Here is a 55,888-nt window from a genome sequence, read left to right on the forward strand (position 1 = left end):
GCCGCCGCGCACCTCGTCGCCGATCTCCCTTCGCCGGTACGCGCACGAGTCGTCACCGCCGCCGCCGGAAACCCCTTGGCGCTGCTCGAACTGCCCCGCGCGTTCCCGGACGACCGACCGGTACCCCTGCCCGCACGCATCCAGGACTCCTTCGCCGCGCGCCTGGACACCCTGCCGCCGGACGCCCTGTTGCTGGCCGCAACCGACGATCGTGCCGACCTGTCCACGTTGCTGCGCGCGGGCGCGGATCTGAGCGCGCTGTCACAGGCCGAACGCGCGGGTCTGGTCGAGGTGCTGGACGGCCGCGTCGTGTTCACCCATCCGCTGCTGCGCGCGGCCGCGTACCGGCACGCGACGTTCGACCGCCGCCTCGCCGCCCACCGTTCGCTGGCCGCAGTGGTCGACGACCCGGACCGCCGAGCCTGGCACCTGGCCGCCGCGGCAACGGGCCCGGACGAGGAGGCGGCCGTAGCCCTGGAGCAGGCGGCCGAGCGAGCGCGCGGTCGCACCGGGTACGCGGCCACGGCGGCGGCCCTCCAGCGCGCCGCCGACCTGACCGCCGACGAACCCAAGCGAATCGTCCGTTTGGTCGCCGCCGCCGAGGCCGCAGACGTAGCCGGCCGCCCCGACCAGGCCCGCACCCTGCTGGACCGACTGCCGCAATCCGAGGCCATTCGATTGCGCGCCAAGCTGGCCCCGGACGCCTCCACGGCCCACGAGTTGCTGATCAGCGGAGCCCGTGGCGCCCCGCGATCGGTGGCGGGTCCGATGCTGTTCGACGCGGCCCGCAACGCCTGGCAGCGGGGCGACCGCGCGCGGCTGACCGAAGTCTCCGGGCTCCTGCACGAACGAGGGCTGCGCTCCGCGACCGGGCTCGACGCGGCGCTGGCCACCATCGACGGCGAAACTCCATCCCGCGAGGGCATGCAGGCGATGGCCGAGCTCGTAGCAGCGGCCGAGGACATCGAGGCCGCCTTCGTCGCGGGCCTCATCGGCGACTTCACCGCTGCCCGCGCGATCGCCGCGTCCGAAGTGGCCCGTGCGCGGGAGGAGGGCGCCGCCGGTCGCCTCCCGAGAGCGCTCGCCACGCTCGCCGCCGCCGAACTGCACCTGGGCCGGTTCCGCGACGCCGTCACCACCGCCGCCGAGGGGCTCCAGCTCGCCACCGACCTCGGCGGGCCGACGCAACAGTTCGAGGGCATCCTCGCCTGGATCGCAGCGGCGCGCGGTGAGGACGCCGAGTGCACCCGCCTGGCCGCCACCGCTGACCCGGCCTGGTCCGCGTGGGCCCTCGCGCTCCTCGACCTGGGGCGAGGGCGCGCGACCGAAGCCTCCGACCGCTTCGAGTCGGGCCCATCCAGGCGCCAGATGCAGGCCATCTACTCCGCCCCCGACCAGATCGAGGCGGCGATCAAAGCGGGCCGGCGCGACCGAGCCGAGACCGCGTACGCCCGATTCGAGTCGTGGGCCACGACGTGCGACACCGATTGGGCCGGCGCTGCCCTGGTCCGCTGCCGGGCGATGCTCACGGAGAAGACGGAGACACCCTCCGCAGACTTCCCGTGGGAAGCGGCCCGCACGCATCTGATCGTCGGCGAACGGCTGCGCCGGGAGCGCCGCAAGAACGACTCCCGCCTCCACCTCCGCACCGCCGCGGAGCTCTTCGATCGCCTCGGCGCCGCGCCCTGGGCCGACCGGGCGCGGGCTGAGCTTCGCGCCGCCGGGGAGGCCACGTCGCCGGCCCCGGAACACGACACGCTGTCGCCGCAGGAGTTGCAGATTGCCCGGCTTGCCGCGGCCGGGAAGACCAATCGCGAGATCGCCGCGATGCTGTTCATCAGTCCGAAGACGGTGAGCTACCACCTGTACCGGGCGTTTCCGAAGCTCGGCGTCACCACCCGCACCCAGCTGGCCCGGCTCGACCTCAGCTGAGCCGTCAGGACGATGCCGGTCGGCCGTTCGTTGATCGCATACCGGGTTCGCATTCCGTACGTTCCGCCGTATGGCCACCCACTTTGCACAACCCGCGAAGAGCCGAAGGCCGCTGCTCATCGGCATTGGCGGTGGGCTCGCCGGGCTCTGTGTGCTCTGCTCGTGCATCGCCTACTTGGTGCCGAAGGACAAGAACCAGGAGACGCCGCAGCACGAGCAGCAGCCGGTCGTTCCGGTGGCCGTGACCCCCACGGCCACCGCGCTGCCCGCCACCACCACCGCCGCGACCCAGGCCGTTGTCACCACGCCGCCCGCCGTCGTCGTCACCACCACGGCCGCGGCGCCCCCACCGCCGCCGCCCGCTCCGAAGACGACCAAGGCCGCGCCGCCGCCACCGACCGAGGACAACGATGTGTACTACAAGAACTGCACCGAGGCGAGGCAGGCCGGCGCCGCCCCGCTGTACGTTGGCGAACCCGGCTATCGAAAAGCCCTCGACCGCGACGGTGACGGCGTGGCCTGCGAGACGTAGCCATCGGACGGACCTTCGCGAGCCGTCGGCGTACGGCGCAATAAGTGTGCGCCGGCGGCCGGATTGTGTAATTTACAGTGACGATCGCCGATGTGACGGAACATTCCGTGGGCGGGTTGCAGGGTTGTTGCAGGTGGTTGACGCCGATTTCGGAAACGTCCTAGCGTCCCGTTCAGGAAAGCGCTTTCCCCTGAATGGAGGAGCAGATGCAATCCAGGTCCACGCGGCGTCGGGTGCGGATCGCGCTCGCGGCCGCGTCCGGGATCGCGGCGGTCGCGGGGGTGACGCTGGTCGCCACCAACTCGGCGTCCGCCGCCACCGTCGACACCGGCGCCACGTACGTGTTCGTCAACCGGAACAGCGGCAAGGTCATCGACGTCTACAACTGGGCGACGAACGACGGGGCGCCGGTCAACCAGTGGTCGCGCAACGACCTTGCCGTGCAGCAGTGGAAGTTCGTCGACGCCGGCTCCGGGTACTACAAGATTAAGTCGGTGATGAGCGGCAAGGTCCTCGATCTGCCGAACGCCACCGACGGGCTCCAGCTCGTGCAGAACGCCGACAGCGGCTCGACGACGCAGCACTTCCGGCTGCAGGACTCGTCCGGCGGCTATGTGCGGTTCGTCAACCGGCACAGCAACAAGGTCATCGAGACGTGGGAGTGGTCCACCGCCGACGGGGCCAAGCTCGACGGGTACCAGAACCTCGACGGCGCCAACCAGCAGTGGCAGTTGGTCAAACTGGGGAGCACCACCCCCACCACCGGCGGCGGCGGTGGCGGCAGTACCCCCACCGGATCCTGGCCGTCCGCCAGCGGCTCGGCGTCGGTGGGATCGACGATCAAGGTGAGCGGCACGCTCGACGGGGGCATGAAGCGGTACTGCTGCATCGGTGACGGCGGCCAGAGCGAGAGCCAGGACCCGGTGTTCGAGCTGGCCGACGGGGCGACGTTGAAGAACGTCATCATCGGCTCCCCGGCCGGCGACGGCGTGCACTGCCTGGGCCGCTGCACGATCCAGAACGTGTGGTGGGAGGACGTGGGCGAGGACGCCGCGACGTTCCTGGGCACCGGCGGCGGCGACTCGTACGTCATCGGCGGCGGGGCCCGCTCCGCCAGCGACAAGGTGTTCCAGCACAACGGCAACGGCACCGTGCACATCAGCGGCTTCTACGCCAGCGACATCGGCAAGCTGTACCGCGGCTGCGGCAACTGCACCAACCACTACCAGCGCAGCGTGACCGTCGACAACGTGCTGCTCAACAAGGCCAAGTACGTGGTCGGCATCAACACCAACTGGGGCGACACCGCCACGCTGTCCCGGGTGGTCGTGCAGAGCTCGTCCGGCATCCACATCTGCGCCGAGTACCAGGGCGTGGCCAAGGGTTCGGAGCCGAAGTACCTCGGCGACGGCATGGGCGACGGGCACTGCAACTTCAAGTCCAGCGACATCACCTACAAGTAGTCCGTGACCGCGGCGGGCAGTGCGAGCTGCCCGCCGCGCCGCGCGGGTCAGAGCAGCGTGAGCGCCATTCCGGCGACCGCCGCGGTCAGCAGCAGTACCGAAACCTGCAACAGCCGGTGCTTGCGCCAGTTGAGCCTGCTCATGCGCACCAGTTGCGAGGCGAGCATCGCGAGCTCGTCGGCCGGGGTGAGCGTGTCCAGATGCGCAGTCAGCTCGACCGGGCGCCAGTGGCGAAGGTGGCCGAAGTACACCGAATGGCGCGCGAACTCGGCCTGGTGCATCCGGCGCGGGCCCAGGATCGGCAGCACCACCGACGCCGTGGTGGCCATCGCGGCCAGCAGCAGGATCAGGATCACCGCCGCCGGCCAGGTGCGGTGATCGTCCGGGGAACCGACGACGTAGACGGCCGCCCCGCCCTCGACCGCGAGCAGGATCGACGCCTTCACATCGGCGCGGGTGGTCCAGGACTCGAGGGCGGCGTGCACGCGCCAGGCGAATTCGACGTTCATATGCCCAGCCTGCAACGCATCGACGGCCATGATCCCCGATTTTTAGGGGATGTCGGCCAGGAAGGCCAAATCCCGCCCATCGTGGTAGTAGCGCGCGGCGTGCCGAGGTGTCGCCCCATGCACCGTCTCGGCCCGCGGGTTCGCGCCCGCCGCCAGCAGCGCGCGAATGAACGCGATGTCGCCGCCCTGCATGACCGCCTCGTACAGCGGTGTGCGGCCGATTCTGTCCGCCCCGTCCACTGGCACGCCCGCTTCGAGCAGCGCCGGCACGACCCGCGCATGGTCGAGCCAGACCGCCATGTGCAGCAGCGACCACCCGTTGTTCGCACGCATCCGAGGGTCGATCGTCCCGTCGCGCAACCCGCGCAGCAAATGCTCGGTGTCGCCGAACTGCAGCCGATGCATGAGCCTTCGCCGGTACTCGTGCAGCTCCCGCGGCAACCGCCCGCCACCCTGCAACCAGGCCTGCTCGACCCCGAAGCAGCCGGGACTGTCCCCGCCGAGCGCGCGCAACGCCGCCTCCCGCCGCTGCTCGAGTTCATCGTGATCGTGCAGGGTGAGCCGCCCGCCCACGATGCCGAGCCGGTGCCACTGCCCGTGGCAGCGCACGCGAAAGCCCGGGGACCGCTGCTCACAAGGAGGAGGCAGGGGGAGCTCAGGCCGTACCGACGAGGTGGGAATCCGAACGGGGACCTCGAGGTAGTTGCCCGGATCGGCAGCCGACGCCGTCATCGAGGGCACGTCGATCGTCAGATAGGCCCCGAACAGCGTCGCCACCTGATCCACCCCGAACGCGGCCGCCGCCTCCGCCGCCAACTCGGCGACGCCAAGAGGGCTCGTCGGGGACACGGAAGGCGACTGCAGGCAGCTCAGGTCGTCAAAGTCGAGCGTGATGCCGCACCGGAGCCAGGCCTCGCGGTAGTCGCCCGCCGCCAGCAGCGCCAAGATCTCCGGGGAAGGCGATGGTGCGGCAACACGGTCGTCCCAGGTGTACCGCGGCGCGTAATACCAACGCGTGTGCTGCAATTCGGCCAAGGTCGCCACGTGCAGGTGGACGCGTTGTGGCCCGGTCGGCGATTTCGGCAGCCGCACGCAGAGAAGAGGAGCGGTCGCGGCGCCGGAAAGCGGGGCGAGGACCGCGGTGACCTGGGCCTGCAGGGTGGCGCGGCCGCCGCGGTGCCGGGGGAGTTGCCACCACAGCCGATCGAGGGCCAGGTGGCGCAGGTCGTCCTCAAGCGAAGGGCGCGGCGGCGAGGTCGATGTCGATCGTCACCGGCAGCAGGCTCGCGGCGGCCCGCCAGTCGCCGGACGCCCGGGCCGAGGCCGCCGCCGCGACGAGCGCGGGCGACGGCATCTCGGCCCGGATCTTGCGCCAGAGCGGCAGCTCACGATCCAGGAAGGGCAGGCCGGCCGGAATCGAACCGGCGTCCTCCAACTTCGCAAGGTGGCGTGACGACCTCTGCACTACGGCCTGCCGCGCAAGAGCATAGAGCGACTCTAAGCCTGCAGGTGGACCCGGCGCCGACGGGCGATCAGGACCAGCGCGGCCCCGACGACGACGGCCGCGAGCCCGGCCCCGACGATGAGCGGCGTGTTCGAGCCGGTGACCGGGAGGGCCGGGCCGGCCGTGGGGGAGGGGCTGGCCGATGCGCTCGGCACCGCCACCCGGACGGCACGGACCGACATGTTGGTGTTCTCGTCGCCGCGCAGCTCGACGTGGGTGGTGTCGCTCTGGCCGCCCTCGCCCGCCATGATCTTCCAGCCGGCCGGCGCCTCGAACTTGACCAGGGCCTCTCCGGCCGGAACGTGCGCGACCTTGAACGCGCCCTTGGCGTCCGTGGTCGACGAACCGTAGGTCGTCCTGCCGTCGACGCTCGTCACCGTGGCCTTGACGCCGGCGATGCCCTTGGCGGGGTCGTACTCGGTGTCCGGGGTCGCCCCCTCGTAGACGAAGCCGTTCACGGTGCCGAACGCGCCCGGCACGTTGAACCTCGCGCGAACCGTGTTGTCCTCGCCGTTGGCGTCGCCGTTGTCGGCGAAGAGGTCGAACCCGACGAAGCCGCGTCCGGCCACCCAGGCGTCGTGGGTGACCTTGCCGGTGAGCTGGAACTTCTTGATCTCTCCGACGGCCAGATCGAAGCCGGTGGAGACGACGCCGTAGTCGATGCCGGTGATGCCCTCACCGTCGCCGCCCGTGTAGTGCACGTGCTTGGCGTCGGCCTTGCCCTTGTTCGTGACCGAGACGGTGATGACGACGATGTCGCCCTCGGCGTAGGAGGCCTTGTCGACCTGCTGGTCGACCGAGATGTCCGGTTTGGGGTCGGCCGCGAGGGCGGCAGTAGCGGGGATGAGGGAGATGACCGCGCCGGCGAAGGCGGCGGCGAGTGCACGCATGGGAAGGCACCGTATCGACTCGTCCCGTGCTCCGCTGCCCCGTGGAGCTCTTCCGTTTGACGACAGTGGCTCACACGCGCCCGGTGTAGGGTAAGGCCCGTTCGAAATGTGACCCATTGTTGAAGAGGAACTGATGGTCGACGTTGCGCTGCTGCTGGGTGGCCCGTCCGAGGAGCGCGGAATCTCGCTCAACTCCGCACGCTCCGTAGCGGACCACCTCGAGGGCGCGGTGGTCGACCTCACCGAGATCATCTTCTTCGACCGGCAGCTGCGGCCGTACTCCATCCCGCGCGGGCTGCTCTACTGCAACACCCCGTCGGACTTCGACTTCAAGCTCGCCCACGAGGGGCGGCCGCTGAGCGAGGACGAGCTGATCGCCCGCCTGCGCACGGCCGGGCTGGTGTTCCCCGTCATGCACGGCGCGTTCGGCGAGGACGGGCAGGTCCAGGCGCTGCTGGAGAAGGCCGGGGTGCCCTTCGTCGGCACCGGCGCGCAGGCGTGCGCGACCGCCTTCGACAAGTACAACGCCAAGCAGGCCCTCGACTCCCACGGCATCGGCGCCGTGCCCTCGGTGCTGGTGGACGCGGCGATGTCCGACGCCGAGGCCGAGCGGGTCGTGAACGAGGCCTTCCCGGACGTGGCCAAGCTGGTGCTCAAGCCCGCCACCGGCGGCTCCAGCATCGACGTGTTCGTGGCCCGCGACCGCGCCGCCGCCATCGACATCCTGCGTACCCTGCGCCAGCGGCACGACCGGATCGTGATCCAGCCCCGCATGCACGGGCACGAGGTCACCACCATCGTGATCGAGGGGCCGGACGGGCCGGTCGCGCTCATCCCGATCGAGATCGAGCTGCAGAACCAGGCCAGCGAGGACGAGATCTTCGACTACCGCCGCAAGTACCTGGCCAGCAACGACTCGCACTACCACTGCCCGCCGCCGCGGGACGACGAGACGATCGCCCGCATCCAGGGCATCGCCGAGCACGCGTTCACCACGCTGGGGCTGCGCGACTTCGCCCGCATCGACGCCTGGCTGGAGGAGGACGGCTCGATCCTCGTCTCCGACGTCAACGTGATCAGCGGCATGGAGCAGAACAGCTTCCTGTTCGTGCAGGCCAGCCAGCTCGGCATGACCCACGCCGACATCCTGCGCGAGGTGCTGCGGGCCGCGGCCCGGCGCAACGGGCTGCCGTTCGAGGCGCCTTACGACACCACGATCCAGACCGGGCAGCCGGTGGCCGTGCTCTTCGGCGGCGCCACGGCCGAGCGCCAGGTGTCGGTGCTCAGCGGCACCAACGTGTGGCTGAAGCTGGCCCGTTCGCAGAAATACGCGCCGATCCCGTACCTCCTGTCGCCCGACGGTTCGGTCTGGCAGGTCTCCTACTCGTCGGCCCTGCGGCACTCGGTCGAGGAGATCGTCTACGCCTGCCGCGACGGCCAGCGCCTCGAGGAGCGCCGCAGCCGGCTCGCCGCGCAGATCATCGAGCGGCTCGCGCTGCCGGACGAGGCGCGCAGCACGTCGGTGGCCCCGCCGGTGCAGCTGACCATGGAGGAGTTCCTCGACCGGCACGACCTGGTCTTCATCGCCCTGCACGGCGGCGCGGGGGAGAACGGGACGCTGCAGGAGCTGTTGGATGCGCACAACATCCGGTACAACGGCAGCGGCCCGGACGCCTCCCGCCTCTGCGCCGACAAGTATCAGACCGGCCTGGTCGTGGCGACGCTGGAGGGCGAGGGCATCCACACCGCCCGCCGCGTGCGGGTCGACGTGCCCGCGACGTTCGACGAGCCCGGCATCGAGTCGCTGTGGCACGACATCATCACCGAGGTGACCGACACCCGCGTGGTGGTCAAGCCGCTGGACGACGGCTGCTCGGCCGGCATCGTGCCGCTCGGCAATGCTTCGGACCTGCAGCGGTACCTCGAACTCATCAACGCCGACGCGCACCGCATCAAGGGCGCGGGCTTCTCGCTGCTCAACCCCGAGCAGCTGGTCGAGATGCCGACGAGCCGCCCCGAGCACCTGCTCTTCGAGGACTACATCGACACCGACGACGTGCGGGTCGAGGATCATTCGGGCAAGGCGGAGCTGCTCTGGGGCCGCGAGCGGGACACCGGCTGGATCGAGGTGACCGTCGGCGTCATCGGCCCCAAGGGCGCGATGGTGGCGATGAACCCCTCGATCACCGTGGCCAGCGCCGGCATCCTGAGCCTCGAAGAGAAGTTCATGGGCGGTACCGGCATCAACATCACCCCGCCGCCCGGCCCGCCGCTGGGCCGGGTCGAGCCGGGCGCGGTCGACGCCGTGCGGGCGCGCATCTCGCGGGTGGCCAACGTGCTGGGCATGGCGGGCTACGGCCGCATCGACGCCTTCATGCACCGCAAGACCGGCGAGGTCATCATCATCGAGGCCAACTCGCTGCCCGGCCTCACCCCGGCCACCGTCTTCTACCACCAGGGCCTGGCCGAGGAGCCCCCGGTTCCGCCCCGCCAGATCCTGGAGCGCCTGCTGGACCTGGCCAACCACTCGTAACCCTCTACAGTCGCGGGGGTGATGGTTCCCCGCCTGCTCGCATCGGCCACGGTCGCGGGACCGGTGCGCGACTGCCTCGACGGCGGCTGGCTCATCCTGGAGCCGGCCGCCGTTTCCGTACTCTCGCCCCTGCTCGAGCCGACGGCCCACATCCCGCTGCCGGACATCGACGGCCTGCGCGAAGCCGACTTCGACGGCCGCCGGCTCGTGCTGATCGCCCGCGCGGAGGTCCTGGCCCTCTCCCCGTCGGGCGAGCTGCTCTGGCGCCTGGACGAGGGCGCCGAGGAGGCCCGCCTGGCACCGGCCGGCGCGGTTGGCGGCCGCGCGCCCGACGGCCTGCTGTGGCTGACACGCGGCGACGTGCTGGTCGCCCTGGACGCTCTGACCGGCCGCGAACTGGCCCGAACCACGGTCTCCCAACCGATGATGACCGGCCCAATATTGAGCCGGTTCGATGACACCCCAGTGACACCGGGCTTGGTGGAGGATGGCATCACGCTCAGAGAGTTGGGCGGGGCTTACGTGGCAGGAACCGCCGGCGACCGGTACCTGTCCGTCGGCTACGAGGACGACACGGAGGTGAGCTGGCACGACGCGAACACCGGAGCAACCCTGGCCAAGCACACCTTCGACGAGGGAGAACCAATCGACGGCTGCGCACTCGTCTCGAACGACTACGTCCTGCTGAACGACCTGCTCCTGGCCACCCGCACCCTGCGCCCGGTGGGCCGCCTGACCTACCCGGTGCCGACGGGCACCCCACGCACGTCACCAACCCCCGGCCGCTGGCTGACCGCCGGCCCGACCCTGCACCTCTGGGAACTCACCGACCCGCCAGGCGAAGCCACGCTGTTCTGAGGCGGTGCCCCTCGCGCCGGTCCATGCCTCGCGCCGGCCCGCGGCCGTCGGAGCCCGCCGACGGTGCGGGCCAACCTGCCCACGGTGCAGTGAGCGCATCGGCGGCGTGGAAGCCCACCGCCGGGTCGCGCCGGGTCGCGCCGGGTCGCGCCGGGTCGCGCCGGGTCGCGCCGGGTCGCGCCGGGTCGCGCCGGGTCGCGCCGGGTCGCGCCGGGTCGCGCCGGGTCGCGCCGGGTCGCGCCGGGTCGCGCCAGGTCGCGCCGGGTCGCGCCGGGTCGCGCCGGGTCGCGCCGGGTCGCGCCGGGTCGCGCCGGGTCGCGCCGGGTCGCGCCGGGTCGCGCCGGGTCGCGCCGGGTCGCGCCGGGTCGCGCCGGGTCGCGCGGGTCGCGCCGGGTCGCGCCGGGTCGCGCCGGGTCGCGCCGGTCGCGCCGGGTCGCGCCGGGTCGCGCCGGGTCGCGCCGGGTCGCGCCGGGTCGCGCCGGGTCGCGCCGGGTCGCGCCGGGTCGCGCCGGGTCGCGCCGGGTCGCGCCGGGTCGCGCCGGGTCGCGCCGGGTCGCGCCGGGTCGCGCCGGGTCGCGCCGGGTCGCGCCGGGTCGCGCCGGGTCGCGCCGGGTCGCGCCGGGTCGCGCCGGGTCGCGCCGGGTCGCGTGTAGTCGTCGGCGCGGTGGAGTCGTTCGCGCCGGTGATCGGCCGCAGACCCAGCACGGCGCCCGCGGCCCGACGGCCAGCGGTGGCCGGTCGAGCGACCCGCCGGCCACCGGGTGCCGTCGATGCGCCGCCACTCGACCAGCACGCGGTGCCGTCGACGCACCGCCGCCCGACCGGCACGCGGTGGCGCCGGTGCCCGGGTGACGGGCCGCTGTCCGTCGGACCACGCGAAGATCTTGAGGGGGTGTGGGTGGAGCGGAGCTCCCCCGCCGCTCCTGGGAGATACAGCTCAGTGCTGGGTGAAGATGCGCTGGACGCGCGGGCCGACCTGGGTGAGCAGTTCGTGGGAGACCGTCTCCATCGCGGCGGCGGCCTCCTCGACGGGCACTGAGAAGCCGGCGTACTGCCCGAAAATCAGCACGTCGGACCCCACCTCGGCGTCGGGGTGGCCGGTGATGTCGATCGCCATCGAGTCCATCGAGATGGTGCCGGCGATCTCGCAGCGGCGGCCGTTCACCAGCACGTAGCCGACCTTGCGGAAGGCGCGCGGGACGGCGTCGTAGTAGCCCGCGGCGATCAGGGCGATGCGGGTGTCCGGGGACTGGGCGCGGAACAGGCCGCCGTAGCCGACGCGCTCGCCGGGGGCCATGTCGTGGATCTCCACGATGCGGGAGACCAGGCCCACGCCCGGGGTCAGGGTGACCAGGCTGCTCGTGGCGGTCGAGGGCTGCAGACCGTAGAGGCCCAGGCCGATGCGGACCATGTCGTAGCGCGCCTCGGGGAAGCGGATCGTGGCGGCGGTGGCGGCGGTGTGCCGTACGACATCCTCGAAGCCCATCTCCGCGGCCGCCGAGCACACCGAGCCGAACCGTTTGAGCTGCTCGCGCGTGAGGTCGTCCTCGTCCGGGTCGTCCGGGCAGCCGAGGTGGCTCATCAGCCCGGCCAGCCGCAGGTGCTCGTGCCCGCGGAGCTTGCCCAGCAGCTCGATGGCCGCCTCGGGGTACAGGCCGCTGCGGTGCATCCCCGAGTCGACCTCGACGTGCACGTCCAGCCGGCGGCCACTGCCGGCGGCCGCGCGCACGGCGGCGTCGTACATCTCCATGGAGTACAGCGACGGGGTCAGCCGATGCCGCACCAGCCGGTCGAGGTCGCCCGGAACCGCCAGAAACACCAGGATCGGCATCTGTACCCCGGCCCGCCGCAGCGCCACGCCCTCGTCCGACGTCGCCACGCCTAGCCAGTCGACGCCCGCCTCGCGCAGGGTGTGCGCGACCGTCACGGGGTTCGTACCGTACGCGTCGGCCTTGACCACGCCCATGAGCTTGGTGTGCGGCCCGACCAGCTTGCGGAACGCGGCCACGTTGTCCCGCACGGCCGCGAGGTCGACATACAGCCGGGTCGCGGCCGCGGTCTCCACCAGGTGCATCCAGGAGTCGGTGACCATGGTGTCCCGCGGTACGTGCACCAGCGCCACGTCGTCCGGCCGCAGCTCGGTCGCCACGAACGCCCGCATCCGGTCCTCGTCCGGGAAGCGGTGCACGGGCACGTCGCTGCCGGCCAGCGCGGCCTCGATCAGGCCGTGGGCGTCGTCGGCCAGGCCGCAGACCAGCCGGACGTTCTCGGCGCGCAGGCAGCGGGCCATCGCCTCGGCCTCGTCGGCGGTGAGCCCGGCCAGCGGATCGCCGATGATCATCAGGGTGCGGCCCTGGGCACCCATCAGGGAGCGGGCGGTGCGCAGGGCGCTGCTCAGGGCCAGCGGGTCGGTGTTGGCCAGCTCGCCGACGACGGTCGCGCCGTCGGGGCGCCGCCACATCTGCATCCGGGTCGACGGCGGCGTGTAGTCGGCGGCCGCCGCGAGCAGGTCGGCGCCGCGCATGCCGAGCAGGGTGGCCGCGCCCATGGCCAGCTCGAGGTCCTTGAGCACCTCGGGGGACGGGGTGGCGACCAGCAGGTCCTCCTCCGTGCCGTCCGGGAGCACGGCCCGGACCAGCGAGGAGCGCTCGACGTGGCGCTGCCGGACCAGCCGGGGCAGGGACGCCGTCTTGATCTTGTGTTCGGGCACGAGGCGGCGGGCCTCAGCCAGTACACCCGCGTCGTCTTCGCCCATCAGAAGCCACCCGTCGTCGGGCAGTGCGGCGGCCATGCTCAACAGCTCACGCGCGTGCTCCTCGCGGCTGCCGAAGCTCTGCCCGCTGCGGGAGCCGAGGTTGGTGAACACGACGGCGGCGGGGTCGACCATCCGGGCCAGGCGGGCCATCTCGCCGGGCTCGGTCGCGGCCGCCTCGATGACCGCGACCGGCACGTCGGCCGGGCACTGCAGCACGGACAGCGCGACCCCGAGCTGGCTGTTGTAGCTGCCCGGGCTGCCGTAGGTCACCCGGTGCCCGGCCAGCAGCCCGACCAGCGCGTCCTTGGTGAGCGTCTTGCCGTTGCTGCCCACGACCGCGACGAACGTGGTCGAGGTGAGCTTGGCCCGCCACCAGACCGCCATCTCCTGCAGCGCGGCCAGCGGGTCCTTGACCCCGATCACGGCCTGACCCGGGAACTCGTCCAGCCGGCGCTCGTCCACGACCGCGGCGATCGCCCCGTTGCCGAGGGCCCGCGCCACGAACCGGTGACCGTCCGTGACACCCTGAAGTGCGAAGAAGAGGCTGTCGGCCTGCAGCCGGTCCGAGTGGATGGCGACGCTGCCGACCAGGCGTTCTTCGGGCGTTTCGGCCCGGAAGTGCACCGTTCCGCCGACGATCGACGCCACCTCGGCGAGCGGGACTGGGTCCATTCGCCGAATAGTAGCTGGAGTGAGCTGCTCCACGGACAGTAAGATTGCCCGGTGTTGGAGATCATGGAGATCCTCCGGAAGGACGCTCACGCGACACCGGAACGCATCTCGGACCTCACCGGAATCGACGTCGAGCGCGTCCGGACGCAGATCAGCGCCTGGGAGCAGCAGGGCGTGATCCGGCGGTACAAGGCCGTCATCGACGCCGACATGCTGCGCGAGATCAGCGGCGAGCAGTTCATCACCGCCTTCATCGACGTCGCCGTGATGCCCGCCCGCGGCCTCGGCTTCGACGACGTGGCGCTGCGGATCTCCCGCTTCCCGGAGGTGCGCTCGGTGTACCTCGTCTCCGGCGCCCAGGACCTGCGCTGCGTGGTGACCGGCCGCAGCATGCACGACATCGCCGACTTCGTGGCCCAGAAGCTCTCCACGATCGAGCGGGTGACGGCCACCGCCACGCACTTCGTGATGAAGACGTACAAGGACGACGACGAGCTGTACGCGACCACCCCGCCCGACCGCCGCCTGCCGGTCACGCCGTGAAGCCGCTCAACCCGGTCGTCGCCGCGATCCCGCCCTCGGGCATCAGGCGTTTCTTCGACATCGCGGCCACCATGGACAACGTCATCTCGCTGGGCGTCGGCGAGCCGGACTACGTCACCCCGTGGCACGTCCGCGAGGCCGGGATCTACGCGCTGGAGCAGGGGTACACGACGTACACCTCGAATGCCGGGCTCCTGGAGCTGCGCCAGGCCATCGTCGGCGACCTCTCGCGCCGGTACTCCGTCCGCTTCGACGCCGACTCCGAGTGCCTGATCACCTCCGGGGTGTCGCAGGGCCTCGACCTGGTGATGCGCACGCTGCTCGACACCGGCGACGAGGTGATCATCCCGGAGCCGTGCTACGTGGCCTACGGCCCGTGCGTGACCTTCGCCGGCGGCACGCCCGTCTACGTGCCCTCCTCGCCGTCGTTCGAGATCCTGATCGACGAGGTCGAGCGGGCGATCACCCCGCGCACGAAGGCCATCCTGGTCTCCTCGCCGTCGAACCCGACCGGCGCGATCCAGCCGCGGGCGGTGCTGGCGGCTTTGGCGGATTTGGCGGTACGCCACGATCTCTATCTCGTCTCCGATGAGATCTACGAGCGGCTCAGCTACGACGCCCCGCACACCTGCGTCGCCTCGCTGCCCGGCGCCCGGGAGCGCACCGTGGTCCTCGGCGGCTTCTCCAAGGCCCACGCGATGACCGGCTGGCGGGTCGGCTACATCTGCGCCCCGGCTCCCGTGCTGGAGCTGGCGGGGCGCATCCACCAGTACACGATGCTGTGCGCCCCGCACGTCTCCCAGGCCGCCGCCCTGGAGGGCCTGCGCTCGGGCGAGCCGCAGGTGGCCGAGATGGTCGCCGACTACGACCGGCGGCGCCGCCTGTTCGTGAAGGGCCTGAACGGGGCGGGCCTGACCTGCCTGGAGCCGCAGGGCGCGTTCTACGCCTTCCCGTCCATCCGCGCGACCGGCCTGGACTCGGAGACCTTCGCCGAGCGCCTGCTGGAGGCCGAGCGGGTGGCCGTCGTCCCGGGCAGCGTCTTCGGGCCGTCGGGCGAGGGCCACATCCGCTGCAGCTACGCCACCGCCCTACCCCTGCTGGAGGAGGCCGTCCTGCGCATCGGCCGCTTCGTCGGTTCGCTGTAGCCGAAGGCGGCGCCAGGCGAACCAGATCAGCCAGATCGCGGCCGCGCCGAAGATGACGGCGCCGGCCAGGACCACGATCCAGTCGGCGAGGCTCGACGGGTGCTTGACGAACGAGTGCCAGACGTACGTCAGCAGCGCGCCGGAGCCGATCGCCAGCCGGTGCGCGTCGCCCCAGCCCTCGCGGGCCGACCAGAGGGCGGTCAGCGCGAAGAACACCACGATGCCCGCCGCCGCGAGGGTCACGCCCGCCCAGACCGGCAGGGAGTTGATCGTGGTCATGAGCATGAAGGCGGCCGCGGTCAGCAGGGTCATCACGAACACGATCCAAGGCCCAGGGGCTTGAGAATTCGTCGCAAAACCCTTGAAACGGACCAGAAGGCCCACGGCGATCAGCACCACCACGATCACGCCGGTGACCGTGAACTGGGCGGCCGAGGCGGTGTACGGGTACATCGACTGGCTGATCGCGGTCGAGGCGACCAGGCCGAGCACGAACAGGATCGCCGTCACGATCAGGCCGCGGCGGCCCAGCCAGGGGGTGGTGCGGCGCTCGCCGGCGAAGCCCTCCATGAGCAGGATCGGGGCGCAGATGCTCCAGAACACGTGGATGCCCACCACGAACAGGGTCCACGGGACGCCGATGCCCAGCGCCGGGATGTACCCGGGAGCCAGCAGGTGCTCGTCCGCGTAGTTCGGGTTGAACAGCGACTGGGTGGTGAAGCCCTCCTCCAGCACGCCGTAGGCCACGGCCAGGATGAGGATGTTCGTCCAGCCCAGGCCCCGGCGCCGGACCAGCTCGCGGATGAGCAGGGCGCCGCCGCCGTACAGCGGTGCGAACACGACGATGGCCGGCAACAGCACGATGGGGGTGTTGCCGAGCAGGAACTCACCGACCAGCGGCGCCAGGAAGAACAGGCCCAGCGGCAGGGCGTTGCGACGAATCATGTACATAGATCAACACGCGCCACAACAAAGAGCCCATCACAAATGTCATGGTCTGCCCGTGGCCAATCGCAGGCCCTTGGCGGCCAGGCGGTCGGCCCGCTCGTTCTCCGGGTGGCCGGCGTGGCCCTTGACCCAGTGCCACTCGACCTCGTAGCGGGCGACCAGCGCGTCCAGCTCCTGCCACAGATCCACGTTCTTGACCGGCTGCTTCGCGGCGGTCAGCCAGCCGTTGCGCTTCCACTTCGGCACCCAGGCGGTGATGCCGTTGCGCACGTACGAGCTGTCCGTGTACAGCTGCACCTGCACCGGGCGGGTCAGGCTCTCCAGGGCGCGGATCGGCGCGGTCAGCTCCATGCGGTTGTTGGTGGTCGCCGTCGCCTCGCCGCCGCACAGCTCCTTCTCCACCGTGCCGTACCGCAGGACGGCGCCCCAGCCCCCCGGTCCCGGGTTTCCGCTGCAGGCGCCGTCCGTGTAGATCTCGACGTGGGTCACACAGGTATTAGACCGTGTGCCACTTCTGGTTCGCGGTACCGGCACAGTCCCACAGCTGCAGCCGCGCGTCGTTGTTCGGGTTCCAGTCCTTGATGTCGACGCACTTGTTCGCCTGCGGGTTGACCAGATCGCCGGCCGCGGACAGGACGAACTGCTGGGCCGGGTTGCCCGAGCAGGTGGCGACCTGGATCACCGTCCCGTTGGCGCTGGAACCCCACGCCACGTCCATGCACTTGTTGTTCTCGGTGCGCAGCGTGCCGTCGACGAACGTCCACTTCTGGTTGGTTCCGCCCGTGCAGTTCCACACGATCAGGAACTGGCCGTCGCTGAAGTTCCAGTTCGGGACGTCGATGCACTTGCCGTTCCAGTTGCTGGCGATCGACTTGCCGTTCGACGACGGCGGAGCCGTGGTGCCACCGCCGGTGGGAGGAACCGAGCCGCCCCCGCCAGTGAACGGGCTGAGCGTGATCCCGGCCGAGCGCGGGTCGCCGTCGTGCACCAGCGACTCCTGGTTCTGCACGTCGTCGAACGCGAACCCGTAGGCCTTCCCGTCGGCCATGTTCTCGTGCACGATCCGCGAGTAGTGGTTGGTCAGCGCGCTCTTGTAGAAGTCGGCCGCGGTACCGCCCGGCTGCGTGTCGATCGTCCCCAGCGTGCTGCGGTGCAGGGCGGCGCACAGCGTCCGGGCGATCGGGCCGACGACCTGGTCGTTCGGCGCGCCGAGGGCCCCGTCGCAGCCCCACACGTTGGCGGTGGTGGGCCGGTTGAACGTGGCGACCTGCTGGCCGGAGCCGTTCGTGAAGGTCATCACGGTGCCGTTGGTGCGCCCGAAGTACTTCACGTTCGGCTGGTCCGTGAACGGCACGACCGTGAGCGTCTTGGTGGTGTAGGCGTTCCAGGCGTTCGCGATGTACGGGTCGAGGTAGTTCGCGCTGAACAGCCCGGCGTCGGCGGCCTTGCCGGGGCTGAGCACGCGCAGGACGGTACCGTCGGCGCGGGTCACGACCGTGTTGCCCCAGCCGGCCTGGGCCTTGAGGCCGTCGATCACGTTCTGCCGCCCGTTGGCCTTGAGCGCGCCGGTGGTCGACGTGACGCCGTTCGAGCCGGTCACGCTGACCGCGTGCGGCACCGCGAACATGTCCACCTGCGAGCTGTTCAGCCACAGGCCGGCGTCGTTGTAGGTGAACTCGCTCCAGTCGAACAGGATGTCGTGGTTCGGGTCGCCCGCGGCCCACGGCGCCGGCTGGACCAGGCCGTCGGGGGTGAGGAAGAACTTGAGCTTCTCGCCCAGCGACATGTACACCCGGCCGGAGAGGTTCTTCGGCAGCTGGATGGTCTTGCTGCCGCCGTTGGCCGGGCCGGGGATCGCGACGTCCGGGGCCGGCATGGGCGGGTTGGTGCCGGCGGACCACTGGGTGAACGTCCCGTTGGCGGAGACGTACCCGAGCCGGCCGGTGCTGAGGTTCGTGCCGAGCACGTACAGGTACACCGCGTCGCCGCGGCCCGTGGTGTTGGTGACGGTGAACGGCAGCAGCGACGGGCCGGCCGCCTGCGCCGAGGGGAGGGCGGCGATCGCCACGGGTATCGCGGCGGCGATCACGGCCGCGGCCCCGAGCAGCTTCGTCCTCAGTCGCACGGTGAAACTCCTAAGCATCGATTCGTGAGAGCGCTCTCAGCATCAGGAGCAGCGGCAACAGATGTCAACCGAGACCAACAAGACCCAACGATCTCTTAAGGGCGCGTTGAGATTGACGGGTCTAGCAAACCGTACGTACGTCTTGCTAAGGTGACCCACATGCGGCTGCTCGCGCTCATCTCGCTCATCAACACCGCCGGCACGGGCCTGTGGATGGTGGCGAGTCCGCTGTACCTCACCCGGTACGCCGGCCTGTCGATCACCGAGACCGGCCTCGCGCTGACCGCCACCGGCCTGGTCTGCATGATCGCCAGCGCGCCGATGGGGTACGCCGCCGACCGCCTCGGCGCCCGCGAGGTCTACGTCGCCGGACTGATCGCGCAGGCGATCGGCACCGCCATGTTCGTGTTCGTGCCGAACATGTGGGTGTACCTCCTGATCGGTCTCCCCCTCGCGATCGCCGACGCCGCGCAGCGCGCCGCGAAGGGAGCGGTCATCGGCGGCGCGGTGCCCCCGGAGGACCGCGTGCGCACCCGCGCGTACCTGCGCTCGGTCACCAACGTCGGGATCGCGATCGGCTCCGCGCTGGCCGGCGTGGTGCTCGCGGTGGACACCCGGTGGGCGTACGCGGCGCTCATCCTGGCCGACGCGCTGACGTACCTGATCGCCGCCGCCCTGGCCACCCGCCTCGAGCGGATCCCGCGGCACGCCCACGAGCCGGGCGAACCGCGCATGGTCGCGCTGCGCGATCGGCCGTTCCTGGCGTTCGTCCTGCTCGACGGGCTGCTGTCCGTGCACTTCGGGCTGTTCGAGGTCGGCCTGCCGCTGTGGATCGCGCACCGCACGGACGCGCCGACCTGGCTCATCGCGGTGGCCTACCTGACCAACACCACCGCGGTCGTACTTCTACAGGTCCGCGCCGCCCGCGGCACCGAGGAGCCGACCGGCGCGGCGCGGGCAGCCCGGCGGGCGGGGCTGACCCTGCTGGTCGCGTGCGGCCTGTACGCCCTGTCCGGCCACGCCCACGCCTGGGTCACGATCGCACTGCTGATCGCGGGCGCCCTGACCCACGTCGTCGCCGAGCTCTGGCACTCGGCGTCGGGCTGGGGGATCTCGTTCGGCCTGTCGCCGGCCGACAAGCACGGGCAGTACCAGGGCGCCTATGCGATCGGCATGCAAATGGGCCAGATGCTCGCCCCGCTCGTGGTGACCACGCTCGCCGTCGGCTGGGGCGACCCCGGCTGGCTGTTGCTCGGGGCCGCCTTCGCCGCGGCCGGCGCGGCCATGCCTTCAACGGTGGACTGGGCGCTGAGAAACCGGCCTCAGTTGCCCACGCCCAGGGAGGCCATCGCCGCCGAGGGGTAGCGGTCGCCGCGCGCGGAACCGGCCGGAACCGCGCGCTCGATCTCGGCCAGATCGGCCGCGGTCAGCGTCACGTCGGCCGCGCCGAGCGCCTCGGACAGCCGTTCCCGGGTCCGGGCCCCGACCAGCGGCACGATCGACGGATCCTGGGCGGCGACCCAGGCGATCGCGAGCTGCGCGACCGTGCACCCCTTGGCCGCCGCCACCCGGCGCAGCGCCTCGACCAGCGAGAGGTTGTGCTCGACGTTGCCGGGCGAGAACCGCGGTGTGTGGCCCCGGAAGTCGCCCGGGGCGCTGGCGTTGGGGTCGTAGTGGCCCGAGATCAGCCCGCGCCCGAGCACCCCGTAGGCGGTCATCCCGATCCCGAGCTCCCGCAGGACGGGCAGCACCTCGGCCTCGACGCCCCGCGACAGCAGGGAGTACTCGATCTGCAGGTCGGCCACCGGGTGCACGGCGTGCGCGCGGCGGATCGTCTCGGCGTTCACTTCGGACAGGCCGAGGTGGCGGACGTATCCGGCGTCGATCAGGTCCTTGATCGCCCCGACCGTCTCCTCGATCGGCACCGCCGGGTCGAGCCGGGCCGGCCGGTAGATGTCGACGTGGTCGGTGCCGAGCCGCACCAGGGAGTGGGCCAGGAAGTTGCGCAGCGCCTCGGGCCGGCTGTCCTGCCCGCCGCCGGGCCGCAGGTCCGGGCTGAGCAGGACGCCGAACTTCACGCTCAGCTGGTAGCTGTCCCGGGGCCGGCCGCGCAGCGCCTCGGCGATCAGCAGCTCGTTGTGGCCGGCGCCGTAGTGGTCGCTGGTGTCGATGAGCGTCATCCCGGCGTCCAGCGCGGCGTGGATGGTCGCGATGCTCTCGTCGCGGTCGGACGGTCCGTAGGCGCCGGACATGCTCATCCCGCCCAGGCCGAAGGCGGAGACGGCGGCGCTGCCAAGGTTTCGTGTCTGCATGAGTCAACCGTGCACCCGATCGTGATCGGCCGGGAGCGGAGCGCGCATCGTGGGAGCGCCGCTCCCTGGCTGGCCGGGGCGGGCGGAGAGACGATGGGGACATGCAGCGTGAGCAGCTCGCCGACTTCCTGCGCCGGCGCCGCGAGGCGATCCGCCCGGCCGACGTCGGCATCCCCGACGGGCCCCGCCGGCGCACCGCCGGCCTGCGCCGGGAGGAGGTGGCCCGGCTGGCCGGCATGTCGGTCGACTACGTGGTACGCCTGGAGCAGGGCCGCAGCAGCCAGCCCTCGACCCAGCTGCTGGCCGCCCTGGCGCGGGCGCTGCGGCTGTCCGAGGACGAGCGCGACCACCTGTTCCGGCTGGCCGGGCACCAGCCGCCGACCGCCGTGGGGGCGGCGAGCCTGGCCCGGGCCGGGCTGGTCCGGCTGCTCGACCTGCTCGGCGACAACCCGGCCATGGTGCTGTCCGACCTCGGCGAGGTGCTCGCCCAGAACCGGGCGTCCACGTTGCTGGCCGGCGACCACACGGGCTTCACGGGTCTCCGGCGTTTTCTCGTGTACCGCTGGTTCACCGAACCCGGGACCCGCCAGGTCCAGCCCGACCACGATGTCGAGCAGCACGCCCGGCAGATGGTGGCCGATCTGCGGGCGGCCGCGGGCCGGCGCCCCGACGATCCCGTGGTCGCCGACCTGGTCGCGCGGCTGGAGGCGGCCAGCCCCGACTTCCGGCGGCTGTGGGCCGAGCACGAGGTGGCCGTGCGGCGCGCGGACCGCAAGACGTTCCTGCATCCGCGCGTCGGGCCAGTGCTGATGGACTGCGAGACGCTGGTCACGCCGGACCAGGGTCAGCTGATGGTGGTGCTGACCCCGGCCGACGCGGAGAGCCGCGAGCGGCTGCAGCTACTGATGGTGCTCGGCAGCGAGGACTTCACCGTCCGCGGGTAGCGGCTTGATCGCCCGCGCGATCAGCGCCGCCACCGCGACGAGCTCGGTCACTGCGGCAGCGGCTTGATCGCCCGCGCGATCAGCGCCGCCACGGCCACCAGCGCGGTCACCGCGACCAGCGAGCGCAGCACCGTGAAGTGGTCGCCCAGGAAGCCGATGAGCGGCGGGCCGCCGAGGAACGCGCAGTACCCGATGGAGGCGACCACGCTCACCCGCGGCGCGGCGAACTTCGGGTCGTCCGAGGCGGCGCTCATGCCGACCGGGAAGCCCAGCGAGGTCCCGACGCCCCAGAGGATCGCCCCGAGGAACGCGGTGCCGACGTTCGGGCCGAAGATGAACAGCAGCAGCCCGGCGACGGTGAACACGGCGAGCACCCGCAGGACGGTCACCCGGCCGTAGCGGTCCAGCAGGTCCGGGCCGAACCAGCGGCCGACCGTCATCGCGGCCAGGAAGACCGCGAAGGCGAGCGTGCCGATCGCCGCCGGGGCCTGGTAGCCGTCGATGAGCGAGATGCTGATCCAGTCGATGCCGGTACCCTCGGCCAGCGCGAACGCGAGCACGAACAACCCGACCAGCAGGGTCCGCGGCTCGCGCCAGAAGCGCAGCGTGTGGGCCAGGCCGCCGCCCTCGGCCGGGGCGTGCTCGGCCGCGCCGTCGGGCATGAAGTTGCGCACCGCGTAGATGGTGCTGACCCCGACGACGAGCGCGGTGAGCGCCAGGTGCAGCGTCACGGGCACGTGCGTGGTGACCATGAGCGCGCCGAGGAGGGCGCCGGCGACGGTACCGACGCTGAATCCGGCGTGGAAGCGAGCCATGATCGATCGTCCGACCGCGCGTTCGACCACGGCGCCCTGGACGTTCATGGCCACGTCCCACGCGCCGTTGGCGAAGCCGAACAGCAGCAGGCTCAGCACGACGGGCAACACGCCGAGGTGGTAGCCGGAGGCCGCGCCGGCGAGGGCGAGCATGAGCAGCCCGGCCATCGCCGTGACGGTCTTGCGCGAGCCGAAGCGGGCCACGATGTGCCCGGAGCCGACCAGCGCGACGATCGAGCCGGCCGCGATCGACAGCAGGACCAGGCCGAGCTTGGAGGGGGACAGGTGCAGGGCGTCGCGGATCTGCGGGATGCGCGAGGCCCAGCTCGCCATGGACACGCCGGACCAGATGAAGGCGGCGTACGTGGCGCGGGTGGCGGCCTTGGTGGCCCTGGCGGCGTCGGTGGGGGTGGGGACGGCGGTGTCGGTGAGGGGGTGGCTCATCAGGTTCCGATCGTTCGGTCGACGATCACCCGGATGTCCTGGCGGGACACGGGTCCGGTCGACAGGGTCTTGTGCATGACCAGGCCCTCGATCAGGGCGTCGATGCCCCGGGCGGTGGTCGGGTCGACGAACCGCTCCAGCACGGCCCGGCTCGTGCGCATCCAGGCCTCGGTGACCTCGCGCAGGGCCGGCTCGCGCAGGGCGGCCAGATACAACTCGTAGGCGATCGCCCAGTCCGACGCGCCCGCGCCGGCGTTGCCGTCGATGAGGTCGGTGACCGCCTCGACGAGCTCCTCGCGGTTCTGCACGCCGCGGAAGTGCGCCTCGTACGCGACCGACATGCGCTCGGCGTGCCGCCGGAACGCCTGGCACCGCAGGTCCTCGAGGCTGGTGAAGTGGTAGGTCAGCGACCCCAGCGGCACGTCGGCGGCGGCCGCGATGAGCCGGTGGGTGGTGCCGGCGACCCCGTGCTCGGCGATGACCGCGATGGCCGCGTCGATGATGCGGTCCTTGCGGTCGGGATCGTGGCGGCGGACGGACATCTCAGCCGCCGGCCGGGCCGTCGAGGATCTCACGCACGACGCGCGCCGGATTCCCGACCGCGACCACGTTCGCCGGCAGGTCCTTCACGACCACCGCGCCCGCCCCGACGACCGTGTTGGTGCCGATGGTGACGCCGGGCCCGACGATGACCCCGCCGCCGAGCCACACGTTGTCGCCGATGACGATCGGCGAGCCGGCCTCCCACTTGTCCCGCCGGGCCTGCGGGTCGACCGGGTGCCAGGCGGTGAGCAGCTGCACGTTCGGCCCGATCTGGACGTCGTCGCCGATCGTCACCCGGGCCACGTCGAGGCAGACGAGGCCGAAGTTCACAAAGCTACGAGCGCCAACCCTTGTCTGGTACCCGTAATCGAACTGCATCGGCGCCCGGATCTCGGTCTCGTCGCCGAACCCGCCGAGGAGCTCGGTCAGCAGCTTCCGCTTCGTCTCACCGTCGCCGGCCGGGAGCGCGTTGATGCGCCGCGTCAGGTCCTGCGCCCGCAGGTAGTCCCGCCCGAGCTCGGCGTCGGCGATGTAGAGCTCCCCGTCGAGCATCCGCTGCCGCATGGACTTCTCGGTCATGTGTACAAACGTACACTGGTTATGTACGTCTGTACACAGTCTTCTTTACCGGTATCTACGACGTCGCGCTCCGGACGATGTGCGTGCCACCCTCGCCCATGCGCTGGACCGCCAGCGCGGCGATCTCGGGCGTCATGCTGCGGGCGTCGGCGACCGTCCAGCCCTCGCCGGCCGCGTACGAGGCGCCGGACCACGTCGGGTGCACGATCGGGATGACCGACTGCATGACCGCCTCGAATGTGCGCTGGTCGGCCGCCGTGTCGAAGGTGGTGATCGTGACGACGGTGCCGTTGATCGTGCAGGTGCCCAGGTCGCGGTACTTGTAGACGCTCTCGTCGTGGGTGCTCGCCCGGGTGTAGCCGTCGCACTCCAGCTGCGCCGCCACCCGGTCGGCGTTCTCGCCCTGGTAGGTGGGGCGGGTCAGGGCGGCGACGGCGTTCGGGGCCTGCCAGCCGGCCACTCCGGCGACGGCGGCGAGGGCCACGGCGCCCAGGATCAGCCGGCCCTTGCGCCGCCGCGCGACGGGCTCGGTGGCGGGCTGGTCCAGGTCGATGATCGTGGCCATGGGTGCTACCCGCTTTCGTCGCGCCGGTTGTCGGTACCAACTCAGGCTAGGTGCGAAAAGGGTGCAATTCTGTCCTCCGATGCGCCGCCGTTGCACACGAAAAACCCGGCACCACAACGGATGCCGGGCTTCTCAGGTGCTTCAGCGGGCGGGGACGGCCTCGGTCACCGGGAACCAGGTCGAGGGCTGCTTCGGGTCGGCGAACTGCAGGTTGTCGAGCGTCTTGAGCAGCTCGCCCTGCGGGATGTTCGCGCCGCCGTCGGCGTGGATCTCGGCCAGGTACTTGCCGTCGGCCGACATCCGGAAGCACAGGTTCGCGTTGCCGGAGTTGCAGTACGCCGCGCTGCCCGCCTTCCGGTGCGAGGTGTCGGTGAACTCCGTCGGGTACAACGCGATCCGCACCGTCGGCCCGTGCCCCGTGGAGGCGTCGACCGGCTCGGTGAGCGAGGCGTAGGAGGGCTGGACCTTCGTCAGCCGCAGGCTCGCCGCCATGTACGAGGCGCCGGACGGGAAGTCGTCGGTGCGCCCGGCGGAGGTGAGCGAGTACCCGGCCGGCGTGTACGTCGTCTTGATCGCCACGGTCGCCGGGGTGGCCGCCGCGCCGGTCAGGCCGGTCGCGAGCTTGAGCAGGTCGGCCTTGTTGTACCGGCCGCCGATGACCGAGCTCACCACGGCCCAGGCGCCGTCGGTGTACTGCCAGGCCAGCTCCGGCGCGGGCGCCAGGTCGGCCGAGTCGATGTACATCGCGTTGGCCAGATACAGCCCCGGCCGCCCGTTGACGGTGACGTGCTCGCCGGCCGCGAACTTGCTCGGCTGGAACACGCCCGGGCGGTACACGGTGATGGCGGCGCTGTAGAGCGGCGAGGACGCGGCGACGGCTCCGCTGGTGCCGTCGTACATGTTCTCGTTCTCGCTGCCGTGGCGGACGTAGAGCTCCTGGTAGCCGGGCGTGATGTGCTCCGGCGCGGTGACCGTGAAGTCGCCGGTCTTGAAACCGCTGAAGCTGTACGTCCACTGCGCTTCCGGATACGCCAGCGGCGCCGGCGCGGCCCCCACGGGCGCGGGCGGCGGCGTCGAGGAGAGCGCCTGCGGCAGGGTGAGCGCGGCGAACACGGCCGCGGCGGTCAGGGTGGCCGCGGCGCCGCCCTGCAGGAGCCGGTGCTTGGAGCGGCGCTTGCGGCCCTCGCTCACGAAGTCGTCGACGTCCCGGCGCATCGGCGGGGCCGCGGACAGGGCGTCCGTGCGCGCCTGTTGCAACAAGTCCTGCATGTTCTGGGTCATGACGCCCTCTCGATATGTCCGGATCCCGCGATCGTGCCAAGGGGTTCGGCGACGTCGAGCCGCTCGCGCAGCCTGGCCAGGCCGCGCGCCGTGTTGGTCTTGACGGTCCCCTCGGGGCACCGCAGCGCCTCGGCGGTCTCCTGGACGGTCCGGCCTTCGAGGTAGCGCAGCACCAGGACCGCGCGCTGCTGTACCGGCAGCGTGCGCAGCGCCTCGAGGACCGTGACCCGGTCGATGACGTCCGGCGTGTGGTCGCGCACGGCCGGCTCGGGCATCGCGTCGCCCACCGCGTGCTCGCGCCGCCACCAGGGCCGCCGCACCTCGTCGACCGCGGCCCGCACCACCATCGTGCGGGCGTAGCTCTCCGGCCGTTCGACCTTGCGCCACCGGGCGTAGAGCTTGGCCAGCGCCGTGCACACGGCGTCCTCCGCCAGCTGCCAGTCGCCGCAGGTCAGATAGGCCAGTCCGCGTAGCTGGTCCATCTGCACCGAGACGAACTCCCGGTATGCCGCCTCGTCGTCGCGGTTCACCAGTCGTTGCTCCAATCGTCGCGGGGACTAGACGGCCGAAAGGGCGGCCCCGGTTTCAGCTTTCGCCGAAAACTTCCGGGACCGCCCTGACCCTTGCATGCGGTGACTACATCGAGCCCGCCGGGACGAACGTGAAGCCCGCCGCCTGAATGCCCTCCACGGTCGTCTTCAGGTAGCTGACCGGCACGTACGGGTGGAAGAAGAAGCTCGCCACGCCGTCCTTGACCGCCATGTTGAGCTGGGCCGACGCGATGAGGTCGGCCGGCAGCATGGCCGGGTGGTTGTTGTACGGCTCCAGCTCGATGTTGCCGAGGTTCTCCGGGTAGGTCAGCACGCCGTAGATGTCACGCACCGTGTACGGGAAGTACTGGCCGATGATCCGCGTGTTGTCCAGCGCGCCGCCGCGCATGGCGCCGGAGGAGTACAGGCCGCGGTCGTAGCGGGTCTTGAACGTGGCCGCGACGGCGCGGTTCGAGGCGTCGCTGCCGGCGTAGTGCGGGAACTCGAAGATCGTCGGCTTGCCCAGGCCGGCCGCCGCGAACGCCTGGAACGAGGCGTCGATGCGGCCCTGCGCCCACGCCTGCGAGTCCTCGGCCACCGGCCCGTCGTAGATGACGTTGTTCGTGGCCGGGTCGACGTGCGCCGTGTAGAACTCGAAGTCGTCCGCGCTGACGCCGTTGTACGGGTTGTCCTTGCTCGCGTACTGGTGCGTGTACCCGTGCATCAGCAGCGTGCCGCCGTGCGCCTGCATGTTCTTCAGCGCCGCGACCACCAGCGGGCGGTCGGCCAGCGTGTAGTCCTCGGGCTTCCCGTTGTCGCTGTACGCGCCCTTGCTGTCCACGTAGCGCGGGTACACCGCGACGCTGAACGGCACGTTCTTGCTCGACAGGTAGGCGGTGATCGCGTTGAGCTCGGCCGGGTCGGCGTCCGGCCCGACGTCCTCGATGCGCACCAGGGCCCGGTGCCGCTCGGTGGTGCCCGGCGCGAGCGCCTCCTCCAGCAGGTTCGCGAAGGCGACGTACCGGTCGTTGGTCGTCATGTACGCGTACGGGATCTCGCCGAGGTAGGTGAAGTTGCCGGCCCGCACGCCCCAGGAGAACGCCGAGCTGTCGGTGTCGCGCACCGCGTCGCCGATCGAGGTGGCCTTGGTCGCGTCGGAGATCGTCGTGCCCATGATGCCCGCCATGTTCTGCGGGTCGCGGGTGAACGTCTTGCCCTCGTAGTTGACCTTCGACACCGCCGAGACGTCGAACGACGTCCAGTTGAAGCCGCGGTTCGCCACGAAGTTCGGGTCGCGGGCGGTGAGCTGCCAGATGTTGTCGTACACCCAGATCACGGGCTTGGTCGTGGCGGTCACGTCGTCGAGGAAGGCGGTCGGGATCGGCTCGTCGTAGGTCGAGCCCATGTAGATCACGGCCTGGTAGGCGTCCAGCTCGCCGGCCGTGTAGTCCACGACGGGCTGCGCGGTCCAGTCGCCGAAGTGCGAGGACAGGTTCGCGGTCGCGATCGCGTACTGCTCGCCGAGGAAACCATAAGGACCGGTGGTGTCGTACAGCACCAGCGTCCTGCCCGTCGCGCCCGGGATGCCGGCGCCGGTGCTGGCGTTGACCAGCGGCGCGGCCGGCGTGGTGACGAGCGTGCCCGGCGAGGCGGCGGAGACGTTGCCCGCCTCGTCCAGGGCTTCAACCACGAAGGTGTACGGCGTCTGTGCGCTCAGCCCGGTGATCGTCGCACTGGTCGCGGTGACCGTCTGCACGCTCGGGCCGCCGGTGATGCGGTACGCGACCACGCCCCGGTCGTCGGTGGACGCCGCCCAGGACAGCGCCACGCTGGTCGCGGTCAGCTCGCCCGGCACCGGCGCGCCGGGCGCGGTCGGGGCCGTCACGTCCGGCGGGGGCGGCGGGGTCAGCGTGGTGAACTCGGCGGCCGCCCCGGCCGGCGAGACGTTGCCCGCGGCGTCGACGGCCTTGACCGTGAGCGAGTGGGCAGTGCTCGGCGCGAGGCCGGACAGCGTCGTGGTGGTCGCCGGCGGGTTGCCGGTGAGCGTGGCGATCGGCGTCGTGGCCGTACCGTTGAAGATCTGATATCCCGTGACGCCGACGTTGTCCGTGGAAGCGGCCCAGCTCACGGTGGCGCCGGTGGTGGTCACGTCGCTCACGGCGGGGGCGCCCGGGGCACTCGGCGCGCTGCGGTCGGTCGTGCCGGTGGTGAACGCCCAGATGTACTGGTCGCTCAGCACGCCGGTGCTGCCCTTCACCTTCACCGTGATCGTGTACCGCGTGCTGTCGGCCAGCGCCGCCCGCGGGACGAACGAGAAGGTGTGGGTGGGGGAGTCGTAGGTGTAGTAGGCCGGCACCGCGGCGCCGCCGTTGGTCTTGACGAACGAGTACCGCAGGGAGGCCGGGTCGGTCGCGTCGTTGAACGTGACGGTCGGGTGGACGGCGGTCGAGACCCCCGTCGAGCCGTTCTTCGGGGTGACGGCGCTGACGCCCGGGGCCGCGGCGTGCGCCACCGTCCCGAGAGTGCCCGCGGCCAGGGTGCCGGCCAGCGCCGACCCCACCAGCTTCACCGAAATGCGCACGGGTTCGCCTTTCTTGGCTTTGGCTTTGGGAAAAGGGCCCCGGCTCCGAGGTGTCGAGCCGGGGCCCCTGTGGGGGTGCTGGGTCAGTTCGCGCAGAGCACGTAGAACTGGACCTGGGCGGTACCGGAGCTGATCTTGCGGTAGCTGTACGTCCACTGCTGGCTCAGGCTGTCGGTGCCGGCCTTGGACGTGGAGAGCGAGACCTGGCCGCTGACCACGGTCATGCCGCCGCCGACGACGGTGCCGGTGTCGCAGGAGAAGTTCACCGACTGGGTGGTCGAGCTGGTCACGCTCTGGGTCGAGCTGGTCTTGCGGGTGTAGCCGTCGCCGGCCGGGCCCTGGGCACCGGCGGCGCCCGCGGCACCCTGCGCGCCGGCCGCGCCGGTGGCGCCCTTGATGCTGCCGATCGGGGACCAGGTCGCCGCGTCCGTCTTCTTGTACATCAGGAAGTCGGTGGTGTTGAGGTACACGTCGCCGACATTGCCGAGGGTGCCGGCCGGGAGGCCCGCGCCGGTCAGGATCGAGGAGCCGTTGACGCCGTCCTTGCCTGCCGTGCCGTCCTTGCCCGCCGTGCCCTGGGCACCCGCGGCACCCTGCGCGCCGGCCTCGCCCTGGGCGCCGGTGGCACCCTGCGCGCCGGTGGCACCCTTGAGGGAGGTCAGCCACTCCTCGGGGGAGCCGGCGAAGAGGCCGCTGTCGACGGCCATCTGGTACGCGTCCTTGCCGTCGGTGCCGTGCCCGACCAGCGACTGCAGCCACTCGTCGACGGTGCCGATGCTGGGGTCGGCGAGCTTGGCGAGGTCGTACGCGCTGGCGCCGGGCATGCCGGGCAGGCCCTGGGCACCGGTGGCGCCGGTCTCGCCCTGAGCGCCCTGGGCGCCGGTCGCGCCGGTCTCGCCCTTCTCGCCCTGCGGGCCGGGGGCGCCGTCCTGGCCGTTGACGCCGGGGATGCCCTGGAGGCCCTGCTCGCCCTGCGCACCGGTCTCGCCCTTTTCGCCCGTGGCGCCCTGGGCTCCGGTGGCGCCGGTGTCGCCCTTCTCGCCCTGGGCACCCTGCGCGCCGGTCTCGCCCTGCGCGCCGGTGGCGCCGGTCTCGCCCTTTTCGCCCGTGGCACCCTGGGCGCCGGTGGCACCCGTGTCGCCCTTCTCGCCCTGCGCACCCTGGGCACCGGTCGCGCCGGTGTCGCCCTTCTCGCCGGTCGCGCCCTGCGCACCCGTGGCACCCTGCGCTCCGGTCTCGCCCTGCGCTCCGGTCTCGCCCTGAGCGCCGGTCGCGCCCTGCGCACCCGTGGCACCCTGCGCGCCGGTGGCCCCGGTGTCGCCCTTTTCGCCCTGCGCGCCGGTCGCGCCCGTCGCGCCCTGGGCACCGGTGGCACCCTGCGCACCAGTTGCGCCCTGCGCGCCGGTGGCACCCGTCGCGCCGGTGTCGCCCTTTTCGCCCTGGGCACCCGTGGCGCCGGTGGCTCCCTGGGCACCGGTGGCGCCGGTCGCGCCCTTCGCGCCCGTGGCGCCGGTCGCACCCTGGGCGCCGGTCGCGCCGGTTGCGCCCTGGGCACCCGTGGCGCCCTTCGCGCCGGCCGCACCCGTGGCGCCCGTGGCGCCCGTCGCGCCGGTTGCGCCGGTCTTGCCGGTCGCACCCGTGGCACCGGTCGCGCCAGTCGCACCCGTGGCGCCCGTCGCGCCGGTGGAGCCCTTGGCTCCGGGCGGGCCGACGGGGCCGGCCGGGCCCTGGGCGCCGGTGGAGCCCTTCTGGCCCTGGTTGTTCCACTGGATCTGCGTCTCGCCGCTCTTGCAGCGCTGGCCGCCCTGGTAGTCGATGACGCGCAGCGCGCCGGTGCTGGTCGTGCGGCAGCCGGTGATGACGCCGGTGCCGGAGTCCGGCACGGCGCCGTAGGCGGTGGCGCCGACGCCGACGAGGACGGCCGCGGCGGTCGCGCCGATGGCGGCCATCTTCTGCTTCTTGGACTGGAACACGAGGTCTCCCGAATCTCAGTGGCGATGCTGGGGGGCTACTTACCGGTGACGACAACCCGCTCGGACGGCTTGAGCTGCGGCGGCGCGGGCGGCGCCGGCATCTCGCCGTCCTTCGCGGGCCGGCTCTCCGCCGTCGGCGCGTGCTTGGCCTTGTCCTCGTGCGCCACCCCGAGCCCGATGCCGAGAGCGAGCGCGCCGGCCGTGAAGGCGGCGGCGATGCCGATGACTACCTTCTTGTGCACGACGACTCCTCAAGGGCACGAGGGCACGGCGCAGCGACCGCGGAGCACGCGGCGAGCGCTGTGAGCGGATGCGTCGGAGATTCGCGCGTGGGCACGCACCGGATCCCCTTGGAACAAAAAACTTTGTCCGGGTCCGGTTTCGCCACTGACTCCCCGCCGGGCCGATTCGGCGACCAAGATGGTGCGCCCGGCGGATCACTGTCTTCCCGTCAGCCCGTCGCCGGGCTGGTCCACTTAAGGTAGCGGCCGGGTTGCAGGAGCGTTGTCGTCAGCGCGGGATGCAGTCACACGCCAACCGGATGACACGCGGCTAGGGAACGTACAGGCAGAACGGGTGCCCGTCGGGGTCCAGGCACACGCGCACGTGCTCCTGCGGCTGGTGCGCGGCGACCGTCGCCCCCAGCTCGACCGCCCGGGCGACGGCGCTGTCCAGCTCGTCGCAGGCGATGTCGAGATGCGCCATCATCTGCTGGGTGCCGGGCGCGGCGGGCCAGACCGGCTGGACGTACAACGGCTCGGTCTGAAACGACAGCGCCGCCCCGCCGGCCGGATCGCGCAGTGTGACCCAGTCCGCCTCATCGGCGTCGACCGGCCATCCGAGCAGCGCGGAGTAGAAGCGCGCGAGCCGCCGCGCGTCGGAGGCATTGAGGACGGTCGCCTTCAGCCTCACCGCACGGTCTCGATCAGCTGCGTGAGCTCCCGCATGAGCCGCTCCGCCCGCGCACTCCCGAACGCCGCCTCGACCGCCCGATGATGCGCGGTCGCCGTGTGATCGAGCCGATCGAGCAGCGTGGTACCGGCTTCGGAGAGGTACACCGCGACCCGGCGGCGGTCGTTGGGGTCCTGCCGGCGGTACACAAGGGCAGCATCGACAAGGCGGTCAATCGCCTTGGTGAGCGTCGGATGCGGCATCAGCGCCGCCTCGGCGAGGTCCCCCATCGAATGCCCCCGCCCGTCGGAGAGCGCCTGCAGAATGCGCCACTGCTCGACCGAAACCCCCTCCGCCTGCAGCGCCGCCGCGAACCCGCGGTTCACCGCCCGCTCGGCCTCGCTCAGCACATATCCGAGGTGGGACCGCAGCCCGACCGCATCCACCGATGTCACCCCTTCCGCCCGCCCGCCATTGTGAAGATACTCGGCGACGTGGATGAGGTCCGGGTCATCACCGACCCGCTGGAGGCACGCCTGCTCCCACCCGACCCGGGCGGCCCGGTGCGGGTGGCGCTGGCCGTACCCACCTCGGGCACGTTGGGCATGATGGCCCCGGCGGTGCTCAACTGCGCCCGCCTGGCCGTGGCCGAACTGAACACCGCAGGCGGCTTGCTGGGCCGCCCCATCGAGCTGGTCCTGTTGGACGCCGGCCGCCCCCCACAGGCGGTCGCGACCGACCTGGCAGATTTGGCTGGTGCAGGCGCGATCGCGGCGGTGGTGGGAACGCACGCCAGCGATGTGCGAGTGGCCGCGGTGAAGGCGTTGGACGGGCGCGTCCCGTACGTGTTCACACCGCCGTACGAGGGTGGCGAGCAGTCGCCGGGCGTCTACCTGCTGGGCGAAACCCCGGCCACCCAGCTCCGCCCGGCCATGGACTGGCTGGTCAGACACCGCCGCGCCCGCCGCTGGGCGCTGATCGGCAACGACTACGTCTGGCCGCGCATGCTGCACCACGCGGCGGTGGCGTATCTGCGCGCGGCGGGCGCCCAGGTGGTGGCGTCGCGATATGTCCCGTTCGGCGCCCTGGATCCGGCCCCGCTGCTGGACCTGGTGACGCGGCGCCGCGCGGATGCGGTCCTGCTCACGCTGGTCGGCAGCGATTTGGCCGCCTTCAACCGCGCGTACGCCGCCTCGCCGCTGCGCGCTCCTCGCTTGTGCGCCGCCTTGGAGGAGAACGGCCTCCTGGCCACGGGCGGGGATGCGACGGGGGAGCTGTACGCGACGATGGGCTACTTCGGCAACGTGGCCACGGACGCGGGGCTGGCCTTCGTCGAGCGGTACACCCACCGCTACGGCTGGCAGGCCCCGGTCCTGAACGGCCATGCGGAGGCCTGCTACGACGGCGTACGCCTGCTGGCCGCCCTCGCCTCCCGCGCCGGCTCGCTGCACCCGGCGGCGATGGACGCCACGGCCGACGGCACCACCATCACGGGCGGCCGCGGCCCCCTGACGGTGCGCGGCCGCCATGTCGATCCCCCGGTCTACCTGGCCCGAGCGGACGGCCTGGACTTCGACGTCCTGGGCGCCCTCTGAACCCGGTCCGAGAATCTTTCCATTTTCAAGTATTAGGGCTACCGTTCGGGGGCATGGCGGAGCCTCCCGATATCGAGCGGTTCGGATACACGCAGGAGCTGCAGCGCTCCCTCACGTTCACCGATCTCCTGGTGTACGGCCTGATCTTCATGGTGCCCATCGCGCCGTTCGGGATTTTCGGCGGGGTCTTTCAGGGCTCCGGCGGCATGGTCGCGCTCGCGTACGCGATCGGCATGGTGGCCATGGTGTTCACCGCGCTGTCCTACGCCCAGATGGTCAAGGCCTTCCCCATGGCCGGCTCGGTGTACACCTACGCGGGACGTGGCATCGCGGCCCCAGTCGGCTTCCTGGCGGGATGGGTGATCCTGCTCGACTACGTGCTGGTGCCCAGCCTGCTGTACCTCGTGGCCAGCGTGGCCATGAACTCCGTCGTCACCGCGGTGCCGATCTGGGTCTGGTTGATCGCGTTCGTGGTGCTCAACACCGTCGTCAACCTGCTCGGGATTCAGCTCACCGCCCTGGTCAACAAGTTCATGCTGATCGGCGAGCTCGTGGTGCTGGCGATCTTCATCGTCATCGGGATCGTGGCGCTCTCCCAGGGCAAGGGGCGCGGATTCGACTGGACCCCCTGGTACAACAGCCAGACGTTCTCGTGGCCGCTCGTGTTCGGGGCGGTGTCGATCGCGGTGCTGTCGTTCCTCGGGTTTGACGGGATTTCGATGCTGGCCGAGGAGCATCGCGGCGAGGCGCGGCAGATCGGGCGGTCGATGGTCGCGGCGCTCGCGCTCGCCGGCGTGCTGTTCATCGTGCAGACCTGGGTGGCCGCGCTGCTCGTGCCCGATCCGCAGAAGCTGCTCGACGACGGGGACCCGGGCGGCACGGCGTTCTACGACGCGGCGCGCGTCGGCGGCGGGGCCTGGCTGGCCACGCTCACCGCCGTGGCCACCGCGGTCGCCTGGGGGTTCGCCAACGCATTGGTCGCGCAGGTGGCCACCTCGCGGCTGCTGTACGCGATGGCGCGCGACCGGCAGCTGCCCGCGTTCCTCGCCCGGATTTCGGCCAAACACCGCGTGCCCGTCAATGCCACGTTCGTGGTTGCCGTCGTGTCGCTCGGGCTGGGGTTGTACATGTGGTCGCGCGACGACGGGATCACGTTGCTGTCCACGCTGGTCAACTTCGGGGCGATGACCGCGTTCCTGGCGCTGCACGTTTCGGTGTTCTGGCACCATGTGGTGCGCAACGGCAGTCGCGACTGGCTGCGGCATCTGGTGTTCCCGCTGATCGGGTTCGCCATCCTGCTGTACGTCGTGATCAATGCCAAGGTCGCCGCGCAGATGCTCGGGTTCACGTGGCTGGGCATCGGCGTGATCATTCTCGTGGCGCTCTACGCGACCGGGCGGCGCCCCAAGCTGGCTGGGCAGGCTAATGACTGAACTGCACGTGTATGAGCCGACCGTCGACGAGCTGGCCTACACCTTCGGCGGGCGGGCGCCGGTGAAAAGCGTCAGACCCGGGGACGTGCTGCGGGTGTACACCGAGGACTGCTTCGGCGGGCGCGTGACCGGCGTCGACACGCTGCCCACCGCCGTGGTCGAATTCCCGTTCCTCAACCCGGTCAGCGGGCCGTTCTACGTGGAAGGGGCGGCGCCCGGGGACACCCTGGCGCTGCACTTCGTCAGCCTCGAACCCGCGCGGGACTGGGCCGTGTCCAGCACCTTCCCGCACTTCGGGGCGCTCACGTCCACGTCGCACACGGCCACCCTCCAGCCGCCGCTGGAAGAGCGCGTCTGGTTGTACGAACTGTCGCGCGAATCTGTTCGCTTCAGTGCTCGCAACAGTGACTTCGTCGTGGACCTGCCGCTCGATCCGATGCACGGGACCGTCGGGGTGGCGCCGGCGGCGTTCGAGGCGCGCATGACCATCACGCCGGATGCGCACGGCGGCAACATGGACACGCCCGAACTGCGCGCCGGGGTGACCGTCTACTTCGGAGTCAATGTGGACGGTGCGCTGTTCGCGCTCGGCGACGGGCACGCGCGGCAGGGGCACGGCGAGGTGAGCGGGGTGGCGGTCGAGTGCGCGATGCGCACGACGCTCGTGGTCGAACTGCTCAAGGGGGTGCCGACGCCGTGGCCGCGGCTGGAGTCGGACGAGTTCCTCATGAGCACCGGCTCGGCGCGGCCGCTCGAGGACGCGTACCGGATCAGTCAGCACGACCTCGTGACGTGGGTGGCCGGGCTGACGGGGCTGGACGAGCTGGACGCGTACCAGCTGATCAGCCAGGCCGGCGAGGCGCCGGTCGGCAACGTGTGTGACACGAACTACACGATGGTGGCCAAGGTCGCCAAGCGGTATCTGCGCAATGCCGAGGCGTACGACGGTGTTCACGCACGGTTGCGCCAAACCGCGCTAAGAATGGGTTCATGAAGCTTGGTCTGCACTACTGGAACTTCTCCAACCCCGGCGAGCCCACCGCGATCGGTCCGACCCTGCGCGAGACCGTGCAGGTCGCCGAGCAGGCGGGGGTCGCCTCGTTCACGGTCATGGACCACTACTTCCAGATGGAGCAGTACGCACCGGCGGACGAGCCGATGCTGGAGGGGTACACCACGCTCGGATACGTGGCCGCCCTGACCCAGAAGATGACGCTGGGGCTGCTGGTCACCGGCGTGATGTACCGCCACCCGGGCCTGCTCGCGAAGATCGTGACCACCCTCGACGTGCTGTCGAACGGGCGGGCCCGGCTCGGCATCGGCGCGTCGTGGTACGAGCGGGAGCAGCGCGGCCTCGGCGTGCCGGTCGTGCCGATGGCCGAGCGGTTCGAGCGGCTCGAGGAGACGCTGCAGATCTGCCACCAGATGTGGAGCGCCAACCCGGCCAAGACGTTCGACGGCAAGCACTACCAGCTCACCGAGATCATCAACTCGCCGGCCGCGATCAGCGCGCCGCACCCGATGATCATGATCGGCGGGGGCGGCGAGAAGAAGACGCTGCGCCTGGTGGCCAAGTACGCCGACGCCTGCAACCTCTTCGGCTCGACCAAGGAGGACGTGGCCCACAAGCTCGACGTGCTGCGCGAGCACTGCGACGCCGAGGGCCGCGACTACGACTCGATCGTGAAGACCGCACTGGTGACCCGGCCGGCCCTGGTCGACCCGGACGCCTGGCTGGCCGACGTCGAGGCGTTCAAGGAGCTGGGCATCACCGAGGTCATGACCATGCCCGACCGCAATCCGGTCGAGTTCGCCAACGGACTTGCGGAGAAGGTACTGCCTCGCCTGGCGTCCATCTAACGGTCAAACCTGCGGGTAGAAAGTCCGATTTACGCAGAAAGCGGTATCTGTACCGAAGCAAAACCGTTGGACTGGAACGATGAGAGTTCTGGTCACCGGCGGGGCGGGGTTCATCGGCGGCAACCTGTGCCGGGAGCTCGCCGCGCATCCCCGGGTGTCCGAGGTCGTCGCGTTCGACGATCTCAGCACCGGTAGCGAGCGCAACCTGGACGGCGTCGACGCGCGGCTGGTCGTGGGCAGCATCCTCGACCGGCCCGCGATCGACGCCGCGGTCGGCGAGGCGGACGTCGTCATCCATCTCGCCGCGCGGCCCAGCGTGCCGCGCTCGGTCGCGGATCCGATGCGCAGCCATCTGGTCAACGCCAACGGGACCATGCACGTGCTCGAGGCGTGCCGCCTGGACGGCACCCCGATCATCGCGGCGTCCTCGTCCTCGGTGTACGGCCCCACGCGCACCCTGCCCAAGCACGAGGAGCTGCCGACGCGGCCGCAGAGCCCGTACGCGGCGAGCAAACTGGCGGCGGAGTCGGCGATCCTGGCCTATGGCGCGACCTACGGGCTGCCGGTCCTCGCGCTGCGGTTCTTCAACGTGTACGGGCCGCTGCAGTCGGTCGGGCACGCCTACGCCGCCGTCATTCCCACGTTCGCCGACGCCGCGCTGCGCGGTCAGCCGGTCCACGTGCACGGCGACGGGCGGCAGACGCGGGACTTCACCTACGTCGGCACGGTCGCGCGGCTGCTCACCGACGCCGCCGTGCGCCGGGTCACCAGCCCCACGGCGGTCAACCTGGCCTTCGGCACGCGCACCTCGCTGCTGGAGCTGGTCGACAAGATCCGCATCCTGACCGAGCGGCCGGTCGAGGTGGTCTTCGATCCGGCTCGCCCGGGCGACGTGCGCGACTCCCAGGCCGACTCGACGCGCCTGCGTGAGCTGTTCCCCGGCCACGGCCCCGTCCCGCTGGACGAGGGCCTGGCCGAGACGATCAGGTGGTACGCGCAACAGACAGCGTCGGCACCGCAATAACCACATCCGGTACGACGCACAGATCCGCCATCGCGCCGGTGAGCGCCGCCCCGTCCCCGCGCAGCGCCAGGGCCAGCGCGGGGTCCAGGGGCGGCACGGCGACGTGCGAGATGAGCGGGTGCAGCGGGCGGACGTCGGCCTCACCGGGCCCGAACAGCTCCTCGTGCAGCTTCTCGCCAGGGCGCAGTCCGGTGTACACGATGTCGACCGGCGCATCCCCGATGAGCTGCCGCGCGAGGTCGGCGATGCGCACCGGCGAGCCCATGTCGAGCACCAGCGCCTCCCCGCCGGAGCCGATGGCCGCCGCCTGGATCACGAGCTGGACGGCCTCGGGGATCGTCATGAAGTACCGCGTGACGTCCGGATCGGTGACGGTGACCGGCCCGCCCTCGGCGATCTGCGCGCGGAACGCCGTCACCACGGAGCCGCGGCTGCCCAGCACGTTGCCGAAGCGCACGTTGAGGAAGCCGTGGTGCGCGGTCAGCCGCTCGGTGATCCGTTTCGTGTACCCGAGCACGCTGATCGGATCGGCCGCCTTGTCGGTGGAGACGTTCACGAGCCGCCGCACGCCGGTCGCGGCCGCGGCCTCCAGCACGTTGAGCGTGCCCAGCACGTTGGTCTGCAGCGCCTCCGCGGGGTGCCGCTCCAGCAGCGTGAGGTGCTTGAGCGCGGCCGCGTGGAAGACCACCTCGGGCCGGCGGGACTCGAAGATCTGCCGGATCGTCGCGGCGTCGCGCAGGTCGGCCAGGATCAGCGACGGGTCGTCGAGCAGCGCCCGGCCGTGGATGGACAGCTGCACGGCGTGCAGCGCCGACTCGTCGCGGTCGAGCATCATCAGCTCGGCGGGCGCGAAGCGGTGCAGCTGGCGGCAGAGCTCGGAGCCGATCGACCCGCCGGCGCCCGTGACGAGCACCCGGCGGCCGGTCAGATAGTCGCCGATCGCCGCGAGGTCGGTCTCGATCGGCCGCCGCCCGAGCAGGTCGGACAGCTGCACATCGCGCACCTGGTCGATGTCCAGCGAGTCGTCGAGCGAGGGCAGCACTTTCATGAAATATCCGGATATTTTGGACAAATCGCTTCGCAGTGCGCGCAGCAACGCCCCGTCCTCGTTGCGCACCGCGAAGATGACGCCCTGCGCGCCGGTCGACGTGAGCGCATTGCGCAACGCGAAACGACCACCGAGCACGGCGATGCCGGAAATGCGCAGCCGCTGTTTGCGCGGATCGTCATCGAGGAAGCCCGCCGCGCGATAGCGACAGTGCGGATCCGCCGACATGGCCCGCAGGAGCCGGTGGCCGGCCGCGCCCGCGCCGTAGATCAGGACCGGCACCCGCGACGAGGTGGCCGGCCGCCGCGCCAGGCGGGTCCAGCGAACGGCCACCATTGCCAGCAGCGCCGCCGCCGAACCGCCGAGCGGAACCAAAAACGGCACCGGGGCGAGCGCGGTCAGCAGAACGCCGGCGATCGCCACCGTGCACGCCAGCGCGCGCAGTTCGGCGATCGACGCGTACTCGTACCGCCGCCGATACAGCTGCACCGGCCACGCCACCGCCGAGTGCAGCGCCGCCGCCAGCAGCAGCGTCCCGGCGGCAGCGGCGAGGGGCGGGCGCGAAGGCGAGATCGCGACGGCAAGAGCGAGCCCACCGGTCCATGCGTACAGGTCGGCCGGCCAGTCCCCAGGGCTTGAAGGTCGGTGATCGTCCACGCGACGATTCTTCACGAATGCCCGTCCTATTTCGGCGTAAAAGCCCGTATCGCTCCCCAACCCCGGGCCGAGATGTCACGCTGGGTCGAGCAAGCGGCTACGGGAGGTCATGGCGCATGGAGCTGCGCGACTACGTCAGCGCGGTCCGCAAACGCTGGTGGCTGGTGGCCACGACGGCGTGCCTGGCGCTGGTCGCCGCCGTGGTGGTGACGGCCCAGACCGCCCCCACCTACGCCGCGAGCGTCACGTTCTTCGTCAGCACGCCCAGCAGCGGCGTCACCGACGCGTACCAGGGCGGGCTGTTCTCGCAGCAGCGCGCCCGCTCGTACGTCAACCTCGTCGGCAGCGACCGGCTGGCCAAGTCCGTCGCCGCCGACCCGTCCGTCGGGCTGGACGCGGCGGGCGTGCGCAAGCGCATCTCGGCGCGCACGGTGCCCGACACGGTGCTGCTCGAGGTCACCGTCACCGACACCGACAGCGGCCGGGCCCTGCGGGTCAGCGAGGCGGTGGCGACCAAGTTCGCCGCGCTCGTGGCCACGCTGGAGACCCCGCCGGGCGGCAGCAATCCGACCGTCCGGGTGGACGTGGTCACCGGGCCCTCGGTGAGCACCACCCCGATCAGCCCGCAGCCGGTGCGCAACTTCGCCATCGCGATCCTGCTCGGCCTGGTCGCCGGGGCCGCCGCCGCGGTACTGCGGGAACTGCTGGACAACAGCATCCGCTCGGTCGCCGGGCTGCGGGCGGCGACGAAGCGGGCGATCCTGGCCGCGGTACCACACGATGCGCACGCCATCGAATCGCCGCTGCTCGTCGAGGACGCCGCCTGGTCCCCGCGCGGCGAGGCGATGCGGCACCTGCGGACCAACCTGCAGTTCGTCGACCCCGACCGGCGGGCCCGCTGCGTGGTGGTGACCAGCGCCCTGCCCGACGAGGGCAAGTCCACCATCGCCTGCAACCTCGCGATCGTCCTGGCCGAGGCCGGGCACCGTGTGCTGCTCGTCGACGCCGACGTGCGCCGGCCCAAGCTCGCCGAGTACCTCGACCTGGAGGGCGCGGTCGGCCTGACCAACGTGCTCGTCGGGCAGGTCGACGTCGCGACGGCCGTGCAGCGCTGGGGCGACCAGGACCTGTTCGTGCTGTGCAGCGGCACGATCCCGCCCAACCCGAGCGAGCTGCTCGGCTCGCAGCAGATGACCCGGCTGCTGGCGGAGGTGAGCGAGGACTACGAGTACGTCGTGGTCGACACCTCCCCGCTGCTCGTCGTCACCGACGCGGCCGTGGTCGCCAGCCGGGCCGACGGCGCGGTGCTGGTGACCCGGGCCGGGCGGACCACGGTCACCCAGGCCCAGGCGGCCGTCGAGGCGATCGAGGCGGTCTCGGCGCGGCTGTTCGGCTGCGTGCTCAACGGGGCCAAGGGCGGCAACGGCGACGGCTACACCTACGCGTACTACGGCCCCACGGACGCCGACCACCGCCAGCCCCGGGCGCTGCCCGCCGGTCCGGCGCAACCCGAACCGGAGCCGGAGCCGGATGCGGCCGAACCCGTCAAGGCCGGGACGCGAGGAGCCTGAGGATGCCCTCGATCGTCGCGGCGCACTCCCGGAACTGCTCGATCGGGCCACCGAACGGGTCCTCGAGGTCGTCGTCGACCGGCTTGCCGGGCTGCAGCCGCCCGCGGACCGAGGCGATCTCCCGCAGCGTCAGCGGGCCGGCCGGGATGGCGGCGGCGTACCGGGCGTACTGCCGCAGCGTGAAGGTCTTGCCCGCGGTCGCGGGGGCCATGGTCACGCAGTGCGCGCGCTCGGCCCGGGTCGCGGTCAGCACCAGCGGCGCGGCCAGCAGCAGCGACGGCACCACCCGGCGGCTGAGGAAGCCCTCCGGGTCGGCGCCGCGCTCGCGCAGCACGGTCTCGGCGTGGCCGGGCATCTCCAGGCCCGGCACGGCGTGCGTGCCGGCGCTCTGGGCGTCCAGGTCGAGCGCGCGGGCCAGCCGCTCGGCCATGGCGGACCGACACCGGTTGGCCCGGCAGACGAACAGCATCAGGGCCGACTCCAGCGGGGGTGTGTGGTGAACACGCGGATCTTTCTCTCGGCACCCGACGTTTCCGGCGTCGAGGAGCGCTATCTGGTCAACGCGCTGAGGTCCGGCTGGGTCGCGCCCGTCGGGCCGGATCTCGACGCTTTCGAGGCGGAGGTCGCCCGGCGGTGCGGCACGGCGCACGCGGTCGGGGTTTCCTCCGGTACCGCCGCGCTGCATCTGTCCCTGCTCGCCATCGGCGTCGGCCCGGGCGACGCGGTGATCGTGCCGACGCTGACGTTCGCGGCCACGGCCAACGCGGTGGTGTACACCGGCGCCGAGCCGATCTTCGTGGACAGCCTCCCGGGCGACGGCAACCTCGACCCCGACCTGACCGCGGCGACCGTCGCCGAGCTGCGGCGGGAGGGCCGGATCGTCAGCGCCGTCGTGCCGGTCGACCTGTTCGGCGCGGTCGCGGAGTACGCCTCGCTGACCGACCTCGGCGTGCCCGTCCTCGAGGACGCGGCCGAGGCACTCGGGTCGAGCCGGGACGGGCGGCCCGCGGGCTCCTTCGGCCGGGCGGCGGCGCTGTCGTTCAACGGCAACAAGATCCTCACCACGTCCGGCGGCGGCATGATCGTCACCGACGACGCCGACCTCGCGGCCCGCTGCCGGCACCTGGCCACCCAGGCCCGCGAGCCGGTGGCGCACTACGAGCACCGCGACATCGGCTACAACTACCGGCTGAGCAACCTGCTCGCCGCGCTCGGGCGGGGACAGCTGACCCGGCTCGACGAGATGATCGGGCGGCGGCGGCAGCTGCGGGAGCGGTACCTCAAGCTGTTCGCCGCCACCGACGGCACCCGCCTGCTGGGCGAGGGCGACCAGAACGCCAACTGCTGGCTCACCACGCTGATCGTCGAGCCCGAGCGGGCCGGGTGGGCCGCCGCCGACCTCGCCGCGTGGCTGGCCGCGCGGGACATCGAGACCCGGCCGGTGTGGAAGCCGATGCACGCCCAGCCGGTGTTCCGGGGCCACCGCGCCGCCGTCACCGGCGTGGCCGACCGGCTCTTCGCCACCGGCCTGAACCTGCCCAGCGGCTCCGCGCTGCGCGAGGACGAGCAGCGCCGGGTCTTCGACGCGATCGGCGACTTCCTGGACGCGCGATGAGGCGCCCGCTCGACCTGCTGGCCGCCGCGGCCGCCACGGTCGTGCTGGCCCCGGTCATCGCGGCCACCGCCGTCTTCGTCCGGGTCGCGCTCGGCGGTCCGGTGCTGTTCCGCCAGGAGCGGGCCGGGCGCCACGGCGAGCCGTTCACGCTGGTCAAGTTCCGCTCGATGCGCGAGGGCGCGGGCAGCGACGCCGAGCGGCTCACCCCGGCCGGCCGGTTCCTGCGCGCCTCCAGCCTCGACGAGCTCCCGGCGCTGTGGAACGTGCTGCGCGGCGACATGAGCCTCATCGGGCCGCGGCCGCTGCCACTGTCCTATCTGGACCGCTACACCGAGGAGCAGCGGCGCCGCCACGACGTGCGCCCCGGCATCACCGGCCTGGCCCAGGTGCGCGGGCGCAACGCGCTGAGCTGGGAGCAGAAGTTCGCGTACGACCTGCAGTACGTGCGCGACCAGTCACTCGGGCTGGACCTGCGCATCCTCGCCGAGACGGTGCGCACGGTGCTGCGCCGCGACGGCATCTCCGCCGACGGGGCGGCGACCGCCCATGAGTTCCAAGGGGCACAGCCATGAAGAACGGCCTGGTCATCGTGGGCTGCGGTGGACACGGCCGGGAGCTGCTCATGGTCGCGCGGGCGGCCGGGCTGCCGGTCCGCGGCTTCGTGGACGACGGCCCCAGCCAGCGCAACCTCGACCGGGTCGCCGCGCTCGGGGTGCCGTTCCTGGGCCCGACCTCGTGCCTGTCCGACGAGCGGCCCTCGATCGGCTACGTCATCGGCATCGGCGACCCCCGCATCCGCGCCCGCATCGACGACGACCTGCGCCTGCACGGCCTGGCCGCGGCGACCATGGTGCACCCGGCCGCCACCATCGGCCCGGACGCGGAGCTCGGCGAGGGGTTCGTGGCGTTCCCCGGCGCCCGGGTCACCACCAACGTGACCATCGGCCGGCACGTGCACCTCAACCAGAACGCCACCGTCGGGCACGACACCGTGCTGTGCGACTTCGTGCAGGTCAACCCGCTCGCCGCGATCTCCGGCGACTGCCACGTCGGCTCCGGGGTGCTGATCGGCACGAACGCCTGCGTCCTGCAGGGCCTGCGGATCGGCAACGACGCCACGGTCGGCGCGGCCGCCTGCGTGACCCGGGACGTGGCGGCCAAGACGACCGTGAAGGGGGTACCCGCCAAATGAAGGTGGCCCTGGTGCTCAAGACCGACGAGGGCGGGCGCTGGACCCTGCCGCACGTCGACGAGCTGCGCGAGCGCGGCCACGAGGTGGTCGCCGTGCTGCCCCCGGGCAGCCAGGGCCGGCTGCGCAAGGCGCTGCACGACCGGGGCGTCGACGTGGTCCAGTCCGCGTTCGACTTCCGCTTCCGGCCCGCGCCCGCGACCCTGACCGGCCTGCTCGGGCTGCGCCGCCAGCTGCGCGGGATCGCGCCGGACGTGCTGCACTACCACCTGTACGCCTCCGCGCTGGCCTGCCGGCTGGCCGCGCTCGGCCTGCCCGTGGCCAAGGTGCACATGGTGCCCGGGCCGCTGTTCCTGGAGTCGCCGCTGATCCGCTCGGTGGAGCGGTTCCTGTGCCGCCTCGACGACGTGGTCATCGGCGGCAGCGAGCACATCGCCCGGCTGTACCGCGAGATCGGCCTGCCGCCCGAGCGCACCCCGGCCATCCCGTACGGCGTCGACACCGACGAGTTCACCCCGCCCTCGCCCGCCTACCGGGCCGCCTCGCGCGAGGCCCTCTGCGCCGGCGACGACACCTTCGTGGTGGGCATGGTCGCCTACGTCTACGCGCCCAAGCGCCTGATCCGCCCCGGCCGCGGCGTCAAGGGCCACGACGTGCTGCTGACCGCGTGGAAGGAGTTCGTGCGGGATCGCCCCGACGCGCGGCTGGTCCTGCTCGGCGGGGGCTTCGACGCGGCCGGTGCGGCGCACAAGCGCGAGCTGCTCGAACGCTTCGACGTCGCGGGCGACCCGAGCATCGAGTGGTCCGAGAGCGCCCTGGACGTGCGCGACTGCTACGCCGCGGCCGACCTGAGCGTGAGCCCGTCGCTGTCGGAGAACCACGGCGCCGCCGTCGAGGCCGCGGCCATGGCGGTGCCGAGCATCGTCTCCGACGCCGGCGCCCTGCCCGAGGTCGTCGACCCGGCGTCGGGCTGGGTGGTGCCCCGCGACGATCCGCAGGCGCTGCTGGGGGCGCTGCGGGAGGCGTACGCCGACTTCCGGGCCGGCACCCTGGCCCGCCGCGGCGAGCTGGCCCGGGAGCGGGCCGAGCGGCTCTTCGCCCAGCGCCCGGCCGCCCGCGCGGTCGCGGACGTCCTGGAAACCGCCGCCCGATGACCGCCACCCGGCACCGCACCGCGCCCGTGCGGCGCCCGTCGTTCACGGGCAACGTCGCCTGGAGCGTGATCGGCAACGGCGGCTACGCGCTGTGCCAGTGGCTGGTCCTGGTCGTCATCGCGCGGCTGGGCAGCCCGGCCATGGTCGGCGACTACGCGCTCGGCCTGGCCGTCGGCGCCCCGGTGGTGCTGCTGGCCAACCTCTCGCTGCGCACGGTCCTCGTCACCGACCCCAACGGCGCCCACCCGTTCCGGCGCTACCTGCTGCTCCGGCTCGCCGGCATGGGGCTGGCGATGGGCGTCATCGCGCTCGTCGTGCTGATCTTCCACCTTCCCGCCGCGGTGGTACTGCTCGTGGGCGCGGCCAAGGCCTTCGACGGCATCGGCGACATCTATCAGGGACTCCTCCAGCGCCACCACGACCAGCGCAGCATCGCGGCCGCCCAGCTCGTCAACGGCGGCCTCACCACGACCCTGGTCGCGTCGCTGCTCTTCGGCACCAGCAGCGTCGCCTGGGCCGCGGCCGGCTCGGCCGGCGCCTCCCTGCTGACCTGGATCATGTGCTGCGTGCCGCTGGCCGGCCGGTTCCACAACCGCCCCGACCCGCGCGCCAAGCAGCACACCCACCGGGCCGCCGGCGGCGTCGCCGAGCTGCTGTGGACCGCGCTGCCGCTGGGCCTGGCCTCCGGGGTGTCCTCGCTGACCGTGAACGTCCCCCGCTACGCGCTGGAGCACCACCTGGGCGCGACCGCGCTCGGCGTGTTCGCCGCGGCCGGCTATCTCGTGCTCACCGGCAACGTGTTCTTCTCCGCGATCGCCCAGACCCTGCTCCCGCGCCTCACCGAGCTGCGGGTCAACGGCACCCCGGCGGGCTTCCGCAGCCTCCTGCACCAGGCGCTGTTCGGCGTGGCGGTGGCGGGCGGGCTGGGCGTGTGGGGCGCCGCGCTGTTCGGATCCGGTTTCCTGCGGCGGTTGTACGGCGAGCAGTACGCAGATCAGGGCGGGGTGCTCACGGTGCTGACGCTGGCCACGGTGGTCGGCGGGGCCTGTTTCGTGCTCGACGCCGGGCTCTCCGCCGCCCGCCGCTTCACCGGCCAGCTCGCCGTGAACGCGGCCGTGCTCGTGGCCGCCGCCCTCGCCGCGCTGCTGCTGGTGCCCCGCTACGGGGTGCTCGGGGCGGCCTGGGCCACCGCGGCCGCCGCCGTCGTGCACTGCGCGCTGAAGTGGGAGGTGCTCCGGCGTGCCCTTTGACCTCGCGACCCAGCCCTGGTGGTCGGCCGGCCTCGCCGCGCTGGCCGTGCCCGCGCTGCTGATCGCGGGGGGACGGCGGGACATGCTGGCCTACCTCGCCGCGTACTTCCTGCTGTTCGGCTTCGGCCCGGTGGCCAGCTACCTGCTCGGCGGCAGCATCTACTTCGGCACCAACACGCTGCTCATCGGCCGGGCCGCGGTCGGGCTGCTGCTCGCCTTCGCCGGGGTCGCCACGGTGGGGCTGCTGCTGCGCCAGCGCCGCGACATCGCCGACCCGATCCAGAAGCTCGAGGCCGGCCGCCGGATGCCGCTGGTACCGGCCGTGCTCGTCCTGCTGACGCTGTACGGGCTGGCCGTGCTGGCCTGGGGCGGCCCCGCGTTCCTGGCCGGGACCAAGCTCGACCGGATCGCCGTGGCCGGCCCGTTCCACTACGACTACCTGCTGCTGCAGATGTGCGCGAGCGCGCTGTACTTCATCGCCCAGGAGTCCTCGACCGGGCGCTTCGCCTACCGCGTCAACCTCGGCGTGTACATCGCCTACTGCCTGGCCACCGGCGAGCGCGACTTCGTCTTCGTGCTCTTCGCCCTGGTCCTGCACCGCGAGCTGGTGCGCACCGAGCGGCGGATCCCGCGCTCGGTGCTGTGGGGCGCGGCGCTGCTGCTCGGCGCGACCGGCCTGTTCGCGCTGCGCGGCAACGCCACGCCCGGCGACTCGGACGCGACCGCCATCCTCAACCAGGGCTCGGTGCTGTTCGTGGACACCTGGGTGATGGGGCACGTGCCGTCGACCGAGCCGTACCAGCACGGCCTGAGCTACCTGCACGCGCTGCTCAACTTGGTGCCGGGGCAGTCGCAGGTGCCGCTCGCGCAGTGGCTCGTGGACCGGTACGCGCCCGGCAGCTCGTCCGGCTACGGCTTCTCGCTGACCGGCGAGGCGTACCTGAACTTCGGGCTCGTCGGCATCCCGGTGCTCTTCGCGCTGCTGACCGCCGTGCACCGCTGGCTGGTCAACCGGATCGACCGGGCGCCCGTGTACGCGTACGCCAGCATCCTGTTCACGGTCGCGTGGATGTACGGCTTCCGCGGCGAGAGCCAGTCGCTGCTCAAGACCTGCGTGTACGGCGCGCTGTTCTTCGGCGTCATCCGCATGGTCTCGGCCCGCGGCACCTCCGCCTCTGCGGACGACCAGGAGGAGGCCCTCGAATGCGCCTCGTCGTGAGCACCGAGCAGCGCTACCTGCGCACCCCGGACGGCCGCGTCTGGTCCACCAGCGGCGCTTCGAACGACTTCTGGCAGCGGTACCGCGCGGTCTTCGACGAGGTCCGCGTGGTGGCCCGGTGCGAGGACGTCGCCGGCCACCCGGTCGACGCGTGCCGGGTCGACGGTGACGGGGTGGGGGTCCATCCGCTCCCGCACTACGTCGGGCCCGTCCGCTATCTGCTGCAGTGGCGGCGCCTGCGTCGAGCGTTGAAGTCGGCCGTCGAGCCCGGCGACGCCGTGCTGCTGCGGGTGCCCTCGGCGATCGGCACGTTGCTGCGCAAGCGGATCCGCCAGCCGTTCGGGCTCGAGGTGGTCGGCGACCCGTACGACGCGTTCGCGCCCGGGGCCAGCCGCCACCCGCTGCGGCCGCTGCTGCGCTGGTGGTTCACCCGGCAGTTGCGCTCCCAGGGCCGGGACGCCTCCGCGGTCTCCTACGTCACCGAGAAGGCGCTGCAGGAGCGGTACCCGGCCGCGCCCGGTGCGGTGACCGCCGCCTATTCGAGCATCCAGCTGGAGGCCGGCGCGTTCGCCGAGCGGCCGCGCAAGGACACCGGCTCGCCCCGGGTGCTGCTGCGGCTGGTGAGCGTCGGGTCGCTGGAACAGCCGTACAAGGGGATCGACGTGCTCATCGAGGCGCTGCCCCGGCTGGCCGCCGCCGGCATCGAGGCGAGCCTGGTGCACGTCGGCGACGGGCGGTGCCGGCCCGACCTGGAGCGGCTGGTCCGCGAGCGGCGGCTCGGCGGCCGGGTCTCCTTCGCCGGGGCCGTCCCGCCCGGCGCGCCCGTGCGGCTCTTCCTCGACGACGCCGACCTGTTCGTGCTCCCCTCGCGCACCGAGGGCCTGCCCCGGGCCCTGATCGAGGCGATGGCCCGCGGCCTGCCCGCGGTGGCCAGCCGGGTCGGCGGCGTGCCCGAGCTGCTCGGCCCGGCCCGGCAGGTGCCGCCCGGCGACCCGGCGGCGCTGGCCCGCGCGATCACCGCGCTCGCGGCCGACCCCGCCGCGATGGCCGCCGCGTCGGCGCTGAACCTGGCCCGGGCGCGCACGTACTCCGCCGAGACCCTCGCCCGCCGCCGCGCGGACTTCTACCGCGCACTGCGGGTCCTCACCGCCCCCGATCGAGTCGAGGAGGTGGTCGGTAATGCCGATTGAACAGGTCAAACACGTGTTGCGGACCCGGCGCCGGCGGCTGGTGGCCGCGGCCCTGGTCCTGGTGGTCGTGCTTGCTGGGTTCGGGCTGCGGCTGGCGGTGGTCGGCGCGGACGCGGCCGGGCACCTGCAGCGGGCCGCAGCCCTGGTCGGAGACCTGGAGCGGCAGCTCCGCAGCGGCGACCTCGCGGCGGCCCGCTCGACTGCGGCCGACCTGCGCGAACAGACGGGCCAGGCGCGCGACGACGCGCACGGCCCGAGCTGGTGGCTGGGCAGCCGGCTGCCGGTGGCCGGCAACGACCTGAGCGCGGTCCGGGCGGTCGCCGATGCCGTCGACGCGCTTGCCGTCCAGGTCGTCCCGCCGCTGCTGGACGCGGCCCAGGGCATGACCGGCGCGATGACCAGCGATGGCGACCTCCAGACGGTGGCCGCCGCCGCTCCGCGGATCGCCGCCGGCGCGACCGTGGCCAAGGCGGCCCAGCGCCGCCTGGCCGGGCTGGACCGCGACGGGCTCGACGGGCGGGTCGAGGCCGCCCTCAAGCAGGTCGACGCGGGCCTCGACCGGGTGGTGCCGATGCTGGACCCGGCGGCCCAGGCGGCCAAGCTGCTGCCGGCGTTCCTCGGCGCCGACGGCCCGCGCACCTACCTCGTGCTGTTCCAGAACCTGGCCGAGGCCCGCGCCACCGGCGGGATGCCCGGCGCGTTCGCCGTCGTGCAGACCGACCACGGCAAGGTCAGCCTGCTCGAGCAGGGCACCGCGGCCAAGACGCTGCGCGACTTCGACGCCCCGGTGCTGCCGCTGGACGAGGACCAGGAGGACCTGTTCACCAACCGGCTCGGCACGTACCCGGCCGACGTGAACCTGACCCCGGACTTCCCGACCGCGGCCGCGCTGATCCGGGAGATGTACCGGCAGCGCTCGGGCCGGGCGGTCGACGGGGTGCTGGCCACGGACCCGGTCGCCCTGGCCTACGTGCTCGGCGCGACCGGCCCGGTGGGCCTGCCCGACGGGAGCCGGCTGACCGGCGCGACGGCGGTGCGGCAACTGCTGTCCGAGGTGTACCTCAAGATCGCCGAAGAGCCCGCGCAGGACGCCTACTTCGCCGGGGCGGCCAAGGCGGTGCTGGACAAGCTGATGGGCGGCGTGCCGGTCAGCAAGAACCTGGTGCAGGCGCTGTCCCGGGCCACGGCCGAGCGGCGGCTGCTGGCTTGGAGCGCGCACCCGGACGAGCAGGCCGAGATCGCGCGGACGCCGTTCGCGGGCACGCTGCCGGAGGACGACGGCGACAAGCCGACCGTGGGCGTGTTCCTCAACGACGGCACGGGCGCCAAGCTCGGCTACTACCTGACCCGCGAGGTCGCCCTGGAGACCGGCCGCTGCCTGGAGGACGGCTCCCGGCCGCTGCGCCTGACCGTCACGCTCGGCTCCAACGCGCCGAAGTCGGGCCTGCCGCGCAGCGTGACCGGCCTGGCCCTGGCCGGGGAGGGCGTGCTGCGCACCAACGTGCTCGTCTACGCCCCGGCCGGCGGCTCGCCCATCGCGGCGAAGCAGGACGGCGCCGAGATCGACTTCGGCTCCGGTTACGAGAAGGGCCGCGAGGTCGCCGTCGTTCCCGTGGATCTGGCCCCTGGGGCCAAAAGCACGGTCGTGGTGGACCTCGTGACGGGTCCGCTGGCGACCAAGGGAGCCGTGGAACCGCGGCTCATCACTACCCCCGGGATCACGCCGTGGACGACTCGGTTGCAACCTGGCCGGAGTTGCGAGAAATAGTCCGGTTCACCCCTATTGCGGGTTTACGGTGGTTCCGGGGAGAGGAAAGGGAGAGCAATGCGAGCCCGAACAAGAACGTCGCTGTCAACACTGGCCGGTATCGCCGGTGCCGTCGTCGCGGCGGCCGTGCTCGGCGCGCCGACCAGTGCCCAGGCCGCCCCGGAGGCGGCCTATCCGGCGCCCGCGCCACAGATCCGGGTGAGCGCCGCGTCCATCCAGGCCGGTGATGCGGTACGCCTGCAGGGGCGCAGCTTCATGGCCGGCGAACCGATCAGCATCGCGGTGCGCTACCGCCACGGCGACACGTGGGGTGTGCACATCAACGGCGACCGCCGCGCCGACGACGAGGGCAGCTTCTCGGCCCGCGTCCGGCTCGACGCCTCCGGCAAGGCCGTCATCAGGGTGATCGGCAAGCAGTCGCACAAGACCCTGACGGTCAGCGTCCGCGTCAAGGACGGCCACATGCAGTACTGGGACGACCGTCGCGGTGGCTGGGGCGGCTGGCCCGACGACATCTTCGACGGCACCCCGCTGGGCTCCAGCCCGGTGCGCGGCCACTGGGACGGCCACGATCGGCCGGTCGGCTTCTACGGGCCGTTCCGCGCCGGCTGGTCACCGTTCCGGCTCCAGGCGAACGAGACCACCACGGTCGCCACGCCGGAACACAAGACGTACGGCGCCGACCTGATCCCGGGCATCCTCGGCATCACCGCGCTCGTGGGCAGCGGCTGGATCTCGTTCCGCCGCCGCAAGGTCAGCTAGCTTCAGGATCCCTTCCGGCCCGTCGGGTGTGCCTGCCCGGCGGGCCGAGTTGTTCCCGGATAGGATGATCATGGGCAAAGTCGTCATCATCGGGCAGGGGTACGTCGGCCTGCCGCTGGCCATCCGCGCGGTCGAGGCGGGCGACGACGTCGTCGGGCTCGACGTGGACACGGACCGCATCAAATCTCTCGGCGCCGGGCTCTCGTTCGTCGAGGACGTCACCGACGAGCGCCTCGCGCGGGCCCTGGAGACCGGGCGGTACCGCCCGACCGACGACTACAAGGACGCGGCCGGCTTCGACACCTGCGCGATCACGGTGCCCACCCCGCTCACCGACGGGATCCCCGACATCAGCCACATCGAGCAGGCCGCCCTGCAGATCGCGCCGCACCTGCGCCCCGGCTGCACGGTGATCCTGGAGTCGACCACCTATCCCGGGACCACCGAGCAGGTCCTGCGCCCGCTGCTCGAGCACGCCAGCGGCCTGCGCACCCCCGACGACTTCCACCTCGGCTACAGCCCCGAGCGGATCGACCCCGGCAACCGGACGTACAGCCTCGAGAACACCCCGAAGCTGGTCTCCGGCATCGACGAGCGCTCGCTCGCCGCCACCATGGCGTTCTACCAGCGGTTCGTCAATCGTCTGGTACCGGTCTCCGCCCCGCGCACCGCCGAGCTCACCAAGCTGTTCGAGAACACGTTCCGGCACATCAACATCGCGCTGGTCAACGAGCTCGCGATCGTGGCCAACCAGCTCGGCGTGGACGTGCGCGAGGCGATCGGGGCGGCCGCGACCAAGCCGTTCGGGTTCATGGCCTTCGACCCCGGCCCGGGTGTCGGCGGGCACTGCCTGCCGATCGACCCGTCCTACCTGTCGTGGCAGGTCAAGCGCGAGGTCGGGCAGCGCTTCCGGTTCATCGAACTGGCCAACGACGTGAACGAGGGCATGCCCCGCTACGTCGTGCAGCGGCTCACCGCCGGGCTGAACACCCGCTTCAAGCCGGTCAACGGCAGCCGCATCCTGCTGCTCGGCCTGGCGTACAAGAGCAACGTGGGCGACCTGCGCGAGTCCCCGGCCCGGGCCGTCGCCGAGCTGCTGGTCGACCTCGGTGCCGACGTGCGCGCGGTCGAACCGCACGCGCTGCCCCGCGACGTGGGCAACCTGGGCGGGGTGACGCTGGTCGATCTGACCGCGGTCGAGGTGATGACCGCCGACGCGGTGGTGCTGCTCACCGACCACGACGACTTCGACTACGCGCTCGTGCAGGAGCACGCGCAGTACATCTTCGACACCCGCAACCGCTGCGAGGGGCGTGTCGTCGAGCGCCTGTGAGCATTCCCAGGCGAGTTCGGTAGCCTCTCGCGGTGCCGACTCGCCTCTTGCTGATTCGCGCCGGCGTGGTCTTCGGCACCGCGGCCGTCGTGCTGGTCGAGCTGCTGTCGGCGGTCCATCTCCTGCATCGCGCCGCGATCTGGGTCGTGTGGATCGCCGCGATCGCGCTCACGGCGTACTTCGGCCGCGGCTTCTTCGCCGGTATCGTCGCGAAACTGCGGACCTTCTGGGGCGAGGCGGAGCGGCTGGAGCGGCTCATCGCCGTGGTGCTCGCCGGGATGTTCCTGGCCGACCTGGTCATCGCGCTCATGGCACCGCCGAACAACTTCGACTCGCAGACCTACCACCTGCCCAAGGTCGAGCACTGGGTGGCGCAGGGCGGCGTCGGGTTCTACCCCACCGTCATCGACCGGCAGCTGGCCATGGCGCCCGGCGCGGAGTACATCCTCCTGCACCTGCGCCTGCTGACCGGCGGCGATTCGCTCTACAACCTCGTCCAGCTCGCGGCCGGGGCGTTCGGCGCCCTCATCGCCTCGCGGATCGCGGGCCAGCTGGGCGGATCCCGGCGCGCGCAGCTCATCGCGGCGCTGCTCTTCGGCACCACGCCGATCGTCGCGCTGGAGGCGACGAGCACCCAGACCGACCTCGTCGTGGCCCTGTGGGTCGGCGCGGTGGCGACCCTGGTGCTCGACGAGCGCGACCGGCGCACGACCTGGCCGGCGATCGCCCAGCTCGGCGCGGCCGCCGGCCTGGTCCTGCTGACCAAGGCGACCGGCCTGCTGGCCGCCGGTCCGCTGCTGGTCTGGTGGTTCGTGCTGCAGCTGCGCCGGCGCGAGTGGCTGCGCGCGGTGGCGGGCACCGGGATCGTGGTCGCGGCGATGGCGCTCATCGCCGGGCCGTACCTGTGGCGGGTCGAGACCACGTACAGCAACCCGCTCGGCCCCGACCATCTGCGCGACTCCATCTCGATGCAGCGGCACGACCCCGCCTCGGTGCTCATCAACGCGCTGCGCATCGGCGAGACGGCGCTGCAGACCCCGGCCGGCTCGATCGCCGCGCCGCCGATCCGCGCCCTGGCCCACGCGATCGGGGTCGACCCCGACGGGCGGGACATCACGTACTGGGGCGCCACCTACCCGTACACCTCCTGGCCCCCGGACGAGGACCGCGTCTCCTTCCCGATCCAGGGCGCCCTGATCCTGATCGGCGCGCTGCTGCTGGCCTGGCGCCGCTCCCCGGCCCGGACCTACGCCGCGCTGTTCTGGCTCGCCGTCCTCGCCTACGTCGTGATGGTGAAGTGGCAGCCGTGGGGCAACCGCCTCATCGTGTTCCTGGTCCTGCTGGGCACGCCGCTGGCCGCGCTCTGGATCGAGCCGCTGCTCGTGTACCGCCGCCGCTCCGTCGTCTGGGCCACGTCCGCGGTGCTCGCGCTGGGCGCCGTGGCGGGAGCCGCGGCGGTCGCCGTCGGGTGGCCGCGCCGGCTCGTCGGGTCGGGCTCGGTGTTCACCACCTCGACGATGGACGAGCGGTTCATCCGCCGCCCCGAGTGGCAGGCCGACTACCGGGCGGCGGCCGATGCGATCGAGGCGTCCGGCGCCGGGCGGGTCGGACTGGTGCAGGGGTACAACGACTGGGAGTACCCCTGGTGGATCCTGCTCAAGGGGCACGACCTGGTGTCGCTGCAGTCGCTGCAGCCCGACTATCCGGCGCCCCCGGTCGAGTCCGTGGACGCCGTGGTGTGCGTCGATCCGCCGATCGGCTGCTGGTTCTACATCCCGCAGAACTGGCCCCAGCACAAGGAGGGGGCGGTCACCTATGCAATTCGACCCCGTTGATGCAAAGGTTTCGGGTTCCCCGCGCGTGTAGTCGGCGAGGGAGGTGCCCGCGGTGGAAGACGAGTTCTCGGCCTTCGTCGCCGAACGCGCACACGCGCTGCTCAGGACGGCCTACGCCCTGACCGGCGACCGGCACGCGGCCGAGGACCTGGTCCAGTCGGCGCTGGCCAAGGCGTTCGCGCGCTGGCGGCGGATCGAGGAGCCGGAGCCGTACCTGCGGCGGATGATCTACCACGACTTCGTCTCGGCGTGGCGCAGTCCCCGCCGCCGCAACGAGGTCAGCGTGCCCGTCCTCCCCGATCGGGCCGGCGGCCGCCCGGTCGACGCCGACACCGAGCTGCGGCTGCTCCTGCGCGACGCCCTGCGGCAGCTCCCGCCCCGGCAGCGGGCGGTGGTGATCCTGCGGTACTTCGAGGACCTCACCGTCGACGAGACCGCCGAGGTGCTCGCGTGCCGCCCCGGGACCGTGGCCAGCCAGGCCTCGCGCGCCCTGACCAAGCTGCGCCAGCTCGTGCCGCAGCTGGACTGGTCCAACGATCTCGTGGGAGGGCGGCCGTGATGCGCTTCGACCAGGCGATCCGCGACACCGTCGACGACATGGTGGCCGACCTGCGCGCGCTGCCCCCCGGCTTCGCGGACGACGCCATGACCCGCGGCCGCCGCATCCGCCGGACCCGCCGCCTGGCCACCACGGCCGGCGTGGCGGCGGCGTTGGTGGCGGTACTGCTGCCGGCGGTGCTGCTGCGCAGCCCCGACAACCGGCGCGAGATCCCCGCGGTGACGCCTTCGCCGACTTCTTCGCCCTCCGCCGCCGCCCCGACGGACCTGGTGGGCGGCTGGCGCGTGGTCGCGGCGGGCCGGGTGGCCCTGAACAAGGACGGCACGTACGTCCGGCTACCGGCCGCCGCCGCAACGGTCCTGCCCGCCCCGGCCGGGCACCACGCCCTGGTCAACATCGAGCCGAACAGCCCGTGGCAGCTCATGAACACCGAGGGCGGCCGGCCGGTCACCCTGAACACCGTCGGCTTCATCGGCGACTTCCGCTGGTCCCCGACCGGCGACCGCGCGGTCTCGGCGTACCTCTTCAAGGACAGCGGCGACTTCGGCTTCGCGATCGTTGACTCCAGCGGCATGACGACGCGGTTCCAGATCGACCGCAACCGGTACGACTGCAGCCAGTGCTCCTTCTCCTTCACCCGCGACGGCCGCGAGGTCGTGCTGGCCCTGGCCGACCGCTCCCTGGGCGAGGCCGGCGACCTGGTCTCCGCCCTGCAGTTCTTCGACGCCAAGACCGGCGCCCCGACCCGCACGGTGATCGCCAAGGCCTGGACCCCGCTGAGCCCCTTCGCCTTCTCCCCTGACGGCCGCTACCTGATCTCCGAGGCCGACGCCCCGATGGGCAAGACCGTCCGCGTGGACCTGACCACAGGCGCGACCGAGCCCTTCCCGTACCAGGCCGTGTGGGTCACCGACAACGACCTCCTGGCCAACGAGGGCCTGGCCGTCCTGACCCTCCGC

The 55,888-nt window shown here is 72.0% G+C and carries 51 protein-coding genes and 1 tRNA gene (2 of these 52 cut by a window edge); 28 read left to right on the top strand and 24 right to left on the bottom strand.

The annotated features are described in order from the left end of the window. Both ACQPZ4_RS01885 and ACQPZ4_RS01890 read left to right on the top strand, forming a co-directional pair. On the top strand, positions 1–1,932 hold the 3' portion of the coding sequence (locus ACQPZ4_RS01885; protein ID WP_433055147.1) for a helix-turn-helix transcriptional regulator. 534 nt of this gene lie to the left of the window's left edge; 1,932 of the gene's 2,466 nt are visible here — the last part of the coding sequence; its start codon lies off the left edge, out of view; it ends in the stop codon at positions 1,930–1,932. Between the two features lie 70 nt (positions 1,933–2,002). Next, on the top strand, positions 2,003–2,464 hold the full coding sequence (locus tag ACQPZ4_RS01890; RefSeq protein WP_433055150.1) for an excalibur calcium-binding domain-containing protein: 462 nt from the start codon (positions 2,003–2,005) through the stop codon (positions 2,462–2,464). 172 nt (positions 2,465–2,636) lie between these two features. Here ACQPZ4_RS01890 and ACQPZ4_RS01895 read toward each other — a convergent pair whose 3' ends face one another. After that, a complete protein-coding gene (locus tag ACQPZ4_RS01895; protein WP_433067158.1) occupies positions 2,637–2,837 on the bottom strand; it encodes a hypothetical protein in 201 nt (66 codons plus the stop codon). On the opposite strand from ACQPZ4_RS01895, the gene ACQPZ4_RS01900 reads away from it, so the two are divergent. After that, positions 2,806–3,927: a pectate lyase gene (locus ACQPZ4_RS01900; RefSeq protein ID WP_433066160.1), complete on the top strand. Its 1,122-nt coding sequence runs from the start codon at positions 2,806–2,808 to the stop codon at positions 3,925–3,927. The genes ACQPZ4_RS01895 and ACQPZ4_RS01900 overlap by 32 nt on opposite strands. Positions 3,928–3,974: 47 nt before the next feature. On the opposite strand, the gene ACQPZ4_RS01905 is transcribed toward ACQPZ4_RS01900, so the two are convergent. From ACQPZ4_RS01905 to ACQPZ4_RS01925, 5 genes are all read right to left on the bottom strand, one after another. Beyond that, a complete protein-coding gene (locus ACQPZ4_RS01905; protein WP_433055153.1) occupies positions 3,975–4,466 on the bottom strand; it encodes a Pycsar system effector family protein in 492 nt (163 codons plus the stop codon). A gap of 12 nt (positions 4,467–4,478) precedes the next feature. Then, the gene (locus ACQPZ4_RS01910; RefSeq protein ID WP_433055156.1) at positions 4,479–5,528 is read right to left on the bottom strand and encodes an ankyrin repeat domain-containing protein; all 1,050 of its coding nucleotides are present in this window, start codon (positions 5,526–5,528) and stop codon (positions 4,479–4,481) included. Between the two features lie 139 nt (positions 5,529–5,667). After that, positions 5,668–5,871, bottom strand: a complete 204-nt coding sequence (locus tag ACQPZ4_RS01915; RefSeq protein ID WP_433055159.1) for a hypothetical protein — start codon at positions 5,869–5,871, stop codon at positions 5,668–5,670. Continuing rightward, positions 5,838–5,910, bottom strand: a tRNA-Arg gene (locus ACQPZ4_RS01920). Before ACQPZ4_RS01920 ends, ACQPZ4_RS01915 begins: the two co-directional genes overlap by 34 nt. 23 nt (positions 5,911–5,933) lie before the next feature. Then, positions 5,934–6,830: an LPXTG cell wall anchor domain-containing protein gene (locus tag ACQPZ4_RS01925; RefSeq protein WP_433055162.1), complete on the bottom strand. Its 897-nt coding sequence runs from the start codon at positions 6,828–6,830 to the stop codon at positions 5,934–5,936. 133 nt (positions 6,831–6,963) lie between these two features. On the opposite strand from ACQPZ4_RS01925, the gene ACQPZ4_RS01930 reads away from it, so the two are divergent. Beyond that, positions 6,964–9,363 carry a hypothetical protein gene (locus tag ACQPZ4_RS01930; protein WP_433055164.1) on the top strand — a complete coding sequence of 800 codons (2,400 nt, stop codon included), beginning with the start codon at positions 6,964–6,966 and terminating at the stop codon, positions 9,361–9,363. A 21-nt stretch (positions 9,364–9,384) separates the two neighbouring features. Beyond that, positions 9,385–10,221, top strand: coding sequence for a PQQ-binding-like beta-propeller repeat protein (locus ACQPZ4_RS01935; RefSeq protein WP_433066163.1), 837 nt, complete (start codon positions 9,385–9,387; stop codon positions 10,219–10,221). A gap of 937 nt (positions 10,222–11,158) precedes the next feature. Here the strand turns inward: ACQPZ4_RS01935 and alr are convergent. Beyond that, positions 11,159–13,648, bottom strand: a complete 2,490-nt coding sequence (gene alr, locus ACQPZ4_RS01940) for an alanine racemase (protein ID WP_433055167.1) — start codon at positions 13,646–13,648, stop codon at positions 11,159–11,161. 63 nt (positions 13,649–13,711) lie between these two features. On the opposite strand from alr, the gene ACQPZ4_RS01945 reads away from it, so the two are divergent. Together ACQPZ4_RS01945 and ACQPZ4_RS01950 are read left to right on the top strand one after the other, a co-directional pair. Then, complete coding sequence (locus tag ACQPZ4_RS01945; protein WP_433055170.1) at positions 13,712–14,191, top strand: Lrp/AsnC family transcriptional regulator; 480 nt, start codon at positions 13,712–13,714, stop codon at positions 14,189–14,191. Beyond that, a complete protein-coding gene (locus ACQPZ4_RS01950; RefSeq protein WP_433055173.1) occupies positions 14,188–15,336 on the top strand; it encodes an aminotransferase class I/II-fold pyridoxal phosphate-dependent enzyme in 1,149 nt (382 codons plus the stop codon). The genes ACQPZ4_RS01945 and ACQPZ4_RS01950 overlap by 4 nt, the downstream gene beginning before the upstream one ends. Here the strand turns inward: ACQPZ4_RS01950 and ACQPZ4_RS01955 are convergent. The 3 genes from ACQPZ4_RS01955 to ACQPZ4_RS01965 are packed head-to-tail and all read right to left on the bottom strand — an operon-like array spanning position 15,280 to position 18,409. Further along, entirely contained in the window at positions 15,280–16,281 is a 1,002-nt protein-coding gene (locus ACQPZ4_RS01955; RefSeq protein ID WP_433055176.1) for a hypothetical protein, read from the bottom strand. The two genes, ACQPZ4_RS01950 and ACQPZ4_RS01955, sit on opposite strands and share 57 nt — an antisense overlap. Positions 16,282–16,326: 45 nt before the next feature. Beyond that, positions 16,327–16,773: a ribonuclease HI gene (gene rnhA / locus ACQPZ4_RS01960; RefSeq protein ID WP_433055179.1), complete on the bottom strand. Its 447-nt coding sequence runs from the start codon at positions 16,771–16,773 to the stop codon at positions 16,327–16,329. 7 nt (positions 16,774–16,780) lie between these two features. Beyond that, positions 16,781–18,409, bottom strand: coding sequence for a glycoside hydrolase family 64 protein (locus ACQPZ4_RS01965; RefSeq protein ID WP_433055182.1), 1,629 nt, complete (start codon positions 18,407–18,409; stop codon positions 16,781–16,783). A gap of 159 nt (positions 18,410–18,568) precedes the next feature. On the opposite strand from ACQPZ4_RS01965, the gene ACQPZ4_RS01970 reads away from it, so the two are divergent. Beyond that, the gene (locus tag ACQPZ4_RS01970) at positions 18,569–19,774 is read left to right on the top strand and encodes an MFS transporter (RefSeq protein WP_433055185.1); all 1,206 of its coding nucleotides are present in this window, start codon (positions 18,569–18,571) and stop codon (positions 19,772–19,774) included. Here the strand turns inward: ACQPZ4_RS01970 and ACQPZ4_RS01975 are convergent. Then, positions 19,732–20,721 (bottom strand): aldo/keto reductase, encoded by a 990-nt coding sequence (locus ACQPZ4_RS01975; protein WP_433055188.1) that lies wholly within the window; start codon positions 20,719–20,721, stop codon positions 19,732–19,734. The two genes, ACQPZ4_RS01970 and ACQPZ4_RS01975, sit on opposite strands and share 43 nt — an antisense overlap. Before the next feature lie 101 nt (positions 20,722–20,822). Between ACQPZ4_RS01975 and ACQPZ4_RS01980 the strand changes: the two genes are divergently transcribed. Beyond that, positions 20,823–21,665 (top strand): helix-turn-helix transcriptional regulator, encoded by an 843-nt coding sequence (locus tag ACQPZ4_RS01980; RefSeq protein ID WP_433055191.1) that lies wholly within the window; start codon positions 20,823–20,825, stop codon positions 21,663–21,665. A gap of 47 nt (positions 21,666–21,712) precedes the next feature. On the opposite strand, the gene ACQPZ4_RS01985 is transcribed toward ACQPZ4_RS01980, so the two are convergent. The 11 genes from ACQPZ4_RS01985 to ACQPZ4_RS02035 all read right to left on the bottom strand — a co-directional run bounded on the left by ACQPZ4_RS01985 (position 21,713) and on the right by ACQPZ4_RS02035 (position 32,313). Continuing rightward, the gene (locus tag ACQPZ4_RS01985) at positions 21,713–22,924 is read right to left on the bottom strand and encodes an MFS transporter (RefSeq protein ID WP_433055194.1); all 1,212 of its coding nucleotides are present in this window, start codon (positions 22,922–22,924) and stop codon (positions 21,713–21,715) included. Continuing rightward, positions 22,924–23,466: a TetR/AcrR family transcriptional regulator gene (locus tag ACQPZ4_RS01990; protein ID WP_433055197.1), complete on the bottom strand. Its 543-nt coding sequence runs from the start codon at positions 23,464–23,466 to the stop codon at positions 22,924–22,926. The genes ACQPZ4_RS01985 and ACQPZ4_RS01990 overlap by 1 nt, the downstream gene beginning before the upstream one ends. A gap of 1 nt (position 23,467) precedes the next feature. Continuing rightward, positions 23,468–24,046 carry a sugar O-acetyltransferase gene (locus ACQPZ4_RS01995; protein ID WP_433055200.1) on the bottom strand — a complete coding sequence of 193 codons (579 nt, stop codon included), beginning with the start codon at positions 24,044–24,046 and terminating at the stop codon, positions 23,468–23,470. 55 nt (positions 24,047–24,101) lie between these two features. Next, positions 24,102–24,611, bottom strand: a complete 510-nt coding sequence (locus tag ACQPZ4_RS02000; protein WP_433055203.1) for a hypothetical protein — start codon at positions 24,609–24,611, stop codon at positions 24,102–24,104. A 141-nt stretch (positions 24,612–24,752) separates the two neighbouring features. Beyond that, the gene (locus tag ACQPZ4_RS02005) at positions 24,753–25,892 is read right to left on the bottom strand and encodes a hypothetical protein (RefSeq protein WP_433055206.1); all 1,140 of its coding nucleotides are present in this window, start codon (positions 25,890–25,892) and stop codon (positions 24,753–24,755) included. Next, on the bottom strand, positions 25,889–26,422 hold the full coding sequence (locus ACQPZ4_RS02010; RefSeq protein WP_433055209.1) for a SigE family RNA polymerase sigma factor: 534 nt from the start codon (positions 26,420–26,422) through the stop codon (positions 25,889–25,891). The genes ACQPZ4_RS02005 and ACQPZ4_RS02010 overlap by 4 nt, the downstream gene beginning before the upstream one ends. Before the next feature lie 106 nt (positions 26,423–26,528). Continuing rightward, positions 26,529–29,003 (bottom strand): DUF2334 domain-containing protein, encoded by a 2,475-nt coding sequence (locus tag ACQPZ4_RS02015; RefSeq protein ID WP_433055212.1) that lies wholly within the window; start codon positions 29,001–29,003, stop codon positions 26,529–26,531. Between the two features lie 83 nt (positions 29,004–29,086). Next, positions 29,087–30,976, bottom strand: coding sequence for an exosporium protein (locus tag ACQPZ4_RS02020; RefSeq protein ID WP_433055215.1), 1,890 nt, complete (start codon positions 30,974–30,976; stop codon positions 29,087–29,089). 35 nt (positions 30,977–31,011) lie between these two features. After that, positions 31,012–31,218: a hypothetical protein gene (locus ACQPZ4_RS02025; RefSeq protein ID WP_433055219.1), complete on the bottom strand. Its 207-nt coding sequence runs from the start codon at positions 31,216–31,218 to the stop codon at positions 31,012–31,014. Positions 31,219–31,528: 310 nt separating this feature from the next. Next, on the bottom strand, positions 31,529–31,888 hold the full coding sequence (locus tag ACQPZ4_RS02030) for a VOC family protein (RefSeq protein WP_433055222.1): 360 nt from the start codon (positions 31,886–31,888) through the stop codon (positions 31,529–31,531). Continuing rightward, positions 31,885–32,313: a MarR family winged helix-turn-helix transcriptional regulator gene (locus ACQPZ4_RS02035; protein WP_433055225.1), complete on the bottom strand. Its 429-nt coding sequence runs from the start codon at positions 32,311–32,313 to the stop codon at positions 31,885–31,887. The genes ACQPZ4_RS02030 and ACQPZ4_RS02035 overlap by 4 nt, the downstream gene beginning before the upstream one ends. Before the next feature lie 48 nt (positions 32,314–32,361). Here ACQPZ4_RS02035 and ACQPZ4_RS02040 point away from each other — a divergent pair, with 48 nt between their 5' ends. The 5 genes from ACQPZ4_RS02040 (at position 32,362) to ACQPZ4_RS02060 (ending at position 37,779) form a co-directional block, all read left to right on the top strand. Then, positions 32,362–33,462 carry a substrate-binding domain-containing protein gene (locus ACQPZ4_RS02040; protein ID WP_433055228.1) on the top strand — a complete coding sequence of 367 codons (1,101 nt, stop codon included), beginning with the start codon at positions 32,362–32,364 and terminating at the stop codon, positions 33,460–33,462. A gap of 53 nt (positions 33,463–33,515) precedes the next feature. Beyond that, the gene (locus tag ACQPZ4_RS02045) at positions 33,516–34,895 is read left to right on the top strand and encodes an APC family permease (protein ID WP_433055230.1); all 1,380 of its coding nucleotides are present in this window, start codon (positions 33,516–33,518) and stop codon (positions 34,893–34,895) included. After that, positions 34,888–35,889 carry an acetamidase/formamidase family protein gene (locus tag ACQPZ4_RS02050; RefSeq protein ID WP_433055233.1) on the top strand — a complete coding sequence of 334 codons (1,002 nt, stop codon included), beginning with the start codon at positions 34,888–34,890 and terminating at the stop codon, positions 35,887–35,889. Before ACQPZ4_RS02045 ends, ACQPZ4_RS02050 begins: the two co-directional genes overlap by 8 nt. Next, positions 35,886–36,755 (top strand): LLM class F420-dependent oxidoreductase, encoded by an 870-nt coding sequence (locus ACQPZ4_RS02055; RefSeq protein ID WP_433055236.1) that lies wholly within the window; start codon positions 35,886–35,888, stop codon positions 36,753–36,755. The genes ACQPZ4_RS02050 and ACQPZ4_RS02055 overlap by 4 nt, the downstream gene beginning before the upstream one ends. 79 nt (positions 36,756–36,834) lie before the next feature. Beyond that, positions 36,835–37,779 carry an NAD-dependent epimerase/dehydratase family protein gene (locus ACQPZ4_RS02060; RefSeq protein WP_433055239.1) on the top strand — a complete coding sequence of 315 codons (945 nt, stop codon included), beginning with the start codon at positions 36,835–36,837 and terminating at the stop codon, positions 37,777–37,779. Here the strand turns inward: ACQPZ4_RS02060 and ACQPZ4_RS02065 are convergent. Next, on the bottom strand, positions 37,739–39,484 hold the full coding sequence (locus ACQPZ4_RS02065; RefSeq protein WP_433055242.1) for a polysaccharide biosynthesis protein: 1,746 nt from the start codon (positions 39,482–39,484) through the stop codon (positions 37,739–37,741). The two genes, ACQPZ4_RS02060 and ACQPZ4_RS02065, sit on opposite strands and share 41 nt — an antisense overlap. A gap of 116 nt (positions 39,485–39,600) precedes the next feature. On the opposite strand from ACQPZ4_RS02065, the gene ACQPZ4_RS02070 reads away from it, so the two are divergent. After that, a complete protein-coding gene (locus ACQPZ4_RS02070) occupies positions 39,601–41,055 on the top strand; it encodes a polysaccharide biosynthesis tyrosine autokinase (RefSeq protein WP_433055246.1) in 1,455 nt (484 codons plus the stop codon). Here the strand turns inward: ACQPZ4_RS02070 and ACQPZ4_RS02075 are convergent. Next, a complete protein-coding gene (locus ACQPZ4_RS02075) occupies positions 41,030–41,485 on the bottom strand; it encodes a low molecular weight phosphatase family protein (protein WP_433055249.1) in 456 nt (151 codons plus the stop codon). The two genes, ACQPZ4_RS02070 and ACQPZ4_RS02075, sit on opposite strands and share 26 nt — an antisense overlap. Positions 41,486–41,551: 66 nt before the next feature. Here ACQPZ4_RS02075 and ACQPZ4_RS02080 point away from each other — a divergent pair, with 66 nt between their 5' ends. The 13 genes from ACQPZ4_RS02080 to ACQPZ4_RS02140 all read left to right on the top strand — a co-directional run. Next, positions 41,552–42,670: an aminotransferase class I/II-fold pyridoxal phosphate-dependent enzyme gene (locus ACQPZ4_RS02080; protein WP_433055252.1), complete on the top strand. Its 1,119-nt coding sequence runs from the start codon at positions 41,552–41,554 to the stop codon at positions 42,668–42,670. Beyond that, positions 42,667–43,242, top strand: a complete 576-nt coding sequence (locus ACQPZ4_RS02085) for a sugar transferase (RefSeq protein ID WP_433055255.1) — start codon at positions 42,667–42,669, stop codon at positions 43,240–43,242. The genes ACQPZ4_RS02080 and ACQPZ4_RS02085 overlap by 4 nt, the downstream gene beginning before the upstream one ends. Further along, positions 43,239–43,862, top strand: coding sequence for an acetyltransferase (locus ACQPZ4_RS02090; protein ID WP_433055258.1), 624 nt, complete (start codon positions 43,239–43,241; stop codon positions 43,860–43,862). The genes ACQPZ4_RS02085 and ACQPZ4_RS02090 overlap by 4 nt, the downstream gene beginning before the upstream one ends. Then, the gene (locus ACQPZ4_RS02095) at positions 43,859–45,013 is read left to right on the top strand and encodes a glycosyltransferase (protein ID WP_433055261.1); all 1,155 of its coding nucleotides are present in this window, start codon (positions 43,859–43,861) and stop codon (positions 45,011–45,013) included. The genes ACQPZ4_RS02090 and ACQPZ4_RS02095 overlap by 4 nt, the downstream gene beginning before the upstream one ends. After that, a complete protein-coding gene (locus ACQPZ4_RS02100) occupies positions 45,010–46,263 on the top strand; it encodes a lipopolysaccharide biosynthesis protein (protein ID WP_433055264.1) in 1,254 nt (417 codons plus the stop codon). Before ACQPZ4_RS02095 ends, ACQPZ4_RS02100 begins: the two co-directional genes overlap by 4 nt. Beyond that, on the top strand, positions 46,253–47,482 hold the full coding sequence (wzy, locus tag ACQPZ4_RS02105) for an O-antigen polysaccharide polymerase Wzy (protein ID WP_433055268.1): 1,230 nt from the start codon (positions 46,253–46,255) through the stop codon (positions 47,480–47,482). Before ACQPZ4_RS02100 ends, wzy begins: the two co-directional genes overlap by 11 nt. Beyond that, on the top strand, positions 47,467–48,672 hold the full coding sequence (locus ACQPZ4_RS02110; RefSeq protein WP_433055271.1) for a glycosyltransferase: 1,206 nt from the start codon (positions 47,467–47,469) through the stop codon (positions 48,670–48,672). The genes wzy and ACQPZ4_RS02110 overlap by 16 nt, the downstream gene beginning before the upstream one ends. After that, complete coding sequence (locus ACQPZ4_RS02115; RefSeq protein ID WP_433055273.1) at positions 48,662–50,440, top strand: DUF4012 domain-containing protein; 1,779 nt, start codon at positions 48,662–48,664, stop codon at positions 50,438–50,440. The genes ACQPZ4_RS02110 and ACQPZ4_RS02115 overlap by 11 nt, the downstream gene beginning before the upstream one ends. Positions 50,441–50,497: 57 nt before the next feature. Beyond that, positions 50,498–51,202, top strand: a complete 705-nt coding sequence (locus tag ACQPZ4_RS02120) for a hypothetical protein (protein WP_433055275.1) — start codon at positions 50,498–50,500, stop codon at positions 51,200–51,202. 70 nt (positions 51,203–51,272) lie between these two features. Continuing rightward, positions 51,273–52,535, top strand: coding sequence for a nucleotide sugar dehydrogenase (locus ACQPZ4_RS02125; protein ID WP_433055277.1), 1,263 nt, complete (start codon positions 51,273–51,275; stop codon positions 52,533–52,535). 32 nt (positions 52,536–52,567) lie between these two features. After that, entirely contained in the window at positions 52,568–54,370 is a 1,803-nt protein-coding gene (locus tag ACQPZ4_RS02130; protein WP_433055279.1) for an ArnT family glycosyltransferase, read from the top strand. A gap of 52 nt (positions 54,371–54,422) precedes the next feature. Further along, on the top strand, positions 54,423–54,929 hold the full coding sequence (locus ACQPZ4_RS02135; protein ID WP_433055281.1) for a SigE family RNA polymerase sigma factor: 507 nt from the start codon (positions 54,423–54,425) through the stop codon (positions 54,927–54,929). Further along, positions 54,926–55,888: the 5' portion of a hypothetical protein gene (locus tag ACQPZ4_RS02140; protein WP_433055283.1), read on the top strand. It continues 84 nt past the right edge of the window; 963 of the gene's 1,047 nt are visible here — the first part of the coding sequence; it begins with the start codon at positions 54,926–54,928; its stop codon lies beyond the right edge, outside the window. Before ACQPZ4_RS02135 ends, ACQPZ4_RS02140 begins: the two co-directional genes overlap by 4 nt.

It is taken from the genome of Dactylosporangium sp. CS-033363, from assembly GCF_050942475.1.
Classification (GTDB): Bacteria; Actinomycetota; Actinomycetes; order Mycobacteriales; family Micromonosporaceae; genus Dactylosporangium.

Bases quoted from the DNA above. Each gene is read 5' to 3' on its own strand.
- ACQPZ4_RS01890 (WP_433055150.1), top strand. From the start codon at position 2,003: ATGGCCACCCACTTTGCACAACCCGCGAAGAGCCGAAGGCCGCTGCTC.
- ACQPZ4_RS01895 (WP_433067158.1), bottom strand. From the start codon at position 2,837: ATGACCTTGCCGCTGTTCCGGTTGACGAACACGTACGTGGCGCCGGTG.
- ACQPZ4_RS01905 (WP_433055153.1), bottom strand. From the start codon at position 4,466: ATGGCCGTCGATGCGTTGCAGGCTGGGCATATGAACGTCGAATTCGCC.
- ACQPZ4_RS01925 (WP_433055162.1), bottom strand. From the start codon at position 6,830: ATGCGTGCACTCGCCGCCGCCTTCGCCGGCGCGGTCATCTCCCTCATC.
- ACQPZ4_RS01930 (WP_433055164.1), top strand. From the start codon at position 6,964: ATGGTCGACGTTGCGCTGCTGCTGGGTGGCCCGTCCGAGGAGCGCGGA.
- ACQPZ4_RS01935 (WP_433066163.1), top strand. From the start codon at position 9,385: ATGGTTCCCCGCCTGCTCGCATCGGCCACGGTCGCGGGACCGGTGCGC.
- alr (WP_433055167.1), bottom strand. From the start codon at position 13,648: ATGGACCCAGTCCCGCTCGCCGAGGTGGCGTCGATCGTCGGCGGAACG.
- ACQPZ4_RS01945 (WP_433055170.1), top strand. From the start codon at position 13,712: ATGGAGATCCTCCGGAAGGACGCTCACGCGACACCGGAACGCATCTCG.
- ACQPZ4_RS01955 (WP_433055176.1), bottom strand. From the start codon at position 16,281: ATGATTCGTCGCAACGCCCTGCCGCTGGGCCTGTTCTTCCTGGCGCCG.
- ACQPZ4_RS01970 (WP_433055185.1), top strand. From the start codon at position 18,569: ATGCGGCTGCTCGCGCTCATCTCGCTCATCAACACCGCCGGCACGGGC.
- ACQPZ4_RS01975 (WP_433055188.1), bottom strand. From the start codon at position 20,721: ATGCAGACACGAAACCTTGGCAGCGCCGCCGTCTCCGCCTTCGGCCTG.
- ACQPZ4_RS01980 (WP_433055191.1), top strand. From the start codon at position 20,823: ATGCAGCGTGAGCAGCTCGCCGACTTCCTGCGCCGGCGCCGCGAGGCG.
- ACQPZ4_RS01985 (WP_433055194.1), bottom strand. From the start codon at position 22,924: ATGAGCCACCCCCTCACCGACACCGCCGTCCCCACCCCCACCGACGCC.
- ACQPZ4_RS01990 (WP_433055197.1), bottom strand. From the start codon at position 23,466: ATGTCCGTCCGCCGCCACGATCCCGACCGCAAGGACCGCATCATCGAC.
- ACQPZ4_RS01995 (WP_433055200.1), bottom strand. From the start codon at position 24,046: ATGACCGAGAAGTCCATGCGGCAGCGGATGCTCGACGGGGAGCTCTAC.
- ACQPZ4_RS02000 (WP_433055203.1), bottom strand. From the start codon at position 24,611: ATGGCCACGATCATCGACCTGGACCAGCCCGCCACCGAGCCCGTCGCG.
- ACQPZ4_RS02005 (WP_433055206.1), bottom strand. From the start codon at position 25,892: ATGACCCAGAACATGCAGGACTTGTTGCAACAGGCGCGCACGGACGCC.
- ACQPZ4_RS02045 (WP_433055230.1), top strand. From the start codon at position 33,516: ATGGCGGAGCCTCCCGATATCGAGCGGTTCGGATACACGCAGGAGCTG.
- ACQPZ4_RS02050 (WP_433055233.1), top strand. From the start codon at position 34,888: ATGACTGAACTGCACGTGTATGAGCCGACCGTCGACGAGCTGGCCTAC.
- ACQPZ4_RS02055 (WP_433055236.1), top strand. From the start codon at position 35,886: ATGAAGCTTGGTCTGCACTACTGGAACTTCTCCAACCCCGGCGAGCCC.
- ACQPZ4_RS02060 (WP_433055239.1), top strand. From the start codon at position 36,835: ATGAGAGTTCTGGTCACCGGCGGGGCGGGGTTCATCGGCGGCAACCTG.
- ACQPZ4_RS02070 (WP_433055246.1), top strand. From the start codon at position 39,601: ATGGAGCTGCGCGACTACGTCAGCGCGGTCCGCAAACGCTGGTGGCTG.
- ACQPZ4_RS02075 (WP_433055249.1), bottom strand. From the start codon at position 41,485: ATGGCCGAGCGGCTGGCCCGCGCGCTCGACCTGGACGCCCAGAGCGCC.
- ACQPZ4_RS02085 (WP_433055255.1), top strand. From the start codon at position 42,667: ATGAGGCGCCCGCTCGACCTGCTGGCCGCCGCGGCCGCCACGGTCGTG.
- ACQPZ4_RS02090 (WP_433055258.1), top strand. From the start codon at position 43,239: ATGAAGAACGGCCTGGTCATCGTGGGCTGCGGTGGACACGGCCGGGAG.
- ACQPZ4_RS02095 (WP_433055261.1), top strand. From the start codon at position 43,859: ATGAAGGTGGCCCTGGTGCTCAAGACCGACGAGGGCGGGCGCTGGACC.
- ACQPZ4_RS02100 (WP_433055264.1), top strand. From the start codon at position 45,010: ATGACCGCCACCCGGCACCGCACCGCGCCCGTGCGGCGCCCGTCGTTC.
- ACQPZ4_RS02110 (WP_433055271.1), top strand. From the start codon at position 47,467: ATGCGCCTCGTCGTGAGCACCGAGCAGCGCTACCTGCGCACCCCGGAC.
- ACQPZ4_RS02115 (WP_433055273.1), top strand. From the start codon at position 48,662: ATGCCGATTGAACAGGTCAAACACGTGTTGCGGACCCGGCGCCGGCGG.
- ACQPZ4_RS02120 (WP_433055275.1), top strand. From the start codon at position 50,498: ATGCGAGCCCGAACAAGAACGTCGCTGTCAACACTGGCCGGTATCGCC.
- ACQPZ4_RS02125 (WP_433055277.1), top strand. From the start codon at position 51,273: ATGGGCAAAGTCGTCATCATCGGGCAGGGGTACGTCGGCCTGCCGCTG.